Origin of the sequence: Jiella pacifica (genome assembly GCF_010500815.1) — a bacterium.
GTDB classification, from domain to species: Bacteria; Pseudomonadota; Alphaproteobacteria; order Rhizobiales; family Rhizobiaceae; genus Jiella; species Jiella pacifica.
This window is the reverse complement of record NZ_JAAAMG010000001.1, coordinates 285841-342667: the sequence shown is the minus strand read 5'-3', so window position 1 is coordinate 342667 and position 56827 is coordinate 285841. Positions and strand designations below refer to the sequence as shown.

Below are 56827 nucleotides of genomic sequence, written 5' to 3'. Positions count from 1 at the left end.
TGGCGGCGCGGATGAGGGCCACGGCGACGAACCCCAGGGCGCCACCGCCCCGGCGACGAACCGCGAGCCGCACAGCGATGAGAGTGGCGGGCAGGAACCCGCCGGCGAAGGCACGGCCGCCCCGCCGCAGCTCAATGCAGAATGACGAACGGCTTCGGCATGAGCCGGGGCGGATGACAAAGTATCAAGGCACAAATCCATGCTGGGCAATTTGGACCTCACACGGCTGATATTCGGGCGTCTGACGCTCGATTCGATCCCGTATCACGAGCCGATCCTGGTCGGAACGTTCGCCGTCGTCGCCCTCGGCGGCCTCGCGCTCGTCGCAGCGCTCACCCACTACAGGCTCTGGGGCTATCTCTGGAACGAGTGGTTCACCAGCGTCGACCACAAGCGCATCGGCATCATGTACATCGTGCTGGCGATCGTCATGCTTTTGCGCGGCTTTGCCGACGCCCTGATGATGCGCGCCCAGCAGGCGATGGCCTTCAACGGCTCGGAAGGCTTCCTGCCGTCGCACCACTACGACCAGGTGTTCACCGCCCACGGCACGATCATGATCTTCTTCGTGGCGATGCCGCTGATCGTCGGGATCATGAACATCGTCGTGCCGCTGCAGATCGGCGCCAGGGACGTCGCCTTCCCCTTCCTCAACAATTTCTCCTTCTGGATGACCGCCGGCGGCGTCGCCCTGATCATGCTGTCGCTCTTCCTCGGCGAGTTCGCCCGCACCGGCTGGCTTGCCTTCCCGCCGCTGTCGGACGCCTCGAACAGTCCGGGGGTGGGCGTCGACTACTACATCTGGGGCCTCCAGATCGCCGGCGTCGGCACGTTGTTGTCGGGCGTCAACTTCCTGGCGACCATCGTGAAGATGCGCGCGCCGGGCATGACGATGATGCGCATGCCGATCTTCACCTGGACGGCGCTCTGCACCAACGTCCTGGTCGTCGCCTCCTTCCCGGTGCTGACCGCCGTCCTCACCCTCCTGTCACTCGATCGCTACGTCGGAACGCACTTCTTCACGAACGACCTCGGCGGCAATTCGATGATGTATTTCAACCTCATCTGGATCTGGGGGCATCCGGAGGTCTACATCCTCATCCTGCCGGCCTTCGGCGTCTTCTCCGAAGTCACCTCGACCTTCTCGGGCAAGCGACTGTTCGGCTACACCTCGATGGTCTACGCGACCGTGGTCATCACCATTCTCGCCTATCTCGTCTGGCTCCACCACTTCTTCACCATGGGCAACGGGGCGAGCGTCAACTCGTTCTTCGGCATCACGACGATGATCATCTCGATCCCGACGGGCGCGAAGATCTTCAACTGGCTGTTCACGATGTATCGGGGGCGCGTGCGCTTCGAGGTGCCGATGCTGTGGACGATCGCCTTCCTCGTCACCTTCACCCTCGGCGGCATGACCGGCGTCCTTCTCGCCGTGCCGCCGGTCGACTTCGTCGTCCACAACTCGCTGTTCCTCGTCGCCCACTTCCACAACGTGATCATCGGCGGCGTCTTGTTCGGCATGTTCGCGGCGATCAACTACTGGTTCCCCAAGGCCTTCGGCTTCAAGCTGGATCCGTTCTGGGGCAAGGTCAGCTTCTGGTTCTGGGTGATCGGCTTCTACTTCGCCTTCATGCCGCTCTACGTGCTCGGCCTGATGGGGGTCACGCGGCGGCTGCGCGAGTTTGACGATCCGTCCCTGCAGATCTGGTTCGTCATCGCCGCCTTCGGCGCCGTCTTGATCGCCATCGGCATCGCCGCCTTCCTCGTGCAGATCTTCGTCTCGGTGCGCCGGCGCGACGAACTCGCCGACACGACCGGCGATCCGTGGGACGGCCGGACGCTGGAATGGGCGACCTCCTCGCCGCCGCCGCACTACAACTTCGCCTTCACCCCGATGGTGCATGGCCTCGACGCCTATACCGACATGAAGCGGCGGGGCTTTTCTCGGCCGATGGAGGGCTTCCGGCCGATCCACATGCCGAGGAACACCGGCGCGGGCGTCATCATCGCCGGCCTCGCCACGGTCTGCGGCTTCGCGATGATCTGGTACATCTGGTGGCTGGCGGCGCTCTCCTTCGTCGCGCTCATCGCGGCGGCGATCGCTCATACCTTCAACTACGACCGGGACTACTACATCCCGGCCGAGGAGGTCGCGGCATCGGAGCGCACCTTCGCAGACGCCCTCGCGGCGCGGAGCTGAATTGATGGCCAACATCGCAGCGACGACCGAAAACGACACGCCGGTCTTCTTCGACCTCGATGAACATGAGCACGAGCCGGGTGGCAGCACCATGCTCGGCTTCTGGATCTATCTGATGAGCGACTGTCTCATCTTTGCGGTCCTGTTCGCGACCTACGGCGTCCTGGCCGGCGCCTATGCGGCGGGGCCGCGGCCGGACGAGATCTTCGAACTGCCGCTGCTCGCGGTGAACACGGCGATGCTGCTGTTCTCCTCGATCACCTACGGCTTTGCGATGATCGCCATGCAGAACCGCAACAAGCGCGCCGTGCTCGGCTGGCTGGCCGTCACGGCCGCGTTCGGCCTTTGCTTCGTCGGCATCGAGATCTACGAATTCGCCGTCCTGTTCCACGAGGGCGCGACGCCGCAGCGCAGCGCCTTCCTCTCGGCTTTCTTCACCCTTGTCGCGACCCACGGGCTGCACGTCTCGGTCGGCATCCTCTGGATGGTCGTGCTGATGGTTCAGATCCGCAATCGCGGCCTGATCGCCGGCAATCGCCGGCGACTGATGTGCCTGTCGATGTTCTGGCACTTTCTCGACGTCATCTGGATCGGCGTCTTCACCTTCGTCTATCTCATCCGGGTGATTTGATGAGCAGCGGCTCCCACGCTTCCGACCCCAATCGCGGCACGGCCAGCGGCAATCACGAGACCGGCGAGGCCCATTCGACGATCCGGGGCTATCTGACCGGTTTCGGCCTGTCGGTCGTCCTCACCGTCATCCCGTTCTGGCTCGTCATGGCCCGGCCGATCGAGGACGGCGTCGTCACCGCGGTTCTGGTGGTGCTCGCCGCCGTCGCGCAGATCGTCGTCCAGATGATCTACTTCCTGCACATGGACGCCAAGTCCGAGGGCGGCTGGACGGTGATGGCGCTGATCTTCACCTTCGTGGTCCTGGTCATCACCATCGCTGGCTCGCTGTGGGTGATGTACCACCTCAACAGCAACATGATGCCGATGGACCACGAGGTCATGGACGTGGACGGACCCGCGACCCTGCAGCAGCAGATGCAGATGGAGGACGGCCGGCCCATGGGCGGAGCGACTGCGCCGGCGGATGGAAATACCCAGACCACCGGACAGTCCGGCGAGTCCGGGCAGTCGGAAATGCGTCCTGACAGCATGGACCATGGAAGCATGGGCCGCTAAGACACGACCCGCCGCGTCGACGAATCTGGCACCTCACGGCGCTGTAGGCGAACGAGGCGGCGGACGTAGCAGCCAAGGGAACGGACGTTGCCTGAGGATCGTGTGACGACTGGGGAGACAGCGCGCAAGCGCCCTCCCCTTTTTCGTTTCCAAGCAGCGCTCGCTGCGTTTGCCGGCCTTGTTCTCTTCGCCGGCTTCCTGGCTCTCGGCATCTGGCAGCTCGAGCGCCGGGAGTGGAAACTCGATCTCATCGCAGCGGTGAATGCGCGCGTCGCGGCCGCCCCTGTCGCGGCGCCAGGGCCGGACGAATGGAGCTCGATCGATTTCGCGGGCGACGAATATCGCCACGTCGTGGCAACCGGGCGCTTTCTGCGGGGCAAGTCCGTTTTCGCCCAGGCGACCACCGACTATGGCGGGGGCTTCTGGCTAATGACGCCGCTGATGGACGAGCGCGGCTTCACCGTCCTGGTCAATCGCGGCTTCGTGCCTTACCGGGATTTTCCCGCCGACGCGGATCTCGGCGAAAGCGAGGCCACCGTCGCCGGTCTCCTGCGCATGAGCCAGCCGGACGGCGCCTTCCTGCGCTCCAACGTTCCGGCCGAAGGGCGCTGGTATTCCCGCGACGTCACGGCGATCGCCGCGTGGGAGAATCTCAGCGACCCGGTCGCTCCCTATTTCATCGACGCCGGCTCGCCCCTCGCCCATACGCCCCCGCCGAACGCCGAGATGGGCGCTCCGCCGCCCGGCAGCGTCGACTATCCCGTCCCCGGCCTGACGCGGATCGCCTTTCGAAATTCCCATCTGCAATATGCGCTGACCTGGTTCGCCATGGCCGGCCTCACCCTCGTCGGCGCCGTCGTCGTCATCCGCCACGGGCGACGTCGCCCGCGCTGAACCCGCGCGGCTCGGGCGCCAGTATGGCGAGCGCAGCGGCGCGACCTCACCCCCCTCTGCCCTGCCGGGCATCTCCCCCTCAAGGGGGGAGATTGGAGGCTTTGGTGGCGGCTCCCTGCCGTAGTCGACGATCCCGTTGGCCAACGCATCGGCGTGTTCGAGACGGTGGAACGAGATCGATCTCCCCCCTTGAGGGGGAGATGCCCGGCAGGGCAAAGGGGGGTGCCTCGGCGCATACGCCTGAATAAGCGTCTCTATGACCGATCGCGACCGATCGGCCACTCTCACGCAAACGACGTCACACCACCGCCCGTGACTGGGCTACGCCCGACGGCGCATCTTTGCCGCAGCCGTCAGTGCTGATGCCCGGCATGGCTGTGGTTGGTGGCGTTTGCCGCCTCGACCTGGACATGCATGGGGACGTGGCCGGTGTCGAAATGGAACTCCACCTCGATCTCGTCGCCCTTCGACAGCGGCCGGCCGAGCCCGGTCAGACGGATGGCGAGGCCATTCGGCTGGAGGACGAGTTCGCGGCCGGGCTTCACCGGGACGAAGGGCAAGGCCTCGTAGGCAGGCTCGCCGTCCTTCACCTGGAAGCCGACGAGTTCGGCGCTCTCCGCCATGTCGCTCTCGGCTCCTTCCAGACGGATGTCCCTGTTCGACCGGTTTTCGATCGTCACGAAGACCAGCGCAGTGGTTCCGTCCGTCGCGGGCGTCCAGGCATGCAGCGCCCTCACGCCGTTCATCTCGGCGAGGTGGTCCGCCTCTTCCTCGTCGTGGTCGTGATGGCCAGCCTCTTCATGGGCCTCGCCGGCGTGAGGGCGGCCGGCTTCTTGATGCTGGGCCTCGCCCGCATGGGCGGCATCGTCATGGGCGTCATCGGCAAGGCCGGGCGTCGCGAGGGCGACAAGGAGGGCGGCGGCAATGGCGGCGGGCTTCAGCATGAAAGGGCTCCGAGATGGCTCATGATCGAAGATCGGTAATGACGTCGCGCGACAGGGCCATGAAGGCCGGCGTCAAAGCCATCAGCACGGTGAGGCTGACGAAGCCGGCGACGAGGTGGAACTCCGGCCAGGCGAGCGTCGCCTCGACGAGGATGTCGGTGCGCGCCGTGACAATCTTTGAGATGATCCCGACGGCAGCCATGCCGACGACGATTCCGAGGATCGCGCCGGTGAAGATCAGGGTCGCGGCGTAGGTCCAGACGACGGCAAAGACGAAGCGGTCCGGCGCGCCGAGCGCCCTGAGGAGGGCGAGGCGACGGGCGTAGAGCCGGATCAGCACGGCGAGGCCGGCGAGAACGCCGAGCGTCACCAGGACCTGCGTGACCACCGCCATCACCGACATCACCTGCCGCACGTCGCCGAGGAGGCCGTGGAGCTGCGACAGGACGGCGCCGGGGAAGAAGGCCATGGTGCGGTCGGTGGTAAATTCGGAGCGCAGGGCATAATTCGCCCAGAGCTGGTCGGCGCGCACGAGAATGGCCGGGGTGCCGGGGAAATAGTCCGGATCGAAGGGCGGGCCGATCTGCCCTTCCCGCTCCGGCCCATGGCCGAGCGGCAGGCCGTGGACCTTCCAGACGCTCTCGACCGGAACGAGGATCGCCCGGTCCCACGGACTTCCGGTCGGCGCCATCCGCCCGACGACGCGCAGCAGCGCGCCCTCATGCGCGCCCTCTTCCGCGGCATCGCCGACGCCGTGCGCCGGCGTGAAGGTCGCGCCGATGTCGAGGGGCACGCGAGCGCCGACCACCGCCTCGTCGACCGCCGCAAACATCCGGCCCTCGGCGAGATCGCCAGAGAGGTGCGTGACGAAGGCGGCCGTGGTGCCGATCACCGAGGACTCATGGAAGGAGTCGCCGTATGCGATCGGCGCGGCGAGTGCGACGTTTTCGTTGCTGGCGATCGCATCGTAGGTCTTGCCGTCGAGGAGCGGCACGTCGACCGGCTGGAGATAGACCGTCGCCAGCATCATCTGCACTTCCGAGCCGGGCGCGGTGACGACGAGGTCGAACTTTTCCGCCGCCCGCGCCGTGCCCTGACGGATGCCGCGCTCCTGGGCGATCAGCCCGACGCCGAGGCCGACCGAGATGGCAATGAGGAGGACGAACAGCGCATTGGTCCAGCGATAGCGCCAAATCATCGCCCAGACGAGCGAGAACGGCCGAAACGACCAGACGACCACGAGGCCGGTGACCAGGGCCGGCAGAAGCAGCAGGACGAACCAGGCGGCGTCCTGAACGAAGACCGGCAGCCCATACCAGAACTCGGGCCAGAACTCGGGAACCACGGCAAAAGCCCCCTTCGGGCGTCGGTGAGAATTCAGACGAGCGGGCGCCCGTCGACGACGTCGATGACCCAGTCCATGCGCTCGTGCAGGGCCGGATCGTGGCTGACCGCGACGAGGGTGCGGCCGCTCTCGCTGGCAAGGCTGGCGAGATCGTCGACCATCCGATCGGCCGAGGCGCGGTCGAGGCTCGCCGTCGGCTCGTCGGCGAGGATGATGGCCGGATCGTTGGCAAGCGCTCTGGCGACCGCGACGCGCTGGCGCTCGCCGCCGGAAAAGCTGTCGACCCGCCGGCCACCGAGGCTTTCGAGGCCCAGCCGGGCGAGGCCGGCCCGCGCCGACGCGACGATCGATCGGCGCGTCGAAGCTTTGGCATAGCGGGCGGCGATTGCCGCATTGCCGAGGGAGGAAAGTTCTTCGAACAGCAGGAAATCCTGGAAGACCAGGCCGACGTTTTCGCGGCGAAAGCGGGCCCGCTCGGCGGCGCGCATGTCGGATATCCGGTGTTCACCCCAGGACACGTCGCCACTCGCCGGCTTCAGCAGGCCGGCAATGGCGAAGAGCAGCGTCGACTTGCCGGCGCCGGAAGGCCCCCGGATGCCGATCTTCGAGCCGGCGGGAACGTCGAGCCGCGCGACCGTCAGGAGATCGCGGCCCTCGCGCGATCGGACGACAAGATCGCGGACCTGCAGGTCGAGGGACACGCCGCGCGCCTCAGCTGCGCTCATAGACGGCATTGGCGAGGCGCACGCGGCTGACGAAGCCGAGTTCGGGATCCTCGTAGGTGCCGAGTTCGAGCTTGCCGCTGGTGACGATCTTGACGTTGAACGGCACCGTGTCGATGATCCGGCTGGTGTAGACGGCGAGGATATCGTCCGGCCATTGCGCCTCGCTCTCGCAGAACGGGCAGACGGCCATCGGCCGCTTGGTGAGGACGAAGAAATTCGATTCCGCCTTCAGGGGCGGCGCCATGAAGCCTTCGACGGCGATGCGCTGGCCCGCCATGGACTTGGCATAGTCCGAGAAGGTGAGATCCTTGTTGTAGAGATCGCGCATGCGCACCGGGCCGTCCTCGGCCCTGGCAAGATGCGGGACCAGAAGCGCGGCCGCAGAGGCCGCAAGAAACCGACGTCGCTGCATCGCTCGTCTCCTCTGTCGCTATCGTCGACGCGGTCACGACAACCGGGAATTTCGCGTCGAAGATCAAAAACGGGAAAGACCCGGCACGGCGGCCGGGTCCCTCCGATGGTGTTTCGCAGCGCCTTAGTTGGCGGTGCCGGCCGCAGCCGGGGTGGCTTCCATGGCACCGCCCGTGGAGGCCGCGGCGTCGTCGGCCTGCACGGCGTGGTTCATCACGTGGAAGATGTAGTTCTGCTCGACGGTGCCGTCGAACAGGTGCGACCAGGGGCCCTTGGCGTAGATCGCGACGTCGGTGCCGGCGTGGGTTTCTGAAGTCATCGGGATCAGCGCCTGCTGCAGATATTCCTTGTCCTGCGCCTCTTCGTTGCTGACGTCGTCGCGCGAACCGGAGAAGGTCTTGTCTTCCTGTTCCTTCAGCACCGACCCGGCGCCGTTCAGAAAGCCGATGACCGTGTAGGGCTTGCCGTCGGCCGCAAGATTCGGCTCGTCGGCGTGCTTGTAGTTGCCGCCGGCGGTGTTGGTGTTGACGTCGTAGCACAGGCCGAGGATCGGCGAGCCGCGGCCGCAATAGCCGTTGAGGGCGATGGCGTGCTCGTGGTCGGCGGTGACGATGATGAGGGTGTCCTCGTCATTGGTCAGCTCGTCGGCCATGGCGACGGCCTTGGCGAAGGCGACGCCGTCGGTGACGGTGCGGTAGGCGTTACCGTCATGGTTGGCGTGATCGACGCGGCCGGCCTCGATCTCGAGATAGTAGCCGTTCTCGTTCCTGGAGAGATACTCGATGGCCGCCTTGGTCATGTCGGCGAGCGAGGGCTCGTCGGCGTCGGTGCGGTCGGCCTCGTACTTCATGTGGCTGCCCTCGAAGAGAGCGAGCACCGGCTTGTCGGCCGCAAGGTCGAGCCCGCTGAAGGTCTCGGTGTTCCAGGCATACTGGGCGCCGGCCTCGGTCGCCTCGTCGATGAGGTTCTTGCCGTCGGCGCGCTTGCCCTTGGTGCCTTCCTGCTCGTCCAAGGTCGTGTCCGCGCCGACGAACATGCCGCGGCCGCCACCCATGGCGAGATCGATGACGCCGGCCTTCATCTGGTCGATGAGCTGCGATGCGATGTCCTTCTGCGCAGTGCAGCCCTCCGGAACTGAATCCTCCCAGTCGCGGGCGGCGGTCTTGGCGTAGACGGCGGCCGGCGTCGCATGGGTGATGCGGGCGGTGGAGATGATGCCGACCGACTTGTCGCTCTCGCTGACGATCTCGGCGAAGGTCTTGAGCGTGTTGCCCTCGACCGAGGCGCAGTCTTCGAAGACGCCGTTCTCGTTGAGGTTGATCGTGTTGAACAGCTGCTTGACGCCGGTGTTCATCGCGCCGGCGGTCGGCGCGGAATCGGGCGTCTGGGCGTTGATGTTGTAGGTCTTGGCGAGGGCGAGATGCGGGAACGCCTCGTATGGCAGGACGTAGTCGTCGCCCATGCCGCCTTCCTGCTGGCCCATGAAAAGGCGCGTCGCATAGTTGGTGGTGACGCCGTTGCCGTCGGCGACCAGGAGAATGACGTTCTTGGCGCGCTTGGTGTTGGGCTGGCGCGCCATCACTTCCTTGATCTTCGCCTGAGCGTCCGTGAACCACTGGCTGTTCGCCTGCGGCAGGGAATCCTGCGCGACGGCAGCGGTGGAAACGAGCGCGGCGACGCTCGCGAGCAGCAGTTTCTTCATCGTTGGGCCTCTCCTGTCGAGGGGCAAACGCGCCCCGTCACGCCGCTGCTCTAGCGACCCGACGTGACAGAATTTTAATGAGCCGACGCCCCCCGCCGGCGGCTTCGTGACGCTGCCTCCGCTTTGTAACCGTATATCATAACATAACGGTGACGATGCCGCCGGTTGACGAACGCCCCATGATGAGCCCGAAGAGGATGGAGCGCATCCGAACGAAGCTCGCCGGCGCGCCTCGCCGAGCGCCCCGAAGTTCTCTCAGCCGCCGCCCGGAGGTGCGACGCGCCGCGCCTTGCGGCGCTCGAGGCCGAGCTGGTGCTCGCGCCAGATGATGAAGATTCCGGCCGAAACGACGATCAGCGAGCCGACGATCGTCGTCCAGGCCACAGGATCGCCGAACAGGAAGACGCCGATGGCGATGGCGAGGATCAGCGAGGTGTATTCGAAGGGGGCGATCGTCGAGGTATCGGCGTAGCGGTAGCTCGCGGTCAGGAGCAGCTGGCCGATACCGCCGAAGAGCCCTGCCGTCACAAGGATCAGCGCATCCTCGGTCGAGGGCAGGACCCAGCCGAAGGGCAGCGAGAGAAGCGCGATCAGCGACGAGGTCAGCGAGAAATAGACGACGATCGTCGCCGTCTTCTCCTTTCGCACCAACCGCCGGATCTGGATCATCGCGACGGCGGCCAGACTTGCCGAACCGAGCGCGGCGAGAGCACCCAGCGCCTCCGAGCCGCCGAGGCCGCCAGTCGAGAACAGGCTGAGATTCGGCGCGGTGACGACCGAGACCCCGACAAGGCCGATCACCACCGCCGTCCAGCGATAGGCCCGGACGATTTCCTTCAGAAAGATCGCCGCAAAGACGACGGTCAGGAGCGGCGCAGCGTAGTTGATCGAGATCCATTCCGCATAGGGCAGGCGCGGCAGGGAAAAGAACGACAGCGTCATCGAGATGGCGCCCACCAGACCGCGCAGCATGTGGCCGGGCAGATCGTCGGTCTTCAGCGACTGCTTCAGATCCCCGAGCCAGGCGAGATAGAGGATGACCGGGATCAGCGCGAAGAAGGAGCGGAAGAACACCACCTCGCCGGCGGGAATATCCTCCCCAACCGTCTTGATCAGGGTCTGCATGGCGACGAAGACGACCACCGACATGCATTTCAGGCCGATCCCGAGGCTCGGGTTCGGATCGGCCGGTGGCGAGGTCGCCATGATGTCATCCCTGTCCGCGGCCGTTCGGCTCCGCGAACCTATCTCGTTTGATGGAAAAGACGCCCGGCCGAGGCGTGACGGGTGAAGTGAGGGCCGGGCGAAATCAAAGTTGAGACGATTTCCTTACGATATTCCTCACATGCCGCCGATTTTCCGCGGCCTCGCCCCGCGGCGAGGCCGAAGCAGCACAGCGTCAAGCCGCGGTCGCCGCCTTTGCCGCCTTCAGCGCGCTCCACACCCGCGAGGGCGTCGCCGGCATGTCGATGTGGTCGACGCCCGCCGGTTTGAGCGCATCGGCGACGGCGTTCATCACCGCCGGCGCCGCGCCGATCGTCCCGGCCTCGCCGGCGCCCTTGATGCCGAGGGCATTGGTCGTCGAGGGCACGTTGCGGGTCTTGAAGTCGAACATCGGCAGGTCCCAGGCCCGCGGCATGGCGTAGTCCATGAAGCTCGCCGAAACGAGCTGGCCATCCGGCGAATAGACCGTGTCCTCCATCAGCGCCTGGCCGAGCCCTTGCGCGACGCCGCCATGGATCTGGCCGGCGAGCAGCATCGGGTTCACCGTCACGCCGAAGTCGTCGACGATCGTATAGGCGACGATCTCGACGGCGCCGGTCTCGGAATCAATCTCGACCTCGCAGATGTGGGTGCCGTTCGGATAGGTGCATTCGTCCTGCTTGAACTCACCCATCGCCTTGAGGTCGTCCGGGCTCTTGGCGGCGGCTGCGAGCGCGGCGAAGTCGATGGCTCGGTCCGTGCCGGCGACGCGGGCGAAACCGCCCTCGATCTCGATGTCGGCGGCGGCCGCCTCGAGTTCGTCGGAAGCGAGCTTCTTGATCTTCTCGGCCAGCGCCTGGCTCGCCCGGCGCACCGAGACGGCGCCGAGCGGGATCGACCGCGAGCCGCCGGTGCCGCCGCCGGTCGGCGTCTCGTCGGTGTCGCCCTGGCGCACGTCGATCCGGTCGTAGTCGAGCTTCAGCGCTTCGGCGACGAACTGGGCATAGGCCGTGGCATGGCCCTGGCCGTTGGTCTGGGTGCCGATCTTCACGCTCACCCGGCCGTCGCTCTGCAGCTCGGCATAGGCCGGCTCGGAGCCCGGGAAGGCACAGGCCTCGACATAGGTCGCCATGCCGATGCCGCGCAGCTTGCCCTCGCCGGCGGCCGCCGCGCGCCGCGTCTCGAAGTCGTCCCAGCCGGCCCGACGCATGCCTTCGGCCATGTGGCCGGCGAAATCGCCGGTGTCGTAAAGCCGGCCGAAGGCGGTCTTGTAGGGAAGCTGTTCCGGCTTGATGAAGTTCTTCCGGCGGATCTCGTCGCGCCCGATCCCGAGTTCGGCGGCGCATTTGTCGACCAGCCGCTCGATCAGATAGGCCGCCTCCGGCCGGCCGGCACCGCGATAGGCGTCCACCGGCACGGTGTTGGTGAAATAGAGGTCGCAGGCCACGTCGATCGCCGGGATGTCGTAGAGACCGGTGGCCATCGACATGCCGAACCACGGGATCATCGGGCCGTATTGCGAGGAATAGGCGCCGAGATTGGCCGCGATGTTGATCTTCAGGCCGGTAAAGCGGCCATCTGCGTCGATCGCCATCTCGCCGGAGACGACGTTGTCGCGGCCATGGGTGTCGGTGACGAAATGCTCGCCGCGATCGGCGGTCCACTTCACCGGCCGGCCGAGCTTCTTGCCGGCGAAGAGCACCAGCGCGTATTCGCGGTAGAGGAAGGCCTTGGTGCCGAAGCCGCCGCCGACGTCGCGGGTGAGGACGCGGATCTTCGCGGGATCGACCTTGAAGACGACGTTGGCCAGCGTGTCGCGCAGGCCGTGGACGCCCTGGCTGCCGGAAGTGAGGAGATAGCGGTCCTCGGCCTCGACATATTCGCCGACCGCCGAACGGACCTCCATGTAGTTGCAGACCAGCCGATTCTGGACGAGGTCGATGCGCACCGTGCGGGCGGCGGCATCGAAGGCCGCCCTGGTTGCCGCCGCGTCGCCGACATGCATCCGGCCGGCGACGTTGCTGCCGGCTTCCGGCCAGACCAAGGGGGCGCCCTCGCCCATCACCGCCTCGAGATCGGCGACGGCGTCGAGCGGCTCGTATTCGACCGTCACCAATTCGGCGGCGTCCTTCGCCTGCATGGCTGTGTCGGCGACGACGAAGGCGACGGCGTCGCCGACATGCCGCACGGTGTCCTTGCAGAGCACCGGGGCATTGCGCGCCGCAAATGCGTTGCCGTCGGCCATGGCCGGCTTGCCGAGGCAGGGAATGTCGCCGAGCTCGGCGACGTCGGCATGGGTCAGCACCAGACGGACGCCCGGCGCCGCCTTTGCGGCTTCCAGATCGGCGATGGTGAAGCGGGCGCTGGCATGCGGGGAGCGCACCACGGCCGCATGCAGCATGTCCGGTCGGCTCTCGTCGTCGGTGTACTGGCCGGCGCCGCGCAGCAGGCGGTCGTCCTCGAGGCGCAGCACGGAAGCGCCGAGGCCAAATTTCGGTGTCATGACGGTCATGGCGGATTCCCCCGGGAGACGAACGATCTTTTCGATCCGCACCGGCGATCGCCGCAGTGCAGTTCGGCGCCGGGGCGATGCATTCCCGGAATGACTTCGCTCGACGGCCAGAGGCGACAATTATTGCACGAGGCAACTCCCGTCGAGGGCGGCAACGCGCCAAGGCCGAAGAACCTCGCCACGCATCTTCGCTTCCCGGCGGCAACCGAAGGCGTCGGCGACGACTTGCGCTTCGCAGCGGCGAGGCTCATTGCGGATGGGAAAACCGTGCCAGCGGGACGAAAGGACAGGACTGATGCAGCGCACCGAAGACGGCCAGATCGTGAAGCTAACCGACTACCGGCCGACCGACTTCGTCCTTCGCGGCGTCGACATGACGCTGCGACTGTTCGAAGGCCATGCGGACGTCGTGACGATCCTGGCGTTCGAACGCCGCGAGGGCGCGGCGGCCGACGCGCCGCTTTGTCTCGACGGCGACGAATTGATTCTGGAGAGCATCGCGGTCGACGGCGAGATACTCCCCCCTTCGCGCTACGAAGCGACGCCCGACGCGCTGGTCGTGTCGGAGCTTCCCGAAAGCGGCGGGTTCGAAGTCCGGCTGGAGACCCGCATCGCCCCGGAGGAAAACACCAAGCTGATGGGGCTCTTTCGCTCCAACGGCATCTGGTGCACCCAGTGCGAGGCCGAGGGCTTCCGCCGCATCACCTATTTCCCCGACCGGCCGGACGTGCTGGCGCCCTACAAGGTGCGGATCGAGGCTGAGAAGGCGGTCGCGCCGGTGCTCCTGTCTAACGGCAATCCCGTCGAAGCAGGCGAACTTGCCGACGGCCGGCACTATGCCGTCTGGGACGACCCGTTCAAGAAGCCATCCTACCTTTTCGCCGTCGTCGCCGGCGATCTCGACGCGCTGCACGACAGCTTCGTGACGATGAGCGGGAGGACCGTGGCCCTTGGGGTCTACACGGAAAAAGGCCGCGCCCCCCAGGCGTCCTACGCCATGGACGCGCTGAAGCGCTCGATGGTCTGGGACGAGCGGCGCTTCGGCCGGGAATACGACCTCGACGTCTTCAACGTCGTCGCCATCGCCGACTTCAACATGGGGGCGATGGAGAACAAGGGCCTCAACGTCTTCAATCACAAATACGTCCTGCTCGACCAGGACATCGCCACCGACACGGACTATGCCGGCGTCGAGACGGTGATCGCCCACGAATATTTCCACAACTGGACGGGCAACCGGATCACCTGCCGCGACTGGTTCCAGCTCTGTCTGAAGGAAGGGCTGACGGTCTATCGCGACCAGGAGTTCTCCGCCGACGAGCGCGAGCCGACGGTGCAGCGGATCGCCTCCGTGCGGCGGCTGAAGGCGCATCAGTTCCCCGAGGACCAGGGGCCGCTGCAGCATCCGGTGCGGCCGGGAGAGTATCGCGAGATCAACAACTTCTACACGGCGACGGTCTATGACAAGGGCGCCGAAGTCGTGCGGATGATCGCGACGCTGCTGGGCGAAGCGGACTTCCGCAAGGGGATGGACCTTTATTTCGAGCGCCACGACGGCGATGCGGCGACGATCGAGGATTTCCTCGCCTGTTTCGAGGAAGCCGGCGGACTTGATCTCTCGCAATTCGCGCTGTGGTACGCCCAGGCCGGCACGCCGACCCTCACCGTGTCGGAAAGCTGGGACCCGAAGGAAAGGCGGCACACCGTGACGCTTCGCCAGAGCCTGACGCAGGGCGCGGCCGGAACCGGTACGGAGCCGATGGTTTTGCCGGTGCGCTTCGGGCTCGTCGGCGGCAATGGCGAGGACAGGCGGGCCGAGGGCGACGTTTCCGGCGAGGCCCGCCTGAAGGACGACGTGATCGTCCTCACCGGCGAGGAGGCGACGATCACCTTCACGGGCCTCTCCGATCGACCCTATCTCTCGGTGCTGAGGGATTTCTCCGCCCCGGTGATGCTCGAACACCAGCAGAGCGAGGCCGAACGGCTCGCCCTCGGCCGGCTCGACCCCAACCTCTTCAATCGCTGGCGGGCCCTCGACGATCTGATCGCCGAGGCGTTGACCTCGGCGGCAAGGCGCCCCCTCGGCGACGAGGAGCCGGCACTGAAGAGCGCGATCGTCGACGCTCTCCTCGCCTCGGCGGACGACGACGAGCTCGCGCCGGCCTTCCGGGCGCAGGCGCTCACACTGCCGGGCGAGAGCGACGTCGCCCGGCAATTGCGCGAGAACGTCGATCCCGACAGGGTGCATGAGGTGGTCGACGCCGCCCGGGTCGCGATCGGCGCAAAAGGCCTCGCCCTGTTCGAGCGCCTCAGCACTGGCCGACCCTCCGCCGAACCCTTCTCGCCGGATGCCGAGAGCGCCGGGCGCCGGGCCCTGGCCAACACCGCCCTCGCCTACCGCTGCGCCGCGACCGGCGATCCCGCAGCCGCCGTCGCCCAATACCGCGCGGCGAGCAACATGACCGACCGGCTCGGCGCCCTGGCGATCCTCGCCCACCGCTTTGCCGGCGAGGCGGCCTGCGAAAGCGCGCTCGACGACTTCTATCGGCGCTACGAGAACGACGATCTCGTTCTCGACAAATGGTTCGCCCTGCAGGCCACCGCACCGACATACGAGGCCGTCGAAACGGTCGAGCGCCTGGCCAACCATCCCCGCTTCACCATGCGCAATCCGAACCGGGTTCGAACCGTCTTCGGCAGCTTCGCGGCCGGCAACCAGGTGGCCTTCCACCGCCCCGACGGGGCCGGCTATCGGTGGGTCGCCGAGAAGCTCGCCGCCCTCGACAGGATCAATCCGCAGATCGCCGCCCGCATCGCCACGACGTTCCGCGCATGGCGCAGTTTCGAACCGGGCAGGCGCGCCAAGCTTGAGGAAACCTTGCGTCAACTCTCTGAAATAAAAGGACTTTCCAAAGATCTTCAGGATATTGTGGATCGTTCTCGGAAATAACGCCTGGCTTATTGAAAATTTTACCCATCCGAGTCCGCCAGCTATGGACAAGGCGATTCGTGTCTGATCAATTCAACACGATTCGGTAATGCGGATACCGAATTGTTGATGCGGCAACGAGGGGTCTTTGATGCGAGCGGACGCGTCCAGCGCACCGAACGGGGAAGGTGTGCTCGAATGCCTGGGGTTACTGGGCCGATATCGAAAGGCTACGGGATCGCCGTGGCAGTTCGAGGACGGCCCGGACGAGGACGCGTCTAGCACCGGCGACCTCTTCTTGTCCCGACGGGTCATCCCCGCCCTCGTCCTGCTGTTTCTGGTGACGCTCGCCGCCTCGCGATTGACGCTGACGCTCGGCGACCGCTCATCCTACGTCGAAGATGCCCATAAGGACCTGGCGACCGTCACGGCGCTGCTGACCACCAGCCTGAAGCTGATGGAATCCAGCGGGGTGGATTTCGACCGCGAGCCGTTCGCGGAGCAGTTGGTCGCCAGCGACATCCTTCCCGCCGGCGCCTTGCTCTTCGTCACGGACCGGGACGGCCTCGTCGTCGCGTCACACCCCGTTCAGGCGGATCTGATCGGCAAGAGCATCTATGGCTTCGTCTCCGACCCGCGCGAACTTCTCGGCGTCGATGCGGCCGACAAGATCGTCGATGTCAGCTTCAGGGGCGGCAACGCGATCGCCGCCACCGCCGATCTGCCGGTCGACGGCGGCAAGATCAGCCTGTTCTGGCCAGAGGCGGACTATCTGGCGGACTGGCGCCAGAAGACGGCGATCGGCGTTTCGCTTTTCGTCTTGACCGGCGCCATCCTGCTTCTCGTGCTGAAGGCTTATTTCCGCCAGTCGCGCCGGGCGGAGGATTACAGCGGCCTTTTTAATGAGGCCCATCAACGCGTCGACATCGCCCTGTCGCGTGGCATGTGCGGATTGTGGGACTGGGACATCGGCCGGGGCCAGATGTACTGGTCGCGCTCGATGTACGAGATCCTCGGCATGAAGCCGACGGACGGCGTCATGGCCTTTGCCGACGTCGCCCCGCTGCTGCATCCCGACGACGGCGGCCTGTTCCACGTCGCGCGGCGTGTCGCGGCCGGCAAGATCGAGCATCTCGATCAGGTCTTCAGGATGCGGCGAGCCGACGGCGAATACATCTGGATCCGCGGCCGGGCGAACGTGACGCAAGGGGCGGACGGCGAGGTTCACCTGATCGGCATCGCCGCCGACGTCAGCGAGCAGAAGGAACTCGTGCGTCGCACCGACGAGGCCAATCACCGGCTGATGAACACGATCGAGAACATCTCCGAGACCTTCCTGTTGTGCGATCACGAACAGAAGGTCGTGGTGTGCAATTCGATCTACCGCAAGACCTTCGGCCTCGACGAGGCGGACGTCGCCGCCGGTACACCGGTCGACAAGGTTCTGCGCAAGGCCCGGCGGCCGATCCGCCAGATCACCCTCGACGGCGACGAGCTGATGGCGGGAGAGAGCGCCGTCGAGGCGCAGATGCCGGACGGGCGCTGGCTGCTCATCTCGACCCGGCTGACGGCCGATGGCGGCACCGTCTGGGTCGGCACCGACATCACCCAGATCAAGCATCACAAGACGCTGACGAAGGACTCCAAGCAGAAGCTGCTCGCGACCATCGCCAAGCTGGAGGCGGCCACCACCGACGCCGAGCGCAAGGCCGACCAGCTGAGCGAACTCAATCTGCGCTACATCGTCGAAAAGGAACGGGCGGAAAGCGCCTCGCGGGCCAAGACGGCGTTCCTCGCCAACATGTCTCACGAGCTGAGGACCCCGCTCAACGCCATTCTCGGCTTTTCCGACATCATGCGCCAGCGCACCTTCGGCGCGATCGGCGACAAGTATGGCGAATATGTCGACGACATCCACACGAGCGGCACCCATCTTCTGACGATGATCGACGACGTCCTGAAGATGGCGACGATCGAATCCGGCCGGCTCGAACTGTTCAGCGAGGAGGTCGAGTTCAGCGACCTCGTCCTCGAGAGCGCAGCGATGATCGAACCGCTCGCCAAGAAGAAGAACATTGCGCTTTCCATCGAGGTGCCGGAGGCACTGACGATGGTCTCCGATCCGCGTGCGACTTCGCAGGTCGTGCTGAGCCTTCTGTCGAACGCCGTGAAATTCACCCCCGATGGCGGCACGGTGCGGCTGCGGCTGCGGCAGATCGGACGGGCCGCCATGCTGACCATCGCCGACGACGGACCCGGCATTCCGCAACCGGCCCTGGCCAAGCTCGGCCTGCCCTTCTCCCAGATCGGCAACGAGCTGGTGCGCTCGAAATGCCACGGCACCGGTCTCGGGATCGCCATCGCCAAAGCCCTGGTAAACCTGCATGGCGGACGTTTCCGCATCGGTTCGCGCGTCGGCGACGGCACCATCGTCAGCCTCAGGCTGCCGGTGATGACCGAGCCGGCGGCCCGCGCCGGCACGACTTCGCTCGCCGCGCCCGCAACGAACGCCGCGATGGCGTCGCGCCGGGCCGGGAAAGCTCCGGCCGCCCGCGCCGCAGCTTGAGACCGATCAGGCGGGTGGCGCGCCGAGGACGTTCGTAAAGGCGGCGCGAACGCGCTCGGTTTCGGCCGCAAGCCAAGCCTCCACTTTTTCAGGATCATCGAGATCGACCGCCCGGGCGATCGCCCGGGAAAGACCGACCGGCACCGCCGCGATGGTGCGCACGTCCGCCGGCCCGAGACGCAGGAGCTGGACGATCCGGGTGAAGCGGTTCATCGCCCTCGCCAGCGCCTTGCCGTCAGCGGCCGGGCCGAAGTCCGCGGCCGCGAGCACGGCCTCACTGGGCGCGCCGCAAAGGCCAAGATCGGCGTTCTGCGTCAGAAGAGCCCATTGTGCCAGGAACTCCAGATCGATCAGCCCACCCGGCAGGAGCTTGAGATCGAGCGGACCACGCGGCGGCTTGCCGGCCTCGATGCGCTGGCGCATCGCCGCAACGTCCTTCGTCGTCTGCTCGACCTCCCGCGGTTCTGCCAGAATGACCCGTATCGTCTCGGCGACCTCGCCTGCAAAGTCCGGATCGCCGGCGACGATGCGGGCCCGCGTCAACGCCATCCGCTCCCAGGTCCAGGCTTCGCCTTCCTGATAGCGCCGGAAGGCGCCGAGCTCGGTGGCGAGCGGCCCCTTGTTGCCGGAAGGACGTAGGCGGAAATCGACGTCGTAGAGGATGCCCTCGCGCATCGGCGCCGTCATCGCCGCGATCAGGCGTTGGGTCAGCCGGGCGAAATAGGCGCTCGGGGCGAGCGGCCTTTTGCCGTCCGAACTCTCGGCCCCTTCGTCGTGATCGTAGAAGAGGATGAGGTCGACGTCGGAACTCGCCGTCAGCTCCCGGCTGCCGAGTCGGCCCATGCCGAGAAGCGCGGTCCGCGCGCCGGGGATCCGTCCGTGGGTCAGGGCGAACTCTGCCTCGACCGCCGGAAGCGTCGCTTCGAGAACGACGTCAGCGATGTTCGAGAATGCCGGCCCGGCCTCGTCCGCCTCGACGATGCCGCTCAGCATGCGAGCGCCGACGAGAAATCTCTGCTCGGATGCGAAGATCCGCAAACGGCCGAGCACGTCCTCGTAGTCGCGGGCAATGCCGAGAAAGGCGGAAAGCCGCTCGCGCAAAAGGTCGCGGGTCGGGACCTCGCCGAGAAAGGCGGGGTCGAGCAGGGCGTCGAAGACATGGGGCCTTGCGGCGATGGTCTCGCGCAGGGCCGGCGCCGAGGTGATGACGGCGGCCAGCAGCTCGAGGATCTTCGGGTTCGAGGCGATCAGGGAGAAGAACTGGATGCCCGACGGCAGGCCCGCCAGGAACCGGTCGAAGGCCATCAGGGCGTTGTCCGGATCCGGCGCCTTGGCGAAGGCGGCGATCAGCGTCGGCAGGACTTCGGTGAGCCGCGCGCGGGCCGTGGAGGTCAGCGTCGCCTTGTAGCGGCCGAGCGACCAGCCGTGGACCACCCGGGCGATGTCCTCCGGCCGGCCGTAACCGAGGACCTTGAGCGCGGCGATCGCCTCGCCATCATCGTCCGAGCGCGAAAGCCGACGCAGGCCCTCGTCGTCCGGCCGGGCGGAGGGCGCCCCCCGCGTCTCGGTGAACAGCCGGCCAAAGCGGCGATCGACCCGCTTCAGGCAAGGCAGCAGAGCTTCCCCGAGCGCCTCCTCACCCTCGAAGCCGGCCAGCCGGGCAACGGCGCGCAGCTTGGTCGCGTCCTCCGGCAGAGTGTGGCTCTGCTCGTCCGCCAGCATCTGGATGGCGTGCTCGACGCGGCGCAGCAGCCAGTAGTCTTCGGTGAGTTCGCTCGCGGTCGCCGCGTCGATCCAGCCGCCGCTCGCCAGCTCGGCCAGCGCCTCGTCGGTGCGCCGCCGCCTGAGCTTCGGCGCCCTGCCCCCGGCGATCAGCTGCTGGGCCTGGGCGAAGAACTCGACTTCGCGAATGCCGCCGCGGCCGAGCTTGACGTTGTGGCCCTTCAGGCCGACCGTATCGAAGCCGCGGTGGCGGTCGATCCGCTGCTTCATGTCCTCGATGGCGGCGACGGCGGCAAAATCGAGATATTTGCGCCAGACGAAAGGGGTGATTTCCTTCAGGAAGCGCTCGCCAGCGTCGACGTCGCCGGCGATCGGCCGCGCCTTGATCATCGCCGCGCGCTCCCAGTCGCGCCCCGACCCCTCGTAATAAGTGAGCGCCATCGCGGTGGAGACCGCGACCGGGGTTGCACCGGGATCGGGCCGAAGCCGCAAGTCGACCCGCGCGACATAGCCCTCGCCCGTTCGCTCGGCGAGGATGCGCGTCAGCCGCCGCACCATCCGCGACAGCGTTTCCGGCGCGTCGAGCGGATCCTCGGTGAGCCCCTGCCTCTCGTCGTAGAGAACGATGACGTCGATGTCCGAGGAATAGTTCAGTTCATGGGCGCCGAGCTTGCCCATGCCAAGAACGAAGACGCCGCAACCCTTCTCCGGATCCTCGGCATGGGGCAAGACGATCTTCCCCCTCGCATGGAGGTCGCGCAGACAGAACCGGAGGGCCGCCCCGACCGCGGTGGCCGCGAAGTCGGAAAGCGCGCGGGTGGTCGCGTCGGGCGTCGCCGCGCCGAAAACGTCGGCGAGGCCGAGAAACAGCGCGACGCGCCGCCGCGCCCGGCGAAGCGCCGCCATCAGCGTCTGCTCGGTCTCGTCGGGGCCCGGCAGGCCGGCCACCGTTTCGATCGTCTCGCGCGTCAGATCGGCGGAGGAGCCCTTCGTCAGCTCCTCCAGCCACTCGGGGTCCTTGAAGACGATGGCGTTGAGATGAGGAGAGAGATCGATCACGGCGACGAGCCGCTCCGCATCCAGATGATCGCCCGACAGCAGCCGGTCGAGATTTTCCAGGCCGCGCTCGGCTGCGAGTTTTTGGAGATCGGCGCGCCAGCGCTGGGCCGTGTCCCCGTCGAGCGGACTTGGCCGGTTCGCCCCGCCGATCAGAAATCCACCGTCGCCGTTCGCAATCTCACCCATCACCACGCTCGCCCGCTTGCCGTTCATCCTTCGGAACTTCCAGACAAACGGTAAGGCCGGGATCGGCATCCGCAAGGAGGAGCCGGCCGCCATGGATGCGCGCAATCGCCCGGACCAGCGACAGGCCGAGCCCGGAGCCCGGCATCGAGCGGCTCTTGTCCAGCCGGTAGAACCGCTCGAGAACCCGCTCGCGCAGGTCGGCGGGAATGCCCGGCCCGTCGTCGCTGACGCAAAGCCGCCAGTTCGCTTCGTCCTCGGTCAGGGTGACGGAAATGCGCGTCTGCCGGTCCGGGGCGGCGGCGTATTTCAGGGCATTGTCGAGGAGGTTCGACAATGCCTGCGCGATCAGTTCGCGGCTGGCATAGGCCTTCAGCGCCGGCGGCACCGCCAGCACCAGATCGGCCGAGGCGTCCTCGGCGAGCGGCTCGTAGAGGTCGACGACGTCGGCGACGATCGCCGCGAGATCGATTTCCGACTTCATCACCTGGTCGGAGCCCGCTTCGACCCGCGAGATCATCAGCAATGCGTCGAAGGTCCGGATCATCTGGTCGCATTCGGCGATCATCTGGTCGAGCACCTCGCGCGCTTCGCGCGCGTCGGGCGGCGCCGACAGCGCTGCTTCCGCGCGGGTGCGAAGCCGGGTCAAGGGCGTCCTCAGATCATGGGCGATGTTGTCGGAGACCTCCTGCAGCCCGACCTGCAACAGCGAGATCCGGGCGAGAAGGGTGTTGAGATTCTCCGACAGGCGGTCGAACTCGTCGCCCGCCCCGGTGACCGGCAGCCGCTCGGACAGATCGCCGGAGAGGATGCGGGTGCTCGCCGCAGTGACACCGTCGAGCCGCTTCAGCGCGCTGCGCCCGACGAAGAACCAGGCGATCAGCGCGGCAACGCCCATCAGGGCGAGAGCAAGGATCAGTGCGCTCTGAACGACGCCACGAAAGCGCAACTGCTCGCTCTGATCGCGACCGACGAGGACGCGCATGCCATTGCGCAGCGCCACGACTTCGGCGATCGCCAGATGGAAGCGACCACCGGTCTCGTCGGAATAGCGCTCGTAGGAAAAGGCGTCCGGCGTCTGGCCGCGATCGTCGAGGACGCCGGCCTGCAGGCTGGCGACGTTGCCGGCGAGAATGCGCCCCGAAGGGTCGGTGACGAGATAGAGCGAGGCGCCCGGCTGGCGCGAACGCCGATCGATCGTTCGCACCAGGCCGATGATGCCGCTCTGCTGGTAAACCTGCTCGAGGTCCGAGAGCTCGTCCGTGATCGCCTGCCGGCTCTGCTCCTCGACGATGGTCGAAGCCGTCGCCGTGACATAGACCACGAGCACGACCGCGCAGATGGCGAAGAGCAGGAAGTAGACCGCCGAAAGCCGGACGGCGGTCATGCGCATCAATGAGCGGAAACGTCCCATGCGGCCGAACTATGGGCTGGAGAGCGGAAGGCGAGGATCGGCGAGCCGCCAGACGGAAACGTCGCGAGGCGGTCAGCCCTCGGCGCGCATGATGTAGCCGGCGCCGCGCACGGTGTGGAGGATCGCCGAATCGAAGTCGCGCTCGATCTTCGAGCGCAGCCGCGAGATGTGGACGTCGATGACGTTGGTCTGCGGGTCGAAGTGATAGTCCCAGACGTTTTCCAGGAGCATCGTCCGGGTGACCACCTGGCCCGCGTGCTTCATCAGATATTCGAGCAGCCGGAACTCCCGCGGCTGCAGGACGATGGGCTTGCCGGCCCGGCGGACCTCGTGGGACAGACGATCGAGCTCGAGATCACCGACGCGGTAGGACGTCTCGACGTCCTTCGATCCGCGCCGCCGGCCGAGCACCTCGACGCGCGCCAGAAGCTCGGAGATCGCGAAGGGTTTCGACAGATAGTCGTCGCCGCCGGCGCGCAGCCCCTTCACCCGGTCGTCGACCTGGCCGAGGGCCGAAAGGATCAGAACAGGCGTGCGATGGCCGGTCTCGCGCAGCTTCGCGATGATGGAGAGCCCGTCGAGCTTCGGCAGCATCCGATCGACGATGAGAACGTCGTAGCCCCGCGTCTCGGCGACGTGCAACCCCTCTTCGCCGTCGGCGGCGTGATCGGCGACATGGCCGGCCTCCTTCAGCGCCTTGACGAGATAGGATGCCGCCTCGCGGTCGTCTTCGATGATGAGGATTCGCATGGACTCCGTCGGCGCGGTGGCGGATGCGGCTTCTGTCATGGTTCGAGCCTCTAAGATCGACGTGCCGGAGTCGGAAATCAATGCGTCGGCCGCCACGGTCCGTAATTCGACCTTGCTGCGGCCTTGCAGCCGCAGGATGAAGATGTCGCGATCGGGCCGACGGGCGGCAACGGAAAGTGATGAGCGAGCGCCGTCATCCGGCGCTCGCCTGCCAGGATGGGCGGGGAGCGAACGTCTCCCCGCCCATCTGTCGGCCGGTCAGCTCTTGGAGAGCGGCAGTGCGACGAAGCGGTTCTGGTCGCCCTGGCGAAGCTGGAACAGCGCCGCCTTGCGGCCGGACCTGGCGGCATCAGAGAGCGCCTGGCTGACGTCGCCGCGGCTCTGCACCGACTTGCCGTTGACCGAGACGATCACGTCGCCCGGCTGCATGCCCTTTTCGGCGGCGGTCGAATCCGGGTCGATGTCGGTGACGACGACGCCCTGGCCGTCCTCGGACGGGGTCAGCGTCAGGCCGTAGCCGGACAGCGACGACGGGTTGGTCGGCACGCGCCGGTCCTGGCCGCCATTGGCCGAGGCCGCCTCGTCGAGAGCCGAGAGGTTGCCCAGCGTGACGTCGATGGTCTCCGCCTTGTTGTTGCGCCAGACCGTGATGTCGACCTTCGTACCCGGCCGTTCGTTGCCGATCATCCGGGCAAGTTCGCGCGGGCTTTTGATCGTCTCGCCGTTCACCGCGGTGATGACGTCGCCGGTCTGGATGCCGGACTTCGACGCCGGCGTCTCGTTGTCCGGCAGGGTGACGATGGCGCCATTCGCGTCGGCAAGACCGACTGCCTCGGCGATGTCGTCCGTTACCGGAGCGATCTGCACGCCGAGCCAGCCGCGCTCGACCGAGCCATGCTCCTTCAGCGACTGGATGACGTCCCTGGCGACCGAGGCCGGAATGGCGAAGGCGATGCCGACATTGCCGCCCGACGGCGAGAAGATCGCGGTGTTGATGCCGACGACTTCGCCGTTCAGGTTGAAGTCCGGACCGCCGGAGTTGCCGCGATTGACCGCCGCGTCGATCTGCAGGAAGTCGTCATAGGGGCCGGCGCCGATGTCGCGGCCGTTGGCCGAGACGATGCCGGCGGTGACGGTGCCGCCGAGGCCGAACGGATTGCCGACGGCCACCACCCAGTCGCCGACGCGAACCTTGCTGTCGTCGCCCCAGCCGACATAGGTGAACTTCTGGTCCGCATCGACCTTCAGGAGAGCGAGGTCGGTGCGCTGATCGGAGCCGATCAGCTTGGCCTTGTGCTCGGTGCCGTCGTCCATCACCACGGTGTAGTTCGAGCCGCCGTCGACCACGTGGTTGTTGGTGACGAGATAGCCATCCTCGGAGATGAAGAAACCCGAGCCTTGCGCGACGCCATGACGCGGCATCTGGCGGCCGCGCGGCGTGCCGGGGAAGCCGGGGGCGCCCGGAATGTCGAAGAACCGGCGCAGCGGATGATCCTCCGGCAGATTGCCGAATGGGCTCTGCATCTGGTCGTCGCCGTCGTCGGCGGCCGGCTTCATGGTCTCGTCGACACGGACGGAGACGACGGCCGGCGAAACCTTTTCGACGAGGTCGGCAAAGGAGGGAAGTTGCTGCGGCGCGTCGACGCGCACCGGCTCGGCGAAAACCGGAAGCGTGTTGACGGCCATGCCGCCAGCCAGAGCCGCACCGGCGACGCCGGCCGCCAGCGTGCCGGCGAAGAGGCGGCTGCGCATGGTGCGGGGTTGGTTATCCTGCTGCATCTTGGTTCCTTTCAAGCGTCTTCAAGAAGATCTGCTACGGGACGGGCGACACCGCTCGGCGTCCCGTCCGATGAACAGAAACCTAAGGACAGCCATCTTACGGGAGATTTTCCCCGGGATGAAAAGTCGGTAACGTTTCGGAGTATTGTCGGCGGAAAAGCAGCGAAGGCCCGGGCGAACTCAAATCTGCGTTCAAAACAATGTCATGGAACGGCGAAACCGATCTTACCGGCGATCGGCGGTGATCTTGGCGATGGCGGCTTCTTCCGCGGCCGAAAGGTCTTGTGGTGCCTGGCGCTTGCGCCGACCCGAGACGGTGACGAAGGCGAGAACGCCGCCGAACAGAAGCACCACCATCGGCGTTGCCCACAAGGCCAGATTGGCCCAGTCGAAGCGCGGCCTCAACAGCACGAACTCGCCATAGCGCGAGACCAGATAGTCGATCACTTCTTCGTCTGTGTCGCCGGCCTTCAGGCGCTCGCGGACCAGGAGCCGGAGATCCTTGGCGAGATCGGCGTTGGAATCGTCGATCGATTCGTTCTGGCAGACCAGGCAACGCAACCCGGCCGAAAGTTTGCGGGCCCGCGTCTCGAGGCCCGGGTCGGACAGCATCTCGTCCGGATTGACCGCGAAGGCGGGCGTGACGAACACGCTCGCCGGCGCCGAGGCGACAATGAGCAGGAGAGCGGCCAGGAGAATGGCGAGAGTGCGCACCAGCATGCCGTCAGGCCTCCGCCAGTGCCGCCTTGCGGTGGCCCCGCATGGGAGCCCCCACTCGCAGCCGCCGGTCGGCGAGCGAAAAGACGCCGCCCACCGCCATGAAGACGGTGCCGATCCAGATCAGCGTCACCAGCGGCTTCCACCAGATGCGGACCACGATCGACTGCTTGTCGGCCGACGGATCGCCGAGCGAGACGTAGAGCTGCGAGAAGCCGTGGGTCCAGATCCCGGATTCGGTGGTGGTCATCTGGCGGACCGGAAAGAACCGCTTCGCGCTGTCCATTTCTGTCATCACGACGCCGCCCCTGCGCACCGAGAAGTGCGCTGCCTGGGCCTCGAAGTTCGGGCCGGGGCGCTGTGCGATGCGATCGAAGGTCAGCGTGTAGCCGGCGATCTCGGCGCTGTTGCCGGGCGCCATCGTGGTGATGACTTCTTCCTGAAAGCTCGAAACCGAGACGATACCGAGCAGCGTGACGCCGAGGCCGAAATGCGCGAGCGTCGTGCCGAAGGCCGAGCGCGGCAGGCCGAGGAGACGCGCGAGACCTGTGCGCCAGCCCTTCTTCAGGAATGCAGCCCTGGAAAACAGGTCGGTCAGGCTGCCGGCAAGCAGCCAGAAGGCCAGCCCGAAACCGAAAGCGGTCAGGATCCTGGTCCCGCCGGTATAGGCGAGAATGCCGATGAGGGCAGCGAGTGCGCAGCAGGCGGCGAAGTAGAGGCGCTGGGCGGCGCCGAGAAGATCGCCGCGCTTCCAGCCGAGCAGCGGCCCGAAGGGAACCGCGAAGAGCAGCGGCACCATGATCGGACCGAAGGTCAGATCGAAGAACGGCGCACCGACGGAGATCTTCTCGCCGGTGAGCACCTCGAGGAGCAGCGGATAGAGGGTTCCGACGAGCACCGTCGCGGCGGCGGTGGTCAGGAACAGATTGTTGAAGACCAGCGCACCCTCTCGGCTGATCGGCGCGAACAGCCCGCCCCCCTCCAGCGCCGAGGCGCGGATGGCGAAGAGGACGAGAGCGCCGCCGATGAAGAAGCACAGGATGGCGAGGATGAAGACGCCCCTCGTCGGATCGGTGGCAAAGGCGTGGACGGAGGTGAGGACGCCGGAGCGGACCAGGAAGGTGCCCAGCAGCGACAGCGAGAACGTCAGGATCGCCAGAAGGATCGTCCAGATCTTCAGGGCCGAACGCTTCTCCATCACGAGCGCCGAGTGAAGCAGCGCCGTGCCCGCCAGCCAGGGCATGAAGGAGGCGTTCTCGACCGGATCCCAGAACCACCAGCCGCCCCAGCCGAGTTCGTAATAGGCCCAGTAGGATCCCATGGAGATGCCGAGCGTCAGGAAGATCCAGGCGATCAGCGTCCACGGCCGGACCCAGCGCGCCCAGGCGGCGTCGATCCGCCCATCGATCAGCGCCGCGATGGCGAAGGAAAAGGCGATCGAGAAGCCGACATAGCCGAGATAGAGCATCGGCGGATGGATCGCGAGGCCGATGTCCTGGAGGATCGGATTGAGGTCCTGCCCCTCCATCGGCGCCGGGTCGAGACGTTGGAACGGATTGGACGTCAGGAGGATGAACAAGAGGAACGCGGTGAGGATCCAGGCCTGCACCGACAGGACGTTGGCCTTCAGCGTCGCCGGAAGGTCGCGGCCGAACAGGGCGACCAACGCACCGAAGAAGGCCAGGATCAGCACCCACAGGAGCATCGAGCCCTCGTGGTTTCCCCAGGTCGAGGTGAACTTGTAGAGCAGCGGCTGCTTCGAGTTGGAGTTCTCGAAGACGTTGAGCACCGAGAAGTCCGACGTGACGTAGGACGTCATCAACGCAGAAAAGGCGATGGCGATCAGGACGAAGCAACCGGTGGCGGCGATCGTGCCGGTCTCCATCAGCCGCTGATCGCCCCGCATCGCGCCGAACATCGGCAGCACCGACTGGACGAGCGCCACCGACAAGGACAGGACGAGGGCGAAATGGCCGATCTCGACGATCATGAGCCAGCTCCCGAAACCGGCGACGCGGAAACCGTCTCCTCCGGCTTGTTGACGAGGCCCTTGCCGTCTTCCCACAGGCCGCGGGCCTTCAGGTCGTCGACCACTTCCTTCGGCATGTAGGTCTCATCGTGCTTGGCCAGCACCGTATCGGCGAGGAAGACGCGATCCGGCCCGAGGGTCCCCTCGGCGATGACGCCCTGGCCTTCCCGGAAGAGGTCCGGCAGGATGCCCGTATAGGTCACGGGCACGCTGTCGACCGTATCGGTGACGGAAAAGGTGACGTGGGACGATCCGTCGCGCTTCACCGTGCCCTCTTCGACGAGGCCGCCGAGCCGGATGCGCTGGGTGGGCGCCGGAGCGTTCGTCACCAGATCGGTGGGCGATTGGAAATAGGCGACCGAGCTCGACAGCGCGGTCAGCACCAGCCCCGCCGCTCCGCCCACGACGACGAGCATCGCGCCGATGAGATAAAGTCGCTTGGCCTTGCGGGTCATCGGGACGTCGACTCCTCTTCCCCGGAAAGACCGATTTCCCCGGAAAGACCGATCTCTCCCGCAAAAGCGGCGATTTCGCGAGCTGCGGCGGAATCCTCCGGAAACGCCCGACGCGCATCTCCGAGCGCCGCCTTCGCCTCGCCGGTCTTGCCGAGCACCGTATAGGAGCGGATCAGCCGCTTCCAGCCCTCGACGTCATCGGGGCTCTGCTTGAGCCGCGCGGCGAGCGTCTCGACCATCCCCTCGATCATCGCCTGCCTGTCGCCCCCGGACATCTGAGACGCCGCTTCGACCGCAGCGGCATCCGGCCCAGCGAAGCCACCCTCGCCGTTCGCGACGCCGGGCGGCGAGCCCGGTTGCGAATCCGACGCCGCGACGCCGGCCTCCTGTGCTGGCGCCTCGTTCGCCGCGGCGGGCGCAGGTTTGCCGAGCCGTTGACGCGCATCGGCCAGGCCCGCCTCGGCGATCCGCAGCCAGGGAGCATTTGGCGGGCTCTGGGAGATCAGCTCGGTCCACCGGGTCTCGGCATCGGCGGGCCGCTGCTCCTGCGAGGCATCGAGAGCCAGGAAGAACTTCGCCGGCAGATAGGAGGAGTTGATCTGCAGCGCCCGCTCGAAGGCGGCTTTCGCGTCGTCCGTGACCTCCCCATTGGCGATCTCCGTCAGGGCCTCACCCAGCCCGCCGAAGCGGCTGGCCGACGGGCCGTTGAGCTCGATCGCCCTGCGATAGGCCTCCGCCGCGTCCGCCTGGCGGTTCATTCTGAGATAGATCGGCGCCAAGACGTCCCAGCCGCCGCCGTCCGCCGGGTTTTGCTTGAGACGCGCCTCGGCCTTTTCAACGAGCCCGGCGAGATCGAGATCCTGCTGCGGCTGTTCGCGCAGCGCCAGCGGCCGATCTGGCAGGGACGGAGCGCCGACCGTGTCGTAGAAGACGAAGGAGATGGCGGGTAGCATCACCGCGACCGAAACGGCCGCCGCGAGGATCGTCGGGCGCTTGAAGCTTCGAGCCGCACGGCCGGCCTTTCCCGCCGATCGCGCCCGCTCGGCTGCCCGCAACAGGCGCCGGCCGATCTCGGCGCGGGCCGTCGCCGCCTCGGCCTCGGCAATGGTGCCGCGTTCGAGGTCGCCGTCGAGTTCGCGCAACTGCGCGGCGTAGACCTCGACGTCGTGATCTGCGGTCGCGTGGGCGTCCTCGTCCTTGCCGCGCAGCAGCGGCCAGACGATGGCCAGAGTGACGACGGCCGTCATCGCGGCTGCAACGATCCAGAAAACCATGCCAGACACTTACGCGCGCCGCGCGGTGCAAACAATGGCAAACCGCGTAGCGCTCCCTCCCATGTTCCCCGTCGTCGCAAGCCCAGCCCGCTCGGGGTCGATCCAGAAGGGTCGACCATCCGAGGAGCCGGGTTCCGCGCCGACGCTCGCCAAGCTGATTATCAGACGCCCCGGATGCTTGCCCATTCACTTCATCCGGAGATTGGTATCGAGGCGCGGAACCGCGAGCCTCCGGTCATTCCGCAACGGTCGGGTGCCCCCACTCGGGTAGGCGCACGGAACCGGCTCAGCCGCTCACGCCACCGGCTTCCAAAGTCCTGCCTGGGTCTTGCAGGCGACGCCCGTCGTCTTGACTGGCCGCGTTCCCGTAAGAAGCACGTGGGAATAGGCCCGGCAGTCCTGCGAGCCGACGCGGTAGACCTGCGTCGGCACCACCTCGCCGCTGTAGCCGTCGACGCTCCAGCGCACGGCCTCGCCGGCCGGGCTGAACTGCAGCGCCTGGAACTCCGCCTCCACGGCCTTCGTCCTCGCTTCGTCCGGCATCTGCGCGGCGAACGCGGTTTGCCCGACGAGGCCGCCCGCCAGGGCGACGGCGCCGGAGGAGACCGCAGCCGGGCTCGACGATGGTCCGAAGCTCAGGCAGCCGCCGAGAGGCAGCGTCGATAGGAGAACGGGGATGGCCGTTGCCAGTCTCATGCGCGAAGGTCCAGGAGCGGGAGGACGGGATGCCGAGGATCGAGCCTTGGGATGCTCTTCCGAACGCGCCGCTGTCAAGGATCGGACGGACGCGGTAGGCCGCAAATCGGCCCGGACGGGCGACCGGAGACGGGCGCCCGGCGCGTGTCTGGCGGCGGCCTATCTCATCCGCGGCAGAAAGACCTTTGCCGAAAGCCCTCCGAGGTCGGACCGACCGAGTTGCAGGGCGCCCCGATATTCGCCGACGATGTCGCGGACGATCGACAGGCCGAGGCCGCTGCCGGGCGTCGCCTCGTCGAGACGGCGGCCCCGCTTCAACGCTTCCCGGATCTCTTCTGTCGAGAGCCCCGGGCCGTCGTCCTCGACGGCGACGGAGAGCCGGTCCGGCCCCTCGGCCCGGCACGACAGCCGGATACGGCTTCCCGCCCACTTGCCGGCATTGTCGAGAAGATTGCCGACGGCCTCCTCGAGATCCTGTCGTTCGCCGGCAAAGATCAAATCGCCCGTCTCCAGTCCGTCGAACTCGACGTCGAGGCGCGGGTTCAGCTTGGCGATGACGCGGGCGAGGCGCTCCAGAACCTCCCGCACCGGAGTTCGAAACACGATACTCTGGCTCTGCGCCGCCATCCGCGCCCGGTCGAGATAATGCTGCACCTGGCTGCGCATCCGCTCCGCCTGTTCGGATACGACCCGGCCCTTCTCGGCATCCAAGCTCGCCGCCTCGTTGGTGAGGATCGCGATCGGCGTCTTCAGCGAATGGGCGAGATTGCCGACCTGGGTGCGCGAGCGCTCGACGATGCGGCGATTGTTGTCGATCAAGGCATTCATCTCGACGGCGAGCGGCTCGATCTCGACGGGAAAGCCGGTCTCCAGCCGCTCGGCTCGACCCTCGCGAATGGCGGCGAGCGAGCCGCGCACCCGGCCGAGCGGCCTCAGTGCGACGAGAATGACGACGACGTTGACGAGGACGGTCCCCAAGCCGACCGCGCCGAGATAGAGCAACAGCGTATGATCGAAATCCCTGATCTCGTCGAGAACGGAGGAGAGGCTGCCCATCACCCGGAAACGGGCGGTATGGTTCTCCGAATCGAGAACGACCTCGGTCTCCAGTACCGCGAGGGTCTCGCCGTTGAGGCCGGGCTCCTCGTAGGTGCGGCGATACATCTGATCGAAGGGAACCTCGGAGACCGGCGCCTGCGGAACCGTCAGCAGGACGAGGGAGGCCGAGGTCAGCCGCCCCGAGGTGTTGTCCGTCGCCGGAAGAACCTCCCAGTACCAGCCGGAGAGCGGCCGGGCATAGCGCAGATCGCCGAGGTCGGGATTGCCCCTGAGCCGGCCGCTCTCGTCGACGCTGACGGCGTTGACGAGATTGTAGAGCTGGGCGCCGAGCAGGTTCTCGAAGCCCTGGCGCGCCGTCCGCTCGTAGAGGGTCGAGATCAACGCTCCGACGACGAAGAGCGCGGCCACCGCCCACAGGCTGGTGAGCAGGATCACCCGGGCGGTCAGCGACCGCGGCAGGAGGCGCGTCTCCATGCGGGCGCCGGCCATGCTCGGCCCATGCTGGGACGAGAGCAGGCCGAGCCTCCTCCGGACCGATCGCTGGAGGCTCAGCTGTCGTCTCCTTCGGCCGCCATCCGATAGCCCTGGCCGCGGATGGTCTCGATCAGATCGGCCCCGAGCTTCTTGCGCAGTCGCCCGACGAACACCTCGATGGTATTGGAATCGCGGTCGAAATCCTGGTCGTAAAGATGCTCGATCAGCTCCGTGCGAGAGACCACGGCACCCTGGTGATGCATCAGATAGTCGAGCAGACGATGCTCGTGGGAGGTCAGCTTCAGCGGTCTGCCCGACACGGTGACCCGCGAAGTCCGGGTGTCGAGGCGAACGGGACCGCAGAGAATCTCCGCGGAGGCGTGGCCGGCGGCGCGGCGGATCAGCGCCCGCACCCGCGCCAGCACCTCTTCGACGTGGAACGGCTTGGTGACGTAGTCGTCGGCGCCCGCGTCGATGCCCGCGACCTTGTCGCTCCAGCGGTCTCTGGCGGTGAGGATGAGAACCGGCATCGTGCGGCCTTCGCGGCGCCAGCGCTCCAGGACGCTGATCCCGTCCATCTGCGGCAGGCCGATGTCGAGCACGATCAGGTCGTAGGGCTCGGTATCGCCGAGGAAATGGCCCTCTTCGCCGTCATAGGCGCGATCGACGACGTAGCCGGCGCCGGCCAGCGCTTCGGTCAGCTGGCGGTTGAGGGTCTCGTCGTCCTCGACGATCAGGATGCGCATCGCTTCGGCTCTTCCCTTCAGGCTCTCGCCGCAAATCCGGATCGGAGCATTCTGCGACGACCTCTGGACGAAAACGAGGCCGCCGAACGTCCTGTCCGACGCTCACGGCTTGATCGTGACGGTCTGCTTGCGCGGCCGTTCGTTGCCCTTGCCGGGAACGAGCACGGTGACGACGCAGACCGTCTGGCCGCCCTGGGTCTGGGTCGAGACGGAAAGCACCTGTCCGCCGGTCTGCCGCGCGGCTCGGCTCGCCGCCCCGGAGCAATCGGCCGCCGCCACCCGCGTCGGTGCATGCTGGCGATCTTGCCCGAACACGGCAACCGCTTCGCCGACAACATCTTCGCCGCCCACGTAGGCCATGGCCGGCTCAGCGGCCAGGCCGAATGCCACTGCGAGAGCCACGATCGTGCGAAGGAACGTCATTCTGGTCCAATCGAGAGTAAGGCCGATGTCTTCACCCCAACGAGAAGCTTCTATCAAGCCGCGGCTGAATGACGAATGAATGCCGAAGTCGGCCGAGCGTCCCCGAACAATAGGAAGCATCGGCGCGCGAGGATAGAGCGCGGGAACATACGCAATGGCTCATGCCGCACGCCACCTCGATTTCGGCTTCATGGGGAAAGGCGGCATCCTGCCTTCTTATGACCGACGACCTGGTTGTCCGAGCGGCATCGAGCGCAAGCAGCGGTCGATGCCAAGAACGCGCTGCCGGCCGCCGGTCTGTCACGACGGCCGCGAAAACGTCGCCCGGCGCGGCGTCCCGGCGCCCCAGACCGGGCTCACCTGCGCCACGCTCACCTCGAAGACCGCCGGCAGTCCGCCGAAGCGGGCAGCTTGCTCAGACGCCGAGATGGCAATCCGCGGTTCGGCGGTCTCGAACACCGCCGTCGTCCCCGTGCCGTCGTCGATCACCGCCCGATAGCGCTCAGCTTCTTCGCCGAGCGGCACTTCGACCGCCGCCCAGTTGTCGCCGCCGCTACGCGTGCGCCGGACCCAGCCGAGTTCGACCGCCCCGTCAGCCGCGAACCGCGCCGTCAGATGGACGGGCGAGAGAGGTCGCACCGAGCGTGTGCCGAGGGCATGACTCTGCGCGACGACGGAGGCGTCGTCCCGGCTTCGCCCGTATGGCTGGACGCGAAACTCGATGGACCGGCCGACCTCAGCCGCCTCGATGCCGAGTGAGGCGGCGGCGCCGTCGAGGAGAACGAACAGCGCGCCGACGGAGGCCCCGGCGGCCATGGCGTCCTCGGTGCCGCCCTGGGCTCTCAAGAGGCGAGAGAGGCGGAATTCGCCCGATGCGATTTCCTCGGCTCGTTCGAACTGCAGCACCTCGAACCCGCCGTCGTCGCATTGGACGGCGCAAAGATTGCCGCCGGCCAGCATCGAGGCGGGGGAAATCGACGCCAGGGCGCCCCTGGGAAGCGCAATGGTGATCGCATTGGCCGGATCGATCCTGCCCTCGGGGCCAGGCCGAAGTGCCGCTGTCAAACGCCCCAGCGTTCCGGGGCGGGCGACGCGCGTGCGCGTCTTCAACGTGCCGTCTTCGGAGAGGCTCGACACCTCGTAACCGGCGAAAGGCGACGCACTGACGGCGATGCGCGCTCCCGCAAAGCCGGCTTCCCCGGGTGGCAGAGGCAAGTCGAGAAAGGCGACGAAGGGCCGCGAGGCCAGCTTCGGCCGGCCGGAACCGAGATCCGGGATCGTGCCCGAGCCGCCCGAGCCGGCGCCCCGCATCGGCAGCCGCCGGGTGCTGACGCGGCTGGAGAGCCCCGTCTCGATGCGCGTCACCAGCCAGTCGCCGCTCCGCCCCTCGAGCGCCAGGACGTCGCCGACAGAGGGAGTAAGATCGCTTGCCGGCACGGCAAAATCGGCCACCTCGGTGACCGTGCCGCCATCGGCGAGCATGGCTGCCGCGAAGGCGCTCGCCTCCCCCTCGTCGAGGACCGCCGGAAAGCTGACGAGCCGCCGTCGCGGGGCGGGTACACTGGCCCGCATGGCTTCCGCGCTGCCCGGCTGATAGTCCCGCCAGGGATCGAGGAAGGACAGTGCCACCGCGTCGACCGTCTCCGCCGCCTCGGCGCGGCGCAATTCCACGAAGGGCTTGTCGTCCTCGTCGACGAAGGCGGTGATCGTCCCTTCGGCTCGCAGCCGGTCGAGCGAGCGGACGACCAGGGTGCCGTCCTCGACATGGGCAACGGCGCCGACCAGCCCGAAGAGGCTTTCCAGGGATTGCCGGGCGCTGTACGGACCGGTCTCGACCCAGCCGGTCAGCGTGGCTTCGAGACCGGAAAGATCGTGCGCCTCGATCCCGTGATCGCGCAGGATCGCCGCCACCAGCGCGTCGGCCGGGGCAGTTCCCAGCCTGCCCGTCAGCCAATGGCCGCGCCGCCAGTTCTCGCCGTCGCTCCAGACGTCGGTGAGGCCCGGAAAGGCCGGAAACGGCCGCGCGTCCCAGGTCCACAGGTGCGCCCTTATGTAGCAGATGCACCATCAAAACGGTAGGCGAAACAGCGGCCTAGCGCGATGATGCGGCATGACAAAGCACCGCGCAACCCGTACCGATTCCTACAAGCTGACAATCGCCGGATTGAAGACCAAGCGGGCAGAGAAAGCCGGCGAACGGTTGAAGGCCCTTGAGCACCTGGCAGCGATAGACCGCGACCTTGGCCACCTAGACGCCGTGCTCGCGATGTTCGGCGTAACCGACGCTCATACCATCCAGCCGCTACAACGGGCCACCACGCCGCGCGTTGGCCGCGCTGACGTTCAAGCTAGGCGAAGCGCCATCTTCGCCGTCATGCGCGAACGTGGCGCCGTGACGACCACGGAGATTGCAGAAGCAGTCACGCCGCTGTTCAAGCTGAACGACGAGCACGAGCCAGAGCCGCAAGCCGTCCTATCAGCCGTGCGCAAGATCCTCCACCGTATGGAGCACCATGGCGGTGTGAAGCGGGACGGATGGCGAGGGGATGCGAGGATGTGGCGGGCAGGGTAGGCAGGCAAGAAAGCCCAGCCGGAGCGGGGCTTTCTTTTATAAATTGTGTTCGAATTCTCGGACGCGATCGTTCAAGACGCAATCAAGTTCCAAGTTCCCAGTCTGAACTAAACCATTAGCTATTTTCACAGCCTGAGCATTAATCGCGTCGGCTTTTGAAAGTTTATCCTCTTTCCAAAGCCAGCAAGCAACACTGGCCCACTCCCACAATGGGCTACTGGTAGTGACACGAGCCACAGGAGCAGGGAAAGCTGCGCGTCGATTCCCTTTTGCGTACTGAGTAACGACGGCCCGGCTCATGTTAGCTCGGGTAGCTATGTCACTAAGGCTCACAAGAGGATCTGGTTCAATCCTATTAATTGTTCCACCGGCACGAACCACATCCGCGACCGCCGACGAAATAGCGTCAGAGATAGATTCAGCTTCTCGCGCAAAATCCACGATCGTATGGCCCTTTTGAAAGGAGACTAAAGCGTCGTCGCAGCCATGATCGTAGAAGCGGGATTCGTAGTCATCTGCGCTAGGGTCAAGACCAGAAGCGATAACACTAAATTCAAATGTTTTCATTGTCATGCTCCCTTAGTTGGTGTGGGCATCTATCTACCGCTCGGATTATTTGGCGAGCATGGACATCGCCATCTCGCGGGGTGCCGCTGACGCCAAATTGGCAGCCGTCGCGATCCGCTTGCGAACAAAACAAGCGACCCCAATGCCCCATTTTCCGAAAGGTCCATTTTTGTGATTCAGCGTACGCGACTGCATCCTCAACCTCCTTGTTGGGGTGCCTCGTTCTAACCGCCATTAGATGCTACCCAGGTAAGCAAGGCGTAAACAGATGTCAACACGAATCGGTTCCACGTGGTGTACGAGCGCCAAACGTGTGACATATACAACTCAACGCTGCCAATACCCACACCATGCCCGGCTGACCGGCGACAAAACCGCATTGCCGACCAGCGCGAAAGCGTTGGCGCCATTATCGCGGCGGCGGTGATCCTCGCACCATGCGGCGTTGGCGGCGTACTGGTGGAGGTACTTGTGCGACACGCCGTGGTGCTGGCCGCGCACCATGCGGCGGAGGCGGGAGAAGTAGGACTCGGCGTTGTTCGTGTGCTTGCCGTCGAAATCGCTGTAGGCTTCCGAGTGATTGATGCGGCCGGTCGGGAAGAACGCTTCAAGCACGTCCCAATGGGTGGCCTCGTCGGCATACATCTTGGCGCCCTTGGCGACCCACTGGCGGGCAAGCTCGACGCCCTCGTGTTCGAAGTTGCGAACAAAGGTCAGGGTGCGGCCAGCGCGCTCGCGAAGGGCGATGACAACGCGGCGGGTGCCGGTCTGATGTTCCTTCAAGCGGCGGTCCTTGCGGTCTTCCTTGCGGTTCTCAGGCTTGATCGAACCGCCGAAGTAGGCGCCATCGATCTCGACCTCGCCGTCGAGGGTGAATCCGGCGGTTTCGTTCGCCATGGCCTCGCGCAGCTTGTGGCAAAGCACGAAAGCCGTCTTGTACTGGCAATCGAGGTCGCGGCTCATCTGGAGAGCGGAGACGCCTTTGACGGCATTCACGAACAGCGCGATTGCTGCCAGGAGGTCGACAAAGCCCATCTTGCGGGAATGAAAGATCGTGCCGCTCGTCACCGAGAACTGATGATGACAAGCGGCGCACTTGAACCGGCGGCGGGTGGTAATCTCGTAGGTATCGACGCAGCCGCAGCGCGGGCAAACGGCCTTGCCACCAGTCTCAGCCCAACGGATTGCCTTGAACGTCTCGTAAGCCTTTTCCTCGCCGGCCTTGTAGATGGCGCGGAGAGAGAGGGTGCGGGCGGCTGCGGAGAGGAGGAAGTGTTGGGCCATCGTCATCGTTTCCAGTGCGTGTGCACTAGATATGATGACAAATTGTCATCGTGTCAAGAGCTTTTGCACCTTAAATGATGACATGCGCCCTATAATCGATTATACCGCTCCGACGTAAACTAGGAGCGAGAACCATGGTCGAACGGACGGACTGGGAAGAAAAGGCAAAGGGCATCATCCGGGGCGAAATGGCCCGGCGCGGCGTGACATATGCGCAGCTTGTCGAGCGGCTTCGCGAGATTGGAGTTGAAGAGAACGAGCGCAACCTACGGAATAAAGTCAGCCGAGGAAAATTCACGGCTGGGTTTCTATTGCAGATTTTATCTGCTCTAAAGATCGCAACTTTGTCCGTCGACTGAGATTCGCTCTTGGCTTCCATACAGGAAATGAAAGACGGGCTTGAAGCTGAAAAAGCTCAAGCTGCCGAGCTTGCCGATAAAGCTCTAAGTTCGATCGACACAGTTCTGAACGCGGCAAACTTCTGGCTTACATTCTTGTCTGTTGGCATCAGCGTTCTTGGCCTTATCGGCCTCGCGGTGGTCTGGTTTGGCGCACGGCGCGCAGCTGAAAAGATTGCCGAAGAGAGAATAAAGTCCTATATAGAAACTGCGGAAGGCAAAGCCTTCATCCAAGCGTCAATCGCCGAAGAGGTTGAAAAGCAGATCCGCGAGCGCACTTTGGTGATGGTAACACCGCCACAGCCGCAGCCTCAGGAAGACACATTCAAGCGAGACCCGAAAGAGCAACCAAAATGACTTCAATTCCGGCACGCATAAGGGCGCAGATCGATGATCTGCTTGCTGTCGCGCCTGTCGATATTGATCAGGTGGCGACTCGCTTGGGCTTGGCGATCTATGAGCGTAGCTTGCCAGAGGGCGTCTCTGGCATGATCGAGCGCAGTCCTACTTACGAGACGGAATCTGGCTTCGTTATCTTCGTTGATGACGGTGAAGCATACGTCCGCCAAAGGTTCACAGCAGCGCACGAGATCGGGCATTATGTGCTGCACCGTGATCGTATTGGCGAAGGCGTAACCGAAAATTATCTCCTTCGATCTGACCGACTCTCTAACTGGGTCGAGGTGCAAGCGAACCGGTTCGCCGCCGATCTTTTGATGCCGCTTCCGCTGATCGAGGCGTTGACTAAACAGGGATATACGTCGGTACCGGAATTGGCTCACAAGCTGCAGGTATCCGAGATCGCCATGGGCATCCGCCTCGGCCATCCAACATGATGCCGACATACGGTCAAATCCAAGACTACGTGAAGCGCGAGCACGGGTTTACACCACAGACGTGCTGGATCGCGCATGTGAAGTCAGAAATGGGTCTGCCAGTCAGATCTGCGCCTAACCGCCATAATGCCAATTCACGTGTGAAGCCTTGCCCGCCCAGCAAGTGGAAGGCCATCGAGGACGTCATCCGCTCGCTTGGTGCATCTGCTACATAAGGGCGCACAGGTGGATCGTATCCGCCGGCACCATCCGCCCGCCATAGACGGGCGAGATCGGATTGGCGGCATTGGAGAACCCCGCCGCTCCGGGCGTCCAGTGGTCGAGATGGGCTTCGAGGAAGCGTCGCTGGACGAGGTCGTCGCGGCTGCCGTCCGAGAAGTGCGGCAGGGCGCTCTCGGAAGATTTCGGATCGACGAAGAGGTTCGGCTGGTTGGCGCCCTTGTCGATCGCCGGGCAGCCGAGCTCGGTCAGCCAGATCGGCTTCGCCATCGGCACGAACGCCGTGGGCTCGGCGAGCTCGACGCCGCCCCGGCGCTCGAAATGCGGGTTCGACCACCAGGACACCAGGTCCTTGGGGCGGAACACCCAGGGCTTGCCATGAGCCCCGTCGGTGATCGGCGTGCGGATCTTCTCCGCCCGACCGGCCTCGCTGGCATAATACCAGTCGAAATACTCGCCGCCGGCGATGCCGGCCGCAAGGCCCTTGCGGTCGTAGATCGACGGCGCGCCGGTGTCTTCCTCGTCGCCCCGCCAGTCGGTGACCGGCAGATAGTCGTCGATGCCGATGGCGTCGATCGCCGGCGAGGCCCAGAGCGGGTCGAGATTGAAGAAGACGTCGCCGGAGCCGTCGTCGCGATGATAGCCGAAATATTCGCTCCAGTCGGCGGCATATGTCACGACGGCGTCCGGCAGGATTTCCTTCACCCCTGCGGCGATGGCGATCAGCCCCTCGACGAAGGGAAAGCGGCCCTCGTCGTCGCGGATGCGGGTCAGGCCGCGCAGTTCCGAGCCGATGACGAAGGCGTCGGCGCCCCCCCACCGCCGCCAGATGGGCGTGATGGAAGATCATCCGCCGATAGGACCATTCGTCTGGTCCGTGATAATTCACCCGGCTGCCCGAGACCGAAAAGTCCCCGGGTCCGGCCGTGCCGAGAAAAGCCGCGACGGCGGCGCGGGCAGCAGTGGTTCCGTCGGTACTGCCCGCCCGCCCCACCGCCACGTCGAGGCTGATCCGCCCGCGCCAGGGAAAGGCCGCCTGTTCGGCTTCGCCATGGGGATCGGGCAGGCCGTTGCCCGGGGGAACGTCCATGAGCAGGAACGGATAATGCGTGACCTTCAGCCCGCGGTCCTTGAGCGCTCGGATCGCCTGCAGGACGCCTGAGTCGCTCGGTGTGCCGCCAAAGGCGGGGCCACCGTCGAAGCGGGAGAGAACCTCGGCATTGCCGCGGCTGAGGCCGCTCACCCGCCAGTCTTTGTTCTCATGGCGGGCGTGGACCTCGACCTTCGGCCGGATCCGGCAATGGCCGGCCCTCAGATCATCGCCGAACCAGGAGACGACCAGCGCGGCCCGTTCGAGCTTCGGACAGAGCGCCCGGAGTTCGTCGATCGAGGCCTCGATGTCGCTGTCGCCGTAAAGGACGTTGCGGTTGATCAGCCGATCCTCGCCCTCGGCCAGTTCCTCGCGCACACGCCCCGGATCGAGCCCGTGTTCGCTCGCCCCCGGAATGACGGTGACCGCGCGGATCTCCTCCTCCAGCCGGCCGATCGGGCGCAGCACCTCGCAGCTTATCTGCGGGATCCGGTTGCCGTATCGCTCCAAAGCGAGGCGTTCGAAGACGAGATAGGCGAGACCGCGATAGGCGGGAGCCTTCCCCGCCCCCTGCTTCACCTCGATCAGCGGATCGGGCAGCTGCTCTTCGTCGCCGAGATAGACCCTGAGCTCGATGTCGGAGAGGTCCATCTCCTCGCCGTCGGCCCAGACCCGGCGAATGGCCGCGATCGGCCCCTCGCAGAGCCCGACCGCGACATTGCCGAAATAGCTGTAGGTGGTGACCTCGCTCGACTGTCCGCCCCCCTTGCCGCCCTGCCGTTCGGTCTCGGTCTCTTCCTCGAATCGGGTCGTCCACAAGACCTGTCCGGCCACCCGCGCGGTGCCGTAGACCCGGGCGATGCCGGCGCCCTCGTCGGCGGTCATCACCCGGCCGGCCTCGAGCCGCGGGCCCTCGTAATACGATGTCTGCGAAAACAGCGAACGATCGATCGCCGAGCCCGCCAGCGCCCCGGCGGCACGGCCGATCACCGCACCGATCGGGCCGCCGAAGAAACTGCCGATCACGGCGCCTGCCGCCTGAAGAACGATGGTCGCCACGATCTACTCCGGAAATCGGAAGGCACCGGCGATCCTGCCGCGCCAGCTGTTCGGCAGCGCCGTCGAGACGACGCTCGCGCCCTGATAGGCGTGGATGATGCGCCCACTTTCGTCGACGATAGCGCAATGGGTCGCCGGCGCGCCCGATCGCCAGCGAAACAAGAGGACGTCGCCGGGCAGGGCCTGTGACATGTCGACCGGCAAGAGATGCCGCTCCGCCGCCGCCATCAACCGGTCCGGCCCGGACCGAAGGCTCCAGGTCGTGGAATAGGCGCCGGGCTCCTCCGGCTCCACGCCGCGCAGCTCCCGCCAGATGCCGCGGATTAGCCCGAGACAGTCGCAGCCGATGCCCTTCGCCGAGCCCTGATGGCGATAGGGCGTACCGAGCCAGCTCCTGGCGCTCTCCAGCGCCCACGCCCGCATCGTCTCGCTCATGGCACCACCGGCGATCCGTCGTGGACGTCCCCCGACTTGGCCGCCTGAAGGCTGGCATCCGTACCGGGAATATGCGGAAAGCCGCGGAAGTTCAGGTGGTTGCCGAAGCGCTCGCGGCACGTCGAGAACAGCTTGTCGCAGCCCTGGACGAGGCGGAAGCGATCACCCGCCGCAATGGCGGCGACGATCGGCGACGACAGCGCGATGCGGACCCGGTCGGTCGTCGCCGTAACCGCCGAGGACACGTCGGCGGAAAGGCCCGTCGCCTCGCCGTCCAGCATCGTCAGCCGGCCATATCCGTAGCGGTCGGGCGGTGCCCCAAGGGACGTTTGCGTCACGAGCCATCCCTCGCCGGCGGAATGAACAGCGCATTCCACCGTGAAGGGCGGCTCCGACAGATCGAAGCGGCAGCGCGCATCGCCGAGGACCGCGTCGCAGCGCCGGCGATAGATCCGCCCGTGCACCGCGTCGAGCCTGGCGGCGACGCTCCTCAGCTCCGCCGTGAAGGCCGTCTCGCCGCGCCGCACCTCGCCGAGATCCGACAGGTCGATCCGCACATGCGCCTGCGGGTTCTGCCAGTCGACGACGAAGGTCTCGATCGTCGCGCCGTCGAACCGGCCGGCCGCGATGTCCGCCTCCTCGATGGAGGCTGCGGACAAGGCGCCCTCCACCTCGCCTGTCGTCGCACCGAGGCCGAGCGCGGCTTCCGCCTCGCTCGCGGTCAGGCCCGTCGCCGCCTCGAACCTCGTGCCGTCGAACTCCAGCGCCTCGTCGTGGTCGGTGACGCCGAGGACGAGACCGTCCTTCCGGGTCAGCCGCCAGCAATGGGCCAGCGTCGTCACCGGGCCTTCGACGGCGGCCGCGAGTTCGGCGGGGAGCGTCCTCATGGCCTCACCTCGATGAGCGGAATGGTCGGGATGTCGCCGGCCTCGAAGGCGGCGATGTTGACGGCGATCTGGTCGATGTCGAAGCGCACCGGCACGTCGAACTCGAAGCCTGCGGTGATCGCCGCGCCCACGGCGGGCGGGTCGGTGAAGCTGACGACACCGGTCACGGCGTCGATCGATAGCCCCGCCGCCGTCTCGGCCCCGCCGACGGCAATCCTCACCGAGCCGGCGACAGGCTTTTCAATCGGCCGGTGATAGGCGCCTTCGCCACTGCCATAGATCTTCACGAGCGGGAATTTCCGCGTCTCGCCGTCGCCCGTGCCGATCGCCTGGTCGGTCGGCGAGACGGCCATGCCGAAGCGCGCCGACGCATGGTCCAGCGGGTCGCGAAACCGGAAACCGGTCAGCCGGCCGCGCATCGCCTCGAAGAAATCGACCACGAGGGCGAGGTCGGCGAGACTCTTCAGCCCCGAGCCGGCATCGTATCGGCGCACGGAGCGGGAGAAGCGCTGGTTGCGCTTTTCGAAGCCGGTCGACAGCCGGACGATGTCGGTGCGCCGCTCCGGCCCGCCGCTGGTGCCGAAGGCGATCCGCAGGGGAAAGCGCTCTTCGCTGAAGGCGACGATCGCCATGGTCAAAGGCCCCTTCGCCCGCGGGATGCCGCCCTGGTCAGCATCGCCTGGATCTGCGCCTCGGCGCGTCTGAAGCTCGGGGCGTCCGGGGTCGAGACGTTGAAGACGATCGTCGACCCGCCCTGCCCGCGCGGCGCGGCGACGCCGAGCGTCCCGTCGGCCCCGCGCGACAGCGGGAGGATCGCCTCGGCCCCGGCCTCGCCCATCAGCCCGACCCGGCCGCCGGCCGGAAAATAGCTCGGCGCCGCGACGACCCCACCCTTGGCGAATGGCAGGACGCCGCCGCCCCCGCCATCGCCCGCGCCGCCGCCGCCAAGGGCCGAGAACAGCTGGCCGACGGCGTTCGAGGCGAGATTGCCCAGCGGCTTCAGCGCCGCGTCGAGCGCGATCGTCGAGAGCCTTGCGGCGAGCTGTTGCAGCACGCTCTCGAAGGAGCGTCCCCCTGTGACGGCGCCCGCGAAGGCCGACGTCAAGGCCGAGCCGAACCGGTCGGCCTTGCCGGAAAGGTCGGAGAGCGCCTTGTCGAGGCCGCTGGTGTCCGCCTTGATCGCGACGGTGAAGGTCTCGTCCTCGTCCATGATTGCGTTCCCGGTGAAAGAAGTGTCATGAGCCTTGCCGGTCGGCGTCGGGAAAGCGGCGCATCAGCCCGAACAACTCGGCGGGCGAAGGCGCGGCCGCGCCGACCTGGCGAGGCGGCGAAAGCGCGCTGGAAAGTTCGCGCGGAGTCATCGTCCAGAAGGCCTCGGGAGACAGCCGCAAAACGCCGAAGCCCACGGCCATCGCCTCGTCCCATGGAAAGGCCGCGGGTCCATCCGTCTGAGGCCGCCCGCTGCCCGCAAGCGCGCCCTCAGGCGCGCCGTTCAAGGGTTTGCGTTGCCCTTGCCGGCCGCCTCCCCGTCTCCACCGAAAGCTGCCGCCAGAAGCTCGACGGCGATCGCCGCCGCTCCCGCCGCCGCGCCCTCGAAGTGCATCGCCGCAACCTCCGCGTCCGACACCGCCTCGCCCGCGCCGCGCAAGCCCGCCCCGACGATCCGCGTCAGATCGCGGGCCGAAAGCTTCCCGCCGCGAAAGCGACTGGCGAGTTCGCCGAGATTGTCGGCGGAAAAGGCGTCTTCCAGTTCGGCCAGCGCACCGAGCGTCAGGCACAAGCGCCGCTCCCGGCCGTCGATGATGGCGGCGACTTCGCCCCGCCGGCGATTGACGGCCATGGTCAGATCGCCTCGAAGGTCAGGGCGCCGGCCGATTCCAGCGTCGCCTCGAAGGTCACCTCGCCGTCGTGCTCGCCGCCATATTCGAGCGACGTCACCTGGAACGGCCCGGTCACCTTGCCGAAGTCCGGGATCACCGCCTGGAAGGCCGCAATCCGCGATTCGAAGAACACCTGCCGGAGCGTCGCGTCCGAGGCAGCGTCCTTGAAGATGCCGGCGCCCGACAGCGCCGCGCGTTGCACCCCCGCTCCGCCGAGAAGCTCCCGCCAGCGCCCGGCGCTTTCGGAATCGGTGATGTCGACCGTCTCGGCATTGAAGGCGATCCGCCGGCTTCTCAGGCCGGCGATCGTGGTGAAACTGCCGTCCCCGTCCGCGTCGATCTTGAGGAGGAGATCCTTGCCTTTTTGCGCGCTCATCCGTGCGTCCCGTTCAAGCTGTGGTGGACACGGCGACATCCCGCCGCGGCAACGAAAAAGGGCGGCCCGATAAGGACCGCCCTGAAAGATCGTTCGATGTCTGGCCGAGAATGGGCCAGCAGGCTTCAACCGCGCTCCTTCACTCAGCGCGTCTCTAAACGTCCGCAGCCCTTGCCGCTCTCCTCAGGCAAGCGGCTCGGTCACCGCGCGGAACCTCAGGATGCCGTGATAGGCCGCGCTGTCGGGCTCGCGCCGCGCTTCGGCAAATTGCAGCCGAAGGTTCACCAGATGGTGCCCTTCCATCGGCAGCGTCGCGTCGTTGAGCTTTTCGGCAACCTTGTCCATGATCGCGTAGGTTTCGGCCTTGCCGCCACCCTTCGCCCAGACATGCAGGGTGAGGATGTGCTCGGCCCCGTCCTCGCTGCCGGTCGACCAGTCGACCACCGCCGTCCGGCCGAGGGTCAGATAGGGGAAGTTCGCCCGCTCGGGCCGGCGGTCGAAGACCTTCGGTCCGCCGAGCAGCGCCGTCAGCGACGGATCGGAGGTCAGCGCGGAAAAAATCGACTGCTGGAGTTCAGCGCTCGGATGCGCCATCGCTTTCGCCCTCCTTCACTTGCCAGTGCACGTCGCCAGCGTTCACTTTGCTTGTCACCGTGAAACATAACTCGAAATGGTTTCCCCGTCTTCGGGTTCAACGAGCGAATTTTTAACTTTTTCGCGACCTTCGCGAATCGAGCGGCGACTTGCCGCCGAGACCTGCATCGGCCCCGAAGGGATCCGCCAGGAGAGCCCGGCCGGCCGGCGTCCGCGCAAGGTTCGAGGTGCGCGGCAGGTCGCCGGCGCGCTTCGGCGCATTCCCCTCCCTCGCCCGCCCGAGCCCCTCCTCGACGAGCTGCCGAAAACTCTTGCGCAGCCGCTTCTGCCGGACGCTCGCCGTCAGCCGCATGGACATCAGCGCTCCTCCTCGCAGCGGCAGACGAGATAGCGCCGGCTTTCGTCCGGATCGTGGACCGACAGAATAATCAGCCGCCGCCCGCCGAGCCGGAACGACATGCCCCGTTCGACGACATCGTTCGCCCGGCAGAGCACCCGATGCGTCACGGTAGCCTCGCGCTGGTCGAAGCGCTCTCGCGAGGCGACGGACAAGGGCTCGATGCGCACCGAGAGCTCGCGCAGCTCCTGCCAGCCCGTCTCGCCGCCGCCCGCGCCGTCCGCAGCGACGACCGGCTCGTCCAGCGCGACGCGGCGATTGAAGACTCCCGGATCGAGAAACAAGGGCGCCATCAGATCCGCACCCGCCGATAGGGGGCGATCAGCCGATCGGCGAGCGCCGGCCGCAGCGCCGGCTGCATCCCCGGCTCGACCAGCGCCCGCGCCTCGTAGCTCGCCGCAACGATCGACTTCAGTGCCAGAAGAAGATCCGCCGGGCACTCGCCGGCCGCTAACCCGGCGGTGAATTCGATCTCGACGCCGTTCGCCGCCGCGTCGATGACGGCGCCTGCCAGCCGGAAGCAGTCGGTCCCCCGCGGCCGCTCGGCGACCGCCTCCGCCGCGGTGAACGCCACCGGGTTCCCCGAAGCGTCATAGGCAGTGACGCTCTCGACCGCGACCAGCGGCCGCCGCGTCGCCTCCACCCAGCCGCCGCGCGGCACCGGATCGAGCGCCAGGCGAAAGCTGCGGGCGACGAGCGCCAGCCCCGTCTCGCGCTCGATCGCCTCGCGAGCGGCGGAAATGAGGCCTGATATCAGCCCGTCCTCGTCGTCGCGCTCGATCCGCGCCCAGGCCTTCGCCTCGGCGAGCGCCAGCGGCTCGGCTGACAGGCCGAGGTCGATCGTCGTCATCGTCGCTCTCCAGAAATGAGAAAGGCCCGGCGGGTCGCGCCGGGCCTCTGTTCGGGTCGGTTCCTCAGGAACGGCTCCCCGAGCCTCGATCAGGCCGAGAAATCGAGCAGCTTGGCCGCATCGAAGTCCTGGATGCCGCCGCCCACCCGCTTGGTCGTGTAGAACAGGACGTAGGGCTTGGCGGAATAGGGATCGCGCAGCACCCGCACGCCCTGCCGGTCGACGACGAGGTAGAAGCGGGAGAAGTCGCCGAAGGCGATGGCCGAGACGCCCGCCGCGATGTCCGGCATCTCCTCGGCCTCGACGATGGGAAAGCCCATCAGCGTCGCCCGCCCTCCGGCCGAGGCCGGCGGCAGCCAGAGATAGTTGCCGTCCTCGTCCTTCAGCTTGCGCACCGCCGCCTGGCTGCGCCGGTTCATCACGAAGCTGGCGTTCTGGCGATAGCCGGCCTTCAGCGCATAGACGAGGTCGATCAGCGCATCGGCCGCCTCGCCCTCGACGAAGCCGCCGTCGGCGCCGGTCGACACCGTCCCGACCTTGCCCCAGGCCCAGGCGCTCTCGTCGGCCCTGGTATAGGTCATGAAGCCCTTCGGCTTGGCGACGCCGTCGCCATTGACGAAAGCCGCGCCCTCCTGGGCGGCGAAGGCCTGCTCGACCTCCTCGCCGATCCAGCGGTCGATGTCGACGGCAGCGTCGTCGAGCAGCGCCGCCGTCGCCGCCGGCATGGCGTAGAGCTCCATGGTCGGAAAGGTCAGCTCGGCGAGCTGCGGCGCATCCGTCTGGCTTCGCACCGCCGTCTCGCTGACCCAGCCGCTTTCGGCACCCGAAATCGCGAAGGGCTTCTTCAGCACCGCCGTCGAAACCGTCCGCACCGAGGCGATCGAGCGGATCGGCGAGATCGAAGCCAGCCGACGGCCGATTTCCGTCTCGGTCTCGTCCGGCACCAGGAAACCGCCATCGGCCCCCGTCAGGCTCGACATCGCCTTTTCCTCGAAGCGCCGCAGCGCCGCCTCGTCGCCGCCGCGGACGTAGCGTTCGAAGGCGCCCTTGTGCTCGCTCGCCGCCTCGCTGCGCCGCGCCGGCTCCTCCCTGCCGAGCGCCGGGCGCATGCCCTTCAGCGTCAGCCGCTCTATCGTCTGCTTCTGCGCATCGAGGGCGGCGGCGATCCGGTCGACCTTGTCGCTGGTCACGACGTCGCTCGCCATGCGCTTTTCGAATTCCTCGAGACGCGTGTCGTTCGCCTCGCGGAAGCCCTCGAAGAGCCGCATCATCTCGTCCTGCAGGCCCCGCACCTCCGGGGTGACCGTCTTCGTCTCGAAGCCGGCGCGCGCCGTTTCGTCCATGTCGTTCTCCTGTTTTGATGGGATCTGCGGATTGATGCGAGCGGGCTCAGGCGATGACCGTCAGCCGCGCTTTCGCCTGCATCGGGAAGGTCACGAGGGAGATCTCCCAGAGATCGACCGTGACGAGACGCCGCCTCGCGCCGCCGCTGCCCCGCCGGGCGAGCCGGGTGCGAAAGCCGATCGACAGGCCGTCGATCGCCCCCGCCGCCACGAGCGCTGCCGCCTCTCGCCCACCGGCCGTGTCGAGGGCGAATTCGCCCGTGACCTTCAGCCCGATGCGGTCCTCGGCGATCGCGATCCAGCGGCCGACCGGCCTTGCCGGATCGTGCTGCCAGAGCATGCGAACCTCGCTCGCCCGCCGGCCGATCAGCGAGGCGGCGAAGGCCCCCGGCTCGATCCGGTCGCCGGACAGATCGACCTCGCCGAAGATCGCGGCGTAGCCCGAAAAGCGTGCCGGCGGCGGCATACGGACGGCTGTGATTGGCGCGGCCGGGCGACCGTGACCCGCCGCGGCGGCAGCGCCGCGTGTCTCAATCCTCCCGGCCATAGCCGACCGCCTCCCGCTTCTCGCCCCGTGTCAGGAATTCCGCCGCCCCAACCCGCGCCCAGAGCGCCTCGCGCTCCGCCGAAAGCCCCTCGACGGCGTCGAGATCGATCGACAGCCTCAGCCCCGGCTCGCCGAGATGCGCGCCGAGCCAGGCGCCGAGCGCGCCGGTGATCCGTTTGACCAGCGGCAGCACGGTCAGACGGTAGAGCCCGCGATTGGCTTCGGCATAGTTCGAGTAGGTGAGGTCCCCTGGGATCCCGAGCAGCATCGGCGGCACGCCGAAGGCCAGCGCGATGTCCCGCGCCGCGCCGTTCTTCGCCTCGATGAAGTCCATGTCCTTCGGCGTCAGCGCCATCGCCTTCCAGTCGAGCCCGCCTTCGAGCAGCAGCGGCCGGCCCGCCCGGGCCGCGCCGGAATAGCCGGTCTCGAGCTCGCTCTTCAGCCGGTCGAACTGGTCGGGCGACAGGTTGCCGCCGCCCTCGGCCTTGTAGATCAGCGCCCCGGAGGGCCGAGCCGAATTCTCCAGGAGCGCCCGGTTCCAGCGAGCCGCGGCATTGTGGAGGTCGAGGGCGTTCTGCGCCGCGCCGAGCGGCGGAAAGCCGCGATGGTCGGCAAGCGGATGAAACAGCGCCAGCTGCAGGATCGTCGCCGGCTCGCCGCCCGGACCTTCCGCAGAAATCCGCCGGACGCTCGTCCCCACCCGGTATTCGTAGGCCTCCGGCCAGCCGTCCGCCCCCTCGATCAGCCGGACCCTGTCGGGCCTCAGCGGATGCAGCGCCCGCACCTCGCCGTCGATCAGCGCTGCCTCCACATAGGCATTGCCGGACAGGAGCAGATGGCCGCAGATCGCCTCGACGAAGGCCGCCCCGTCGGTCATCGGGTTCGGCCGCCTGAACAGCTCCAGCAGCCGATGTTCCGTCACCTCGTTCTCACCGTCATGGAGCAGCAGCGGAATCGCCGCCGCCGCCTCGCTGATCAGTCTGACGGAACGATAGGCGACGGGGTTCTGCATGAAGCCGGCCCGCGACAGCGCCGCATAGGAGCGCTCGACCCATCCCCCGTCGCCGCCGCCGGTAAAGACCAGCGTCCCGGCAACCGTGGCGCTGGATTTCCGTTCGGCAGGCGCCGCAAGGGCACCCTCGCCCGGCGGGCGGGAGGCCGCACCGAGCCAGCCCGCGATCGTTCCCGCAAGTCCCATGTGTCGCTCCGATGTTCTGGAATGCGTTCCGGAAGCTGGCCATTTGCGCGGCCGGTAGTCCGTCTGCGCGGGCGCCCCGGCGCGCGGCGGGCCTCACCGGCACACACCGCTCACCCGCCGCGCCTAACGCCCTCCCCCTCAAAGCCCCCGGATCCGCGGCGCCTCGCCACCGCCGGCCAGCGCGTTCACCGCCCAGACCAGCGCGTCGAGCCGGTCCGGCGACCGCCCACCCGACAATCCGTCCGCCCCGAAATCCGCCATCTCGTCCTCGAGCTCGGGAAACCGTCCCGCATGGCGCACCCGCCCCCGTTCGTAGAGCGCGGCGACGGGCTCGGCCCGCAGCCACTTGCCGCGGCTCGCCCTGACGGCCTGGAACGGCGTGTCGGGGCTTGCCGCCCGGATCACCGCCTCGACCATGTCGCCGCCCTGGTTCACCTCGGCGACGATCCGGTCGGCCTGAAGCGCCTGGTAGAGCCCGATCGCGGCCCCCGCCCATTCATGCGGCTTCGCCCGCCGCCGGCTCTTGTCGGCAAGGACGTAGATCGTCCCGTCGGCGCCCCGCCCGGCCGCGACGATGCCGCAGGCGTCGGATCGCTTCGTGGATGTCGCCGGTGGGTCGATCGCGACGACGATCCGCTCCAGCTCGCCCGGCGCGTCGCAGCGTTCGCGTTCGATCCGCGCGATGTCGAACAGCGCGTCCTCGCGGACGCTGAGAATCTCGCCGTCGAGTTCCTGCCGGCCCAGCCGTGTGCCGCCATAGCGCTGGCTCATCGCGGCGAGGAAGCCCGGCGCGAGGTTCCCGGCGTTCTCCGCCGTCTTCATGTGCGTCGTCGCGGTCTGCGGATCGGCCATCAGCCGCTTCAGGAGCGGGATCGGCCGCGGCGTCGTCGTGAACAGCGCCCGCGGGCTTTTCCCCAGCCGCAATGCCAGCTGCAGATTGTCGAAACACGCCTCGCCCTGCACCCATTTCGCCAGCTCGTCGCCCCAGGCGAGATCGAACTGATAGCCGCGCAGCGCGTCCGGGTCCTCGGACGAAAAGATCTGCGCGATCGCCCCGTTGGAAAACACCAGCCGCCGCCGGCTCGCCTCGAAGACCGGACGCGGATGGCCGGCGACGGCGAGAAGCCCGCTTTCCCCGTCGATCATCACCTCCCGGGCGTCGGCAAGCGTCTCGGCGAGGAGGCCGATCCGCATATGCGGCCGGTCGGCGAACGGGCTCTCGCCCACCGCCATCGCCCTGATCCATTCGGCCCCCGCCCGCGTCTTGCCGGAACCCCGCCCGCCGACGATCAGCCATTGCCGCCAGCCTCCCGGCGGCGGCAGCTGCGAGGGGCGAGCAACGTCGATCCAGGGAAGAACCGCCGAGCGCTCCAGCACCGCTCCCTTCTGGCGCCCGATCAGCTCGTCCGTCTCGCTCCAGAACTCCGTGTCGGTCAGTGGCCCCTCGTCCTCGCCGAACGGCTCCTCGTCTCCGTTACCCGCCATCGGCGCCTCGGCCGGCGGCCTTCGGCCCCGGCTTGGGGCCGCGCCCCTTCGTCGTCTTGGCGGTGGCTGGCTTCGGATCCGTCTCGCCGTCACCGGCAAACAGCCGCGGCCCGCCGATGCGCCGCGCATCCAGCGAGCGCAGCCGGCGCATGAATTCCTCGCGCAGGCGCAGCGTCTCCGTCTCGTCGTCCCGGCCAGCGCTGGCCTCCAGGACGCGCAGTTCCAGCAGCTTCTCCAGCGTCCGCGTCAGAAGGCTGAGCGCGTCGGCCCGCTCCTTGAAGCTCCCCCGCGCCTTCGATCTCGCCGCCGGCGCACCGGCATCGTCGTCGACTCGCGCCCTCGATATAGGACCGTCGTCCTTATCCTCTCTCTCCAGACGTTCCACTTCGCGCATCAGCAGCGCGAACAACCGGTCCGACAAAAGCTCCGCCATCCGCTCTCCGAACCACAGCCGCCTCCCCCGCCGCAGCCGAACTCCGCCACGCCGGACCGGAAACGAAAAAGCGGCCCCGGTTGCCCGGCGCCGCCAACAGATTTTCGATGATGTTTGAACCCTACCCGACGACCGTCACGCAGTCAAGGAATATTTTCATATCTCTTTTCTGACGATGCACGACCAGCCTGCTCGGTCCCATCGTCCTCCGCCGCCTCCAGCGCGTCCACGTCCTCCCCCGGCCAATCCGCCAGGTGGTCCTCGTAATCCTGCAGTTCCATGCCCTCCTCGCTCACCGTCCGGTCGCGCACGGACACGCCGGCCTGGTGCACTGTGTCGCGGTCGCCAGAGACGAGGTGGTGCCACCAATAGAGGTCCCGCCCCTCGGAAACGAGCCGGTAGGCGCAGGAGGGCGGCAGCCAGGTAAGCGAGCGCACGGCCTCCGGCGTCAGGCCGACGCAGTCCGGCACCACCTCGTGCCGGGTCTCATATTGCCGGCAGCGGCAGGCATGGCCGTCGAGCAGCCGGCAGGCGACGTCGGTCCAGGCGATCTCGCCGGTGTCCCAGTCCTCCAGCTTGTTGAGACAGCAGCGCCCGCAGCCGTCGCAGAGCCGCTCCCACTCGTCGGGCGACATCTCCTCGAGAGACTTCGCCTTCCAGTAGGGCACGGGATCGTGATCGGATAAGCCGTCGGACATCGGGAAACCATGCGGTGAATTTGAAGAATTTTCCGCGGCCTCGACCTATAACCGCGCTTGGGGACGACGTAAGATGACATCGATGGCCGCACAAGTCGCGGCCGCAAATGGCCATGGTGGTCGTGGGAGGGAGCGCAGTCGGCGCGCCCGTCCTGTGCGCGTGGCTCGATACGATTGGCTGGGCCGTGCAGAACGAGACGAATCTACCCCGAAAGCGCCGGCAGCCCTCGCGCCTCATCGAGGTCGATGCCTGGATCGATTCGAGCATCTGGCGGGCCTATCACGCTTTCGTCGCCTGGTGGGAAGGCGTCACTATCGTCTCGCGCAAGTTCCGCGCCCGCGGCGTCAACCGGGTGCTGGTGGAAGTCGCCTGCGAGGGGCTGACGCTCGGCCTCGTCGGCTTCGTCATTCTCTTCGCGCTCGCCCAACCGGCGATCAAGATGACCAGGAACGGCCTGCCGCAGGAGAGCGACTATTCGGTGCAGTTCCTCGACAAGCATGGCGAGGAGATTGGCCGGCGCGGCATCCTGCGCGCCGCCGCGGTGCCGATCGACGAGATGCCGGACAGCTTCATCAAGGCGCTGCTCGCCACGGAGGACCGCCGCTTCTTCGATCATTTCGGCATCGACTTCCTGGGCCTGATGCGCGCCATGACCGTCAACGCCCAGGCCGGCGGCGTCGTCCAGGGCGGCTCGACGCTGACCCAGCAGCTCGCCAAGAACCTGTTCCTGACCAACGAGCGAAGCCTCGATCGCAAGATCAAGGAAGCGTTTCTCGCTTTGTGGCTCGAATCGCATTACTCCAAGCGGCAGATTCTCGCGATGTATCTCGACCGCGCCTATATGGGCGGCGGCAGCTTCGGGGCGGCGGCGGCCTCCGAGTTCTATTTCGGCAAGAACATCCGCGACGTCTCGCTGGCCGAGGCGGCGATGCTGGCGGGCCTGTTCAAGGCGCCGGCGAAATACGCCCCGCACATCAACCTGCCGGCGGCCCGGGCCCGCGCCAACGAAGTCTTGACCAACATGGTCCAGGCGAACTTCCTGACCGAGGGCCAGGTGATCGCCGCGCGGCGCCAGCCGGCGACGGCGATCGACCGCTCCTCCACCCCCTCGCCGGACTACTTTCTCGACTACGCCTTCGAAGAGGTACAGCGCATCGCCCAGAAGAGCGGCATGAAGCAGCGCAACTTCACCGCCCGCACGACCATCGATCTCGACCTGCAGAAGCTCGCCGACGAGGCGGTGGAATACAACCTTCGCCAATACGGCAAGACCTACGACGTCGGCGAGGCGGCGATGGTGGTGCTCGCCTCCGACGGCAGCGTCAGGGCGATCGTCGGCGGCCGCGACTACGGTGTCTCGCAGTTCAACCGCGCGACGCGGGCGCTGCGCCAGCCCGGCTCGTCCTTCAAGGTCTATGTCTATGCGACCGCCATGCAGGAGGGCATGAAGCCGTCGGATACGATCGTCGACAGCCCACTCACCATCGGCAAGTGGTCGCCGCAGAACTACGGTCGCTCCTTCGCCGGCCGGGTGACGCTCGCCAACGCTCTGGCCCGTTCGCTCAACGTGCCGGCAGTCAAGCTCTACCAGAAGGTCGGCTTCGACAACACGGTGAAGACCGCCAAGGCCATGGGCATCGAATCGAATCTGCGCGGCGACAAGACCATGGCGCTCGGCACCAGCGAGGTGACGGTGATGGATCAGGCGACCGCCTATACCGTCTTCGCCAATGGCGGCATGAACCCCAACCGCCATGCCATCCAGCAGCTGATGGACCCGTCCGGCAAGGTGCTCTGGGACGCCCGCCACGACATGCCCGCCCGCCAGCGCGTCCTGTCGGAACAGGCGACCGGCTACATGAACGAGATGCTCGTCGGCGTGACCGAACGCGGCACCGCGCGCAAGGCGCAGCTCACGATGACCCGCGTCGGTGGCAAGACCGGCACCACCCAGTCCTATCGCGACGGCTGGTTCGTCGGCTTCACCGGCAATTACGTCGGCGCCGTCTGGTTCGGCAACGACAGCTTCGCCCCGACCAACCGCCTGACCGGCGGCTCGCTGCCGGCGCTGACCTGGCAGCGCTTCATGGAGGCGGCCCACAAGAACGTCGAGCTGAAGCCGATTCCATTCATCGAGAACCCCTTCCCCGCCAAGAGCGACAAGGTCGCGGAAGCCGGTGGGGACAGTTCCGGTCCGGCCGCCCCCGAGACGCTCTCCCGCAAGACCCAGGATGTTCTTGCCGACATCGCCGAGCAGTTCGATCAGATGAAGCCGCTCGATCCCGAACAGCTGGCGTCGGCCGCGTCCTCCGCCGGGGCGGCGGCGCCCGCCCGCAGCCAGTAGCCCGAATTTTCAAAGCCAGCGCCGGGCGATCCGATGCGTTTCACAGTCCTCGTCATGGTCGCGGTCGCCATTGCCCTCTATCTCGGTGGCTGGTCGGCCAAATGGGCCGTCCAGCAGTCGTCCGAGATCGGCACGGTGGTGGTCGACCATTGGCAGGCCAACCCCTTTTCCGGCGCACCCGATGCCGACCCCTATTCCAAGGCGCGCCTTGCCATGGTCGGCAATCTCACCCTCGGCATCGGCGAAGGCATCCAGTTCCGCAGCATCCGCGACGAACGCGGCCGCCCGCTGCGTCGCGAATGCACCTACGTGATGGTCGGCACGACGCCGCCGTCCCGGATCTTCACCCTCGCCGCGTACCTCCCGGAAGGCCAGCTGATACGGCCCTCCGCCGGACGCCCCGGCTGGCTCACCTCCAACAATCTGATGCGCAACGAGGACAATTCCTTCGAGATCGCCGTCGGGCCTTCCGCGCGGGCCGGCAACTGGCTGGCGACCGCGGGCTCGGGCGAGATGACCTTGGTGCTGTCGCTCTACGACACGCCGGCGAGCGCGGCGAGCGGCGCGTCGAGCCTGTCGCTGCCGACGATCCGGCGGGAGTCCTGTTCCGATGGGTAAGCTGATCCTGGCGGTCCTGATCGGCGTCGTGGGCGCCGGGCTGATCCACATCGCGGTGATCTTCACCGTGCCGGACGTCGCGAAGCGAAACGGTTGGAGCCGCCTCGCCGACATCGGCGGGCCCGATCAGGTGGTCCGCGTCGAGGCACTGACGACGAGCCCCGATCCGGCGCTCGTCACCACGACGAATTCGCCCGCCGGCGAGTTCGCCTTCGTCGATCCCGCCTTCATCACCGCCGGATGCCGTTTCTCGCTCGTCGACGGCCCGGTTCGGATCCACGCTCTTGAGGCCGGCAGGGCGTTCTGGTCGGCCTCGATCTACAATCGGCGCGGCGACAATCTCTACAGCATCAACGACCGCTCGGCAGTCGACAAGGTCCTCGATCTCATGGTCGGAACGAGAGAGCAGCTCGTCGACAGGTCGGCGAGCGAGGACGCGCCGCAGACGCAGATTCCCGTCGAGGTCGAAATGACCGAGGGCTACATGACGATCAGAGTTCTGGTCGACGAGGAGAGCAAGCGCCCGGAGGTCGACGATTTCGTTTCTTCGATCCGCTGCGATCCCGTGGCAGGCGACGGCACCCTCTCCAGCGATGCGTTCTCTCGCGAGTCCCCGGCGACGGGCGGCGGCTGATCCCCTTGATGCCGAGCGGCACCGAATGTGCCCGGCAGGCCCCAGCCGCTTTCTCGCCGCCTCGCTCGGAGAAGCCCGGCTTCGCTCCATCCATGGCGGCTGTCATGCCGAGGTGTCAGACGGCTTTCGGTTCGCGGGTCGAGGCGCCGTAGTGCGACGCAGCCTTGCCTTGATGAGGCGATGTCGACCCCGCGCCCGCCGGGAACGGCCGCCCCTCGGGCCGCTCGTAGCGAATGCAGGGGAGGATGACGATCTCGGCGCATCGCCCCGGGACTTCGCTTCGCCCTTCAGCCCTCTCCGGGCCCTCATAGCGTTTCTTCAGCCACACCACCCTGCCCATCTGCTTCCCCTCCTCGGCTGCGCTCCGGCGATCCTCGTCACGCCCCACACGGATGCTCACAGAACATCCCCCGAGGGTTAACAGCTTGCTAAGGAATCTTGCCTAAACCTATCCAAAGTCTTCGAGATCACCTCGACGTGACGTCGCGGCAACGCTCCGGAACCCGTTGTTACCGATTGCCGGCGGCACTCGCCGCGCAGGATCGGAAACCGGCCGGAGCACTGTCGGCCGACGTCAGAGCAAGTTTCAACGGAGCGACATGGTCGACAGGATGCCGCGCATCTTCCGGACGCTCGAAACCCGCGGGGGGCAGGTCGGCTTCGACACCATCGTCGAGGCG

The 56827-nt window shown here is 66.8% G+C and carries 54 protein-coding genes and 1 pseudogene (2 of these 55 running past the window's edge); 15 read left to right on the top strand and 40 right to left on the bottom strand.

What is annotated here, in order from left to right; translation table 11 throughout:
* The 5 genes from cyoA to GTK09_RS01560 form a co-directional block, all read left to right on the top strand.
* A protein-coding gene (gene cyoA / locus GTK09_RS01580; protein WP_163460720.1) for a ubiquinol oxidase subunit II crosses the window boundary here: on the top strand, positions 1-145 show its 3' portion. It extends 998 nt beyond the left edge of the window; 145 of the gene's 1143 nt are visible here — the last part of the coding sequence; its start codon lies off the left edge, out of view; it ends in the stop codon at positions 143-145.
* A 54-nt stretch (positions 146-199) separates the two neighbouring features.
* A complete protein-coding gene (gene cyoB / locus GTK09_RS01575; protein WP_163460719.1) occupies positions 200-2203 on the top strand; it encodes a cytochrome o ubiquinol oxidase subunit I in 2004 nt (667 codons plus the stop codon).
* Positions 2204-2207: 4 nt separating this feature from the next.
* Complete coding sequence (gene cyoC, locus GTK09_RS01570) at positions 2208-2834, top strand: cytochrome o ubiquinol oxidase subunit III (RefSeq protein ID WP_163460718.1); 627 nt, start codon at positions 2208-2210, stop codon at positions 2832-2834.
* Positions 2834-3391, top strand: a complete 558-nt coding sequence (cyoD, locus tag GTK09_RS01565) for a cytochrome o ubiquinol oxidase subunit IV (RefSeq protein WP_163460717.1) — start codon at positions 2834-2836, stop codon at positions 3389-3391. The genes cyoC and cyoD overlap by 1 nt, the downstream gene beginning before the upstream one ends.
* An 87-nt stretch (positions 3392-3478) precedes the next feature.
* Positions 3479-4285, top strand: a complete 807-nt coding sequence (locus GTK09_RS01560) for an SURF1 family protein (protein ID WP_203560836.1) — start codon at positions 3479-3481, stop codon at positions 4283-4285.
* Positions 4286-4638: 353 nt separating this feature from the next.
* On the opposite strand, the gene GTK09_RS01555 is transcribed toward GTK09_RS01560, so the two are convergent.
* The 7 genes from GTK09_RS01555 to GTK09_RS01525 form a co-directional block, all read right to left on the bottom strand.
* Entirely contained in the window at positions 4639-5229 is a 591-nt protein-coding gene (locus GTK09_RS01555) for a copper chaperone PCu(A)C (protein ID WP_163460716.1), read from the bottom strand.
* Between the two features lie 19 nt (positions 5230-5248).
* Complete coding sequence (locus tag GTK09_RS01550) at positions 5249-6574, bottom strand: FtsX-like permease family protein (protein WP_312869547.1); 1326 nt, start codon at positions 6572-6574, stop codon at positions 5249-5251.
* Positions 6575-6606: 32 nt separating this feature from the next.
* Entirely contained in the window at positions 6607-7299 is a 693-nt protein-coding gene (locus tag GTK09_RS01545) for an ABC transporter ATP-binding protein (RefSeq protein ID WP_163460715.1), read from the bottom strand.
* Positions 7286-7711 carry a hypothetical protein gene (locus tag GTK09_RS01540; protein ID WP_163460714.1) on the bottom strand — a complete coding sequence of 142 codons (426 nt, stop codon included), beginning with the start codon at positions 7709-7711 and terminating at the stop codon, positions 7286-7288. The genes GTK09_RS01545 and GTK09_RS01540 overlap by 14 nt, the downstream gene beginning before the upstream one ends.
* Before the next feature lie 123 nt (positions 7712-7834).
* A complete protein-coding gene (locus GTK09_RS01535) occupies positions 7835-9412 on the bottom strand; it encodes an alkaline phosphatase (protein ID WP_163460713.1) in 1578 nt (525 codons plus the stop codon).
* 255 nt (positions 9413-9667) lie between these two features.
* Positions 9668-10660: a DMT family transporter gene (locus tag GTK09_RS01530; protein WP_376767937.1), complete on the bottom strand. Its 993-nt coding sequence runs from the start codon at positions 10658-10660 to the stop codon at positions 9668-9670.
* A 151-nt stretch (positions 10661-10811) separates the two neighbouring features.
* Positions 10812-13127, bottom strand: coding sequence for a xanthine dehydrogenase family protein molybdopterin-binding subunit (locus GTK09_RS01525; RefSeq protein ID WP_163460711.1), 2316 nt, complete (start codon positions 13125-13127; stop codon positions 10812-10814).
* 295 nt (positions 13128-13422) lie between these two features.
* Here GTK09_RS01525 and pepN point away from each other — a divergent pair, with 295 nt between their 5' ends.
* Positions 13423-16077 (top strand): aminopeptidase N, encoded by a 2655-nt coding sequence (gene pepN / locus GTK09_RS01520; RefSeq protein ID WP_163460710.1) that lies wholly within the window; start codon positions 13423-13425, stop codon positions 16075-16077.
* Between the two features lie 277 nt (positions 16078-16354).
* Complete coding sequence (locus GTK09_RS01515; RefSeq protein ID WP_246217630.1) at positions 16355-18622, top strand: PAS domain-containing sensor histidine kinase; 2268 nt, start codon at positions 16355-16357, stop codon at positions 18620-18622.
* Positions 18623-18628: 6 nt separating this feature from the next.
* Here GTK09_RS01515 and GTK09_RS01510 read toward each other — a convergent pair whose 3' ends face one another.
* From GTK09_RS01510 to GTK09_RS01450, 13 genes are all read right to left on the bottom strand, one after another.
* A complete protein-coding gene (locus GTK09_RS01510; protein ID WP_163460708.1) occupies positions 18629-21589 on the bottom strand; it encodes a bifunctional [glutamine synthetase] adenylyltransferase/[glutamine synthetase]-adenylyl-L-tyrosine phosphorylase in 2961 nt (986 codons plus the stop codon).
* Positions 21582-23000 (bottom strand): sensor histidine kinase, encoded by a 1419-nt coding sequence (locus tag GTK09_RS01505; RefSeq protein ID WP_163460707.1) that lies wholly within the window; start codon positions 22998-23000, stop codon positions 21582-21584. Before GTK09_RS01505 ends, GTK09_RS01510 begins: the two co-directional genes overlap by 8 nt.
* Positions 23001-23072: 72 nt before the next feature.
* The gene (locus tag GTK09_RS01500) at positions 23073-23750 is read right to left on the bottom strand and encodes a response regulator transcription factor (protein ID WP_203560835.1); all 678 of its coding nucleotides are present in this window, start codon (positions 23748-23750) and stop codon (positions 23073-23075) included.
* 258 nt (positions 23751-24008) lie between these two features.
* Positions 24009-25529 (bottom strand): Do family serine endopeptidase, encoded by a 1521-nt coding sequence (locus tag GTK09_RS01495; RefSeq protein WP_163460705.1) that lies wholly within the window; start codon positions 25527-25529, stop codon positions 24009-24011.
* 225 nt (positions 25530-25754) lie between these two features.
* On the bottom strand, positions 25755-26249 hold the full coding sequence (locus GTK09_RS01490; protein ID WP_163460704.1) for a cytochrome c-type biogenesis protein: 495 nt from the start codon (positions 26247-26249) through the stop codon (positions 25755-25757).
* A 4-nt stretch (positions 26250-26253) separates the two neighbouring features.
* Positions 26254-28236: a heme lyase CcmF/NrfE family subunit gene (locus GTK09_RS01485; RefSeq protein ID WP_163460703.1), complete on the bottom strand. Its 1983-nt coding sequence runs from the start codon at positions 28234-28236 to the stop codon at positions 26254-26256.
* Positions 28233-28730, bottom strand: coding sequence for a cytochrome c maturation protein CcmE (ccmE, locus tag GTK09_RS01480; protein ID WP_163460702.1), 498 nt, complete (start codon positions 28728-28730; stop codon positions 28233-28235). Before ccmE ends, GTK09_RS01485 begins: the two co-directional genes overlap by 4 nt.
* Positions 28727-30004 carry a c-type cytochrome biogenesis protein CcmI gene (gene ccmI / locus GTK09_RS01475; RefSeq protein ID WP_163460701.1) on the bottom strand — a complete coding sequence of 426 codons (1278 nt, stop codon included), beginning with the start codon at positions 30002-30004 and terminating at the stop codon, positions 28727-28729. The genes ccmE and ccmI overlap by 4 nt, the downstream gene beginning before the upstream one ends.
* Positions 30005-30298: 294 nt before the next feature.
* On the bottom strand, positions 30299-30700 hold the full coding sequence (locus GTK09_RS01470; protein ID WP_163460700.1) for a hypothetical protein: 402 nt from the start codon (positions 30698-30700) through the stop codon (positions 30299-30301).
* Between the two features lie 159 nt (positions 30701-30859).
* Complete coding sequence (locus GTK09_RS01465; protein ID WP_163460699.1) at positions 30860-32248, bottom strand: ATP-binding protein; 1389 nt, start codon at positions 32246-32248, stop codon at positions 30860-30862.
* Positions 32249-32307: 59 nt separating this feature from the next.
* Entirely contained in the window at positions 32308-32979 is a 672-nt protein-coding gene (locus tag GTK09_RS01460; protein WP_163460698.1) for a response regulator transcription factor, read from the bottom strand.
* Positions 32980-33081: 102 nt separating this feature from the next.
* On the bottom strand, positions 33082-33402 hold the full coding sequence (locus GTK09_RS01455) for a hypothetical protein (RefSeq protein WP_163460697.1): 321 nt from the start codon (positions 33400-33402) through the stop codon (positions 33082-33084).
* 300 nt (positions 33403-33702) lie between these two features.
* Positions 33703-35313 (bottom strand): phage tail protein, encoded by a 1611-nt coding sequence (locus tag GTK09_RS01450; protein ID WP_163460696.1) that lies wholly within the window; start codon positions 35311-35313, stop codon positions 33703-33705.
* Positions 35314-35512: 199 nt separating this feature from the next.
* Between GTK09_RS01450 and GTK09_RS01445 the strand changes: the two genes are divergently transcribed.
* Positions 35513-35974, top strand: a complete 462-nt coding sequence (locus tag GTK09_RS01445) for a hypothetical protein (RefSeq protein WP_163460695.1) — start codon at positions 35513-35515, stop codon at positions 35972-35974.
* Between the two features lie 36 nt (positions 35975-36010).
* On the opposite strand, the gene GTK09_RS01440 is transcribed toward GTK09_RS01445, so the two are convergent.
* Positions 36011-36541: a hypothetical protein gene (locus GTK09_RS01440; RefSeq protein ID WP_163460694.1), complete on the bottom strand. Its 531-nt coding sequence runs from the start codon at positions 36539-36541 to the stop codon at positions 36011-36013.
* Positions 36542-36868: 327 nt separating this feature from the next.
* Positions 36869-37825 (bottom strand): IS1595 family transposase, encoded by a 957-nt coding sequence (locus GTK09_RS01435; RefSeq protein ID WP_163460693.1) that lies wholly within the window; start codon positions 37823-37825, stop codon positions 36869-36871.
* A gap of 134 nt (positions 37826-37959) precedes the next feature.
* Here GTK09_RS01435 and GTK09_RS01430 point away from each other — a divergent pair, with 134 nt between their 5' ends.
* Genes GTK09_RS01430 through GTK09_RS01420 form a run of 3 tightly spaced genes read left to right on the top strand, consistent with a single transcriptional unit; the run spans position 37960 to position 39059 of the window.
* Complete coding sequence (locus GTK09_RS01430) at positions 37960-38184, top strand: DUF6471 domain-containing protein (protein ID WP_163460692.1); 225 nt, start codon at positions 37960-37962, stop codon at positions 38182-38184.
* A 9-nt stretch (positions 38185-38193) separates the two neighbouring features.
* Positions 38194-38580: a hypothetical protein gene (locus GTK09_RS01425; RefSeq protein WP_163460691.1), complete on the top strand. Its 387-nt coding sequence runs from the start codon at positions 38194-38196 to the stop codon at positions 38578-38580.
* Positions 38577-39059, top strand: a complete 483-nt coding sequence (locus tag GTK09_RS01420) for an ImmA/IrrE family metallo-endopeptidase (RefSeq protein WP_163460690.1) — start codon at positions 38577-38579, stop codon at positions 39057-39059. The genes GTK09_RS01425 and GTK09_RS01420 overlap by 4 nt, the downstream gene beginning before the upstream one ends.
* A gap of 222 nt (positions 39060-39281) precedes the next feature.
* Here GTK09_RS01420 and GTK09_RS28235 read toward each other — a convergent pair.
* The 18 genes and pseudogenes from GTK09_RS28235 to GTK09_RS01330 form a co-directional block, all read right to left on the bottom strand.
* A pseudogene (locus tag GTK09_RS28235) lies at positions 39282-41427 on the bottom strand (baseplate multidomain protein megatron); the annotation flags it as partial.
* A gap of 3 nt (positions 41428-41430) precedes the next feature.
* Entirely contained in the window at positions 41431-41862 is a 432-nt protein-coding gene (locus GTK09_RS01410) for an NlpC/P60 family protein (RefSeq protein ID WP_163460689.1), read from the bottom strand.
* Entirely contained in the window at positions 41859-42749 is an 891-nt protein-coding gene (locus GTK09_RS01405; protein WP_163460688.1) for a phage/gene transfer agent baseplate hub protein, read from the bottom strand. The genes GTK09_RS01410 and GTK09_RS01405 overlap by 4 nt, the downstream gene beginning before the upstream one ends.
* Positions 42746-43381 (bottom strand): DUF2460 domain-containing protein, encoded by a 636-nt coding sequence (locus GTK09_RS01400; RefSeq protein ID WP_163460687.1) that lies wholly within the window; start codon positions 43379-43381, stop codon positions 42746-42748. Before GTK09_RS01400 ends, GTK09_RS01405 begins: the two co-directional genes overlap by 4 nt.
* 2 nt (positions 43382-43383) lie before the next feature.
* On the bottom strand, positions 43384-43959 hold the full coding sequence (locus GTK09_RS01395; protein WP_203560834.1) for a phage tail tape measure protein: 576 nt from the start codon (positions 43957-43959) through the stop codon (positions 43384-43386).
* Positions 43960-43984: 25 nt separating this feature from the next.
* The gene (locus tag GTK09_RS01390; RefSeq protein WP_376767929.1) at positions 43985-44245 is read right to left on the bottom strand and encodes a rcc01693 family protein; all 261 of its coding nucleotides are present in this window, start codon (positions 44243-44245) and stop codon (positions 43985-43987) included.
* On the bottom strand, positions 44242-44589 hold the full coding sequence (locus GTK09_RS01385; protein ID WP_163460685.1) for a gene transfer agent family protein: 348 nt from the start codon (positions 44587-44589) through the stop codon (positions 44242-44244). The genes GTK09_RS01390 and GTK09_RS01385 overlap by 4 nt, the downstream gene beginning before the upstream one ends.
* A gap of 2 nt (positions 44590-44591) precedes the next feature.
* Positions 44592-45005 (bottom strand): phage major tail protein, TP901-1 family, encoded by a 414-nt coding sequence (locus GTK09_RS01380; protein ID WP_163460684.1) that lies wholly within the window; start codon positions 45003-45005, stop codon positions 44592-44594.
* Between the two features lie 183 nt (positions 45006-45188).
* Positions 45189-45599, bottom strand: a complete 411-nt coding sequence (locus GTK09_RS01375) for a DUF3168 domain-containing protein (RefSeq protein WP_163460683.1) — start codon at positions 45597-45599, stop codon at positions 45189-45191.
* Positions 45600-45711: 112 nt separating this feature from the next.
* Complete coding sequence (locus GTK09_RS01370; RefSeq protein ID WP_163460682.1) at positions 45712-45957, bottom strand: hypothetical protein; 246 nt, start codon at positions 45955-45957, stop codon at positions 45712-45714.
* Positions 45957-46289, bottom strand: coding sequence for a phage head closure protein (locus GTK09_RS01365; protein ID WP_163460681.1), 333 nt, complete (start codon positions 46287-46289; stop codon positions 45957-45959). The genes GTK09_RS01370 and GTK09_RS01365 overlap by 1 nt, the downstream gene beginning before the upstream one ends.
* Positions 46289-46846, bottom strand: coding sequence for a head-tail connector protein (locus tag GTK09_RS01360; RefSeq protein ID WP_163460680.1), 558 nt, complete (start codon positions 46844-46846; stop codon positions 46289-46291). The genes GTK09_RS01365 and GTK09_RS01360 overlap by 1 nt, the downstream gene beginning before the upstream one ends.
* 89 nt (positions 46847-46935) lie before the next feature.
* A complete protein-coding gene (locus GTK09_RS01355) occupies positions 46936-48189 on the bottom strand; it encodes a phage major capsid protein (RefSeq protein WP_163460679.1) in 1254 nt (417 codons plus the stop codon).
* 46 nt (positions 48190-48235) lie between these two features.
* Positions 48236-48655, bottom strand: coding sequence for an HK97 family phage prohead protease (locus tag GTK09_RS01350; protein WP_163460678.1), 420 nt, complete (start codon positions 48653-48655; stop codon positions 48236-48238).
* Between the two features lie 64 nt (positions 48656-48719).
* A complete protein-coding gene (locus GTK09_RS01345; protein ID WP_163460677.1) occupies positions 48720-49934 on the bottom strand; it encodes a phage portal protein in 1215 nt (404 codons plus the stop codon).
* A 138-nt stretch (positions 49935-50072) separates the two neighbouring features.
* The gene (locus GTK09_RS01340) at positions 50073-51419 is read right to left on the bottom strand and encodes a DNA-packaging protein (RefSeq protein ID WP_163460676.1); all 1347 of its coding nucleotides are present in this window, start codon (positions 51417-51419) and stop codon (positions 50073-50075) included.
* On the bottom strand, positions 51409-51852 hold the full coding sequence (locus GTK09_RS01335) for a hypothetical protein (RefSeq protein ID WP_163460675.1): 444 nt from the start codon (positions 51850-51852) through the stop codon (positions 51409-51411). The genes GTK09_RS01340 and GTK09_RS01335 overlap by 11 nt, the downstream gene beginning before the upstream one ends.
* A 143-nt stretch (positions 51853-51995) precedes the next feature.
* Positions 51996-52550, bottom strand: a complete 555-nt coding sequence (locus GTK09_RS01330; RefSeq protein WP_163460674.1) for a YcgN family cysteine cluster protein — start codon at positions 52548-52550, stop codon at positions 51996-51998.
* Between the two features lie 185 nt (positions 52551-52735).
* On the opposite strand from GTK09_RS01330, the gene GTK09_RS01325 reads away from it, so the two are divergent.
* From GTK09_RS01325 to GTK09_RS01310, 4 genes are all read left to right on the top strand, one after another.
* A complete protein-coding gene (locus GTK09_RS01325) occupies positions 52736-54895 on the top strand; it encodes a transglycosylase domain-containing protein (protein ID WP_312869543.1) in 2160 nt (719 codons plus the stop codon).
* 33 nt (positions 54896-54928) lie between these two features.
* The gene (locus GTK09_RS01320) at positions 54929-55513 is read left to right on the top strand and encodes a DUF1214 domain-containing protein (protein ID WP_163460673.1); all 585 of its coding nucleotides are present in this window, start codon (positions 54929-54931) and stop codon (positions 55511-55513) included.
* Positions 55506-56147 carry a DUF1254 domain-containing protein gene (locus tag GTK09_RS01315; RefSeq protein WP_163460672.1) on the top strand — a complete coding sequence of 214 codons (642 nt, stop codon included), beginning with the start codon at positions 55506-55508 and terminating at the stop codon, positions 56145-56147. The genes GTK09_RS01320 and GTK09_RS01315 overlap by 8 nt, the downstream gene beginning before the upstream one ends.
* A gap of 611 nt (positions 56148-56758) precedes the next feature.
* Positions 56759-56827, top strand: the start of a protein-coding gene (locus tag GTK09_RS01310) for a DUF2336 domain-containing protein (RefSeq protein ID WP_163460671.1). Its footprint extends 966 nt past the window's final position; the window shows 69 of its 1035 coding nt (coding positions 1-69); it begins with the start codon at positions 56759-56761; the stop codon falls past the right edge of the window.

Coding starts and splice junctions, on each gene's coding strand:
- cyoB (WP_163460719.1), top strand. CDS start 200: ATGCTGGGCAATTTGGACCTCACACGGCTGATATTCGGGCGTCTGACG.
- cyoC (WP_163460718.1), top strand. CDS start 2,208: ATGGCCAACATCGCAGCGACGACCGAAAACGACACGCCGGTCTTCTTC.
- cyoD (WP_163460717.1), top strand. CDS start 2,834: ATGAGCAGCGGCTCCCACGCTTCCGACCCCAATCGCGGCACGGCCAGC.
- GTK09_RS01555 (WP_163460716.1), bottom strand. CDS start 5,229: ATGCTGAAGCCCGCCGCCATTGCCGCCGCCCTCCTTGTCGCCCTCGCG.
- GTK09_RS01545 (WP_163460715.1), bottom strand. CDS start 7,299: ATGAGCGCAGCTGAGGCGCGCGGCGTGTCCCTCGACCTGCAGGTCCGC.
- GTK09_RS01540 (WP_163460714.1), bottom strand. CDS start 7,711: ATGCAGCGACGTCGGTTTCTTGCGGCCTCTGCGGCCGCGCTTCTGGTC.
- GTK09_RS01535 (WP_163460713.1), bottom strand. CDS start 9,412: ATGAAGAAACTGCTGCTCGCGAGCGTCGCCGCGCTCGTTTCCACCGCT.
- GTK09_RS01525 (WP_163460711.1), bottom strand. CDS start 13,127: ATGACCGTCATGACACCGAAATTTGGCCTCGGCGCTTCCGTGCTGCGC.
- pepN (WP_163460710.1), top strand. CDS start 13,423: ATGCAGCGCACCGAAGACGGCCAGATCGTGAAGCTAACCGACTACCGG.
- GTK09_RS01510 (WP_163460708.1), bottom strand. CDS start 21,589: ATGGGTGAGATTGCGAACGGCGACGGTGGATTTCTGATCGGCGGGGCG.
- GTK09_RS01505 (WP_163460707.1), bottom strand. CDS start 23,000: ATGGGACGTTTCCGCTCATTGATGCGCATGACCGCCGTCCGGCTTTCG.
- GTK09_RS01500 (WP_203560835.1), bottom strand. CDS start 23,750: ATGCGAATCCTCATCATCGAAGACGACCGCGAGGCGGCATCCTATCTC.
- GTK09_RS01495 (WP_163460705.1), bottom strand. CDS start 25,529: ATGCAGCAGGATAACCAACCCCGCACCATGCGCAGCCGCCTCTTCGCC.
- GTK09_RS01490 (WP_163460704.1), bottom strand. CDS start 26,249: ATGCTGGTGCGCACTCTCGCCATTCTCCTGGCCGCTCTCCTGCTCATT.
- GTK09_RS01485 (WP_163460703.1), bottom strand. CDS start 28,236: ATGATCGTCGAGATCGGCCATTTCGCCCTCGTCCTGTCCTTGTCGGTG.
- ccmE (WP_163460702.1), bottom strand. CDS start 28,730: ATGACCCGCAAGGCCAAGCGACTTTATCTCATCGGCGCGATGCTCGTC.
- ccmI (WP_163460701.1), bottom strand. CDS start 30,004: ATGGTTTTCTGGATCGTTGCAGCCGCGATGACGGCCGTCGTCACTCTG.
- GTK09_RS01470 (WP_163460700.1), bottom strand. CDS start 30,700: ATGAGACTGGCAACGGCCATCCCCGTTCTCCTATCGACGCTGCCTCTC.
- GTK09_RS01465 (WP_163460699.1), bottom strand. CDS start 32,248: ATGGCCGGCGCCCGCATGGAGACGCGCCTCCTGCCGCGGTCGCTGACC.
- GTK09_RS01460 (WP_163460698.1), bottom strand. CDS start 32,979: ATGCGCATCCTGATCGTCGAGGACGACGAGACCCTCAACCGCCAGCTG.
- GTK09_RS01455 (WP_163460697.1), bottom strand. CDS start 33,402: ATGACGTTCCTTCGCACGATCGTGGCTCTCGCAGTGGCATTCGGCCTG.
- GTK09_RS01445 (WP_163460695.1), top strand. CDS start 35,513: ATGACAAAGCACCGCGCAACCCGTACCGATTCCTACAAGCTGACAATC.
- GTK09_RS01440 (WP_163460694.1), bottom strand. CDS start 36,541: ATGAAAACATTTGAATTTAGTGTTATCGCTTCTGGTCTTGACCCTAGC.
- GTK09_RS01435 (WP_163460693.1), bottom strand. CDS start 37,825: ATGGCCCAACACTTCCTCCTCTCCGCAGCCGCCCGCACCCTCTCTCTC.
- GTK09_RS01430 (WP_163460692.1), top strand. CDS start 37,960: ATGGTCGAACGGACGGACTGGGAAGAAAAGGCAAAGGGCATCATCCGG.
- GTK09_RS01420 (WP_163460690.1), top strand. CDS start 38,577: ATGACTTCAATTCCGGCACGCATAAGGGCGCAGATCGATGATCTGCTT.
- GTK09_RS01410 (WP_163460689.1), bottom strand. CDS start 41,862: ATGAGCGAGACGATGCGGGCGTGGGCGCTGGAGAGCGCCAGGAGCTGG.
- GTK09_RS01405 (WP_163460688.1), bottom strand. CDS start 42,749: ATGAGGACGCTCCCCGCCGAACTCGCGGCCGCCGTCGAAGGCCCGGTG.
- GTK09_RS01400 (WP_163460687.1), bottom strand. CDS start 43,381: ATGGCGATCGTCGCCTTCAGCGAAGAGCGCTTTCCCCTGCGGATCGCC.
- GTK09_RS01395 (WP_203560834.1), bottom strand. CDS start 43,959: ATGGACGAGGACGAGACCTTCACCGTCGCGATCAAGGCGGACACCAGC.
- GTK09_RS01385 (WP_163460685.1), bottom strand. CDS start 44,589: ATGGCCGTCAATCGCCGGCGGGGCGAAGTCGCCGCCATCATCGACGGC.
- GTK09_RS01380 (WP_163460684.1), bottom strand. CDS start 45,005: ATGAGCGCGCAAAAAGGCAAGGATCTCCTCCTCAAGATCGACGCGGAC.
- GTK09_RS01375 (WP_163460683.1), bottom strand. CDS start 45,599: ATGGCGCATCCGAGCGCTGAACTCCAGCAGTCGATTTTTTCCGCGCTG.
- GTK09_RS01370 (WP_163460682.1), bottom strand. CDS start 45,957: ATGTCCATGCGGCTGACGGCGAGCGTCCGGCAGAAGCGGCTGCGCAAG.
- GTK09_RS01365 (WP_163460681.1), bottom strand. CDS start 46,289: ATGGCGCCCTTGTTTCTCGATCCGGGAGTCTTCAATCGCCGCGTCGCG.
- GTK09_RS01360 (WP_163460680.1), bottom strand. CDS start 46,846: ATGACGACGATCGACCTCGGCCTGTCAGCCGAGCCGCTGGCGCTCGCC.
- GTK09_RS01355 (WP_163460679.1), bottom strand. CDS start 48,189: ATGGACGAAACGGCGCGCGCCGGCTTCGAGACGAAGACGGTCACCCCG.
- GTK09_RS01350 (WP_163460678.1), bottom strand. CDS start 48,655: ATGCCGCCGCCGGCACGCTTTTCGGGCTACGCCGCGATCTTCGGCGAG.
- GTK09_RS01345 (WP_163460677.1), bottom strand. CDS start 49,934: ATGGGACTTGCGGGAACGATCGCGGGCTGGCTCGGTGCGGCCTCCCGC.
- GTK09_RS01340 (WP_163460676.1), bottom strand. CDS start 51,419: ATGGCGGGTAACGGAGACGAGGAGCCGTTCGGCGAGGACGAGGGGCCA.
- GTK09_RS01335 (WP_163460675.1), bottom strand. CDS start 51,852: ATGGCGGAGCTTTTGTCGGACCGGTTGTTCGCGCTGCTGATGCGCGAA.
- GTK09_RS01330 (WP_163460674.1), bottom strand. CDS start 52,550: ATGTCCGACGGCTTATCCGATCACGATCCCGTGCCCTACTGGAAGGCG.
- GTK09_RS01320 (WP_163460673.1), top strand. CDS start 54,929: ATGCGTTTCACAGTCCTCGTCATGGTCGCGGTCGCCATTGCCCTCTAT.
- GTK09_RS01315 (WP_163460672.1), top strand. CDS start 55,506: ATGGGTAAGCTGATCCTGGCGGTCCTGATCGGCGTCGTGGGCGCCGGG.